The following is a 57,258-nucleotide window of genomic DNA, read 5'->3' as shown; positions in this document are numbered from 1 at the left end:
GGAGGAACCATCAGCGCGGAAACTGGCATCAAGCGTATACCGGTTGTTATAGGTGTAGCTGGCTTTTGAAAAGACCGACAACAGTTTCGATCTGCTTTGTGCCGAAGAACCGGAACGTACAGAAGCTACGGATACTGCTGTAAGATCGTTGCTGGCAAAGCCCGTGCCGGTAGCGCTGGTACTTTGCGACAAAACCGTATTGATGGTATTGCCTACCAGTGCATTGATGCTGTGTTTACCATCCTCGCCAAATGATTTGATAAACGTAAGTACCTGTTCGTTGGTAAGCACCAGGTTCTTGGTTTCATAAGAAGCGGCCGATCCATTACTGGCCACGCCGGCCGCCAGCAAACTGCTGATAAAATTATTTTCATATTCACTGGCATTGTCCAGGCTCCAACTGGTACGGAGTTTCAGTTCGGGCAGGATGGCGTATTCACCATATATATTGCCAATGGTGCGCCAGCCCACCGCATCATTACCCAGGTAATTGATCAGGGCCAGGTGGTTGTCAAAACTGCCGTAACGGGCATAGGTTCCATCGGTATTAAAAACGGGCAGGTAGCTGCGCACAAAAATAGCGGAGTTAATAACGCCTTGTGGGTTATTGTCATTACTGCTTACATTTCGCCAGGTACGGCTGATGTTTATACTGGTACCGATCTTTATTTGCCGGTTCAGGTAATTGTCGTAATTCAAACGGCCTGAATAGCGTTCGAAGTTGGAGGGACGTACAATGCCTTCCTGTTTCAGATAACCCAATCCGGCATAATAGGCGCTTTTGTCGGTTCCACCCTGAACCGACATTTCATAATTACTGGTACGGGCAGTGCGGAACAGATCAGACACCCGGTCGTAAGTGGGTTGCGACTCCGGTTCAGCAATCAGCGTAGGCGGTGGCAGTGCCGGATTGTCCTTCACCGTATTGATGCGCGATTCATTGGTAAGCAGGGCCGTTTCAGCACCGGAAGCCACCCTGAACTTTTTAGTGGCTCTACTCCAGCCATGGTATCCGTTCAAACTTACTTTGGCCCTGCTGTTCAAACGGCCCCGTTTGGTGGTTACGATCACAACACCGTTGGCGCCTAACGATCCATAGATGGCAGTAGCATTGGCATCCTTTAAAATAGTGATGTTCTCTATATCTGAAGGGTTAATATCTGCGATGGGGTTGGAACCCTGTTGCTGCCCCAGACCGGTTTGAATGGGATCGGTATTGGAAATAAAAACACCGTCGATAATATATAAAGGATCAACCGACGCATTGATGGAATTATTACCTCTTATTCTGAAAGTAATACCACCACCGGGCACACCCGAATTAGCATTCACCTGAACACCGGTGGCTTTTCCCTGTAACAATTGATTGAACCCGCTGGCCGGTACATCGCGGAACGTTTGACTGTTAATGGTTTGAATAGAACCGGCTATCAGTTTTTTATTCTGGGTGCTGTAACCGGTAATCACTACTTCATCGAGGTTCTTTTCATTTCTTATTAATCTATATGAGGCAGGCGTCAATGTGGTGATGGTAAATTCCTCTTTTAGATATCCCGTATGGCTTACCAGCAATAATACCGGTAATGCGGGAACAGTGATCGAAAAACCGCCCCTGTTGTTGGTGAGGGTTTGAACAGCGTGTCCTTTAACCTGGATGGTCACCCCTTCCAGTGGTACTTGTTCATCAGTCAAAATGGTGCCGGTAATAGTGGTTTGGGCTACCAGCATTTGCGACATAAGCAGTAATAGCAGTAGGTAAACCCCCTTTGGGTAAAGCCGGTTCATGAAGCAGTTGTTTTTAAATGAATGAATTGCCGTACACAATGTGTACAGATTAGAACTTATAAGTCATTTCAATAAAGGCAAGAAAACACATTCATTCAGCTTGGTACGAAAGCACATTCATTCATGAAGGGAGGATGACGATCAACAACAACAGGTGAAAGAGAAATATTTTTTCATCGTGTGCTTATTTGAATGATAAATCCCACTAATTTAGTAGACAAATATAACGTACTCTTTTTTGTATCGCCAAATAAATTATATAGACTGTTCCTAATATTAAATTTTTACAGCTTATGAAGCCTTTTGCTATCTATCACGAACATCCGGATTGGTTCAAACCATTGTTTGCAGAACTGGAGAAAAGAGGTATCGAATATGAACGCATCAATCCAGCCCGGCATAGTTTCGACATTACAGACACCGATATCAATTACTCGTTGTTCTTTAACCGGATGAGTCCTTCTGCTTATTTACGGGATGGAGCACAGGGTATTTTCTTTACGCTTTCTTACCTGCAGCACCTGGAACTGTTTGGCACCAAAACTATTAACGGCTACAAAGCATTCAGTTACGAGGTATCAAAAGCGGCCCAGCTTTCACTTTTAAAAAAACTGGGCCTGGGTTACCCACGTACGGTAGTCATTAATCATACGTCACAATTGTTGCGGGCAGTACAGGGGCTTCGGTTCCCGGTTGTAGTAAAGGCCAATATTGGCGGCAGCGGGGCCGGTATTACAAAGTACGATTCGGTAGTATCGTTACGGGCGGCTATTGAAGACAATGAGATCTCGCTTGGTATAGACAATACGGCACTGGTACAGGAATTTATTCCGGCGCGGGGCGGTTATATAACACGGGTGGAAACGCTGGCGGGCCGCTACCTGTATGCCATTAAAGTACATACTACGGGCGAGTCGTTCAATCTGTGCCCCGCCGATATCTGCCAGACAAGCGACGGGAAAGAATTGCTGCGTAATGCCTGTGCACTGGATGCACCTAAAAACGGATTGAAGGTAGAATCCTATACACCGCCTGCAGAAGTGATACAGGCTATTGAAGCCATCGTACAACACGCCGGTATTGATGTAGGCGGTATTGAATATATGATCGATGACCGGGATGGCAGGCTGGTATATTATGATGTAAATGCCCTGTCGAATTTTGTGGCCGATGCCGTGCATGTGATCGGGTTCAACCCGCATGAAAGACTGGTTGACTTTTTAACCGCACAGGCATATGATAAAAGGATCCCGCAAACAACTACAGCTTCATTAACACACTTATAATATAATACTATGAAATATGGATACTGGATGCCGGTCTTTGGCGGCTGGCTGCGTAATGTAGAAAATGAAAACATGCAACCCAGCTGGGAGTATGTAAAAAAACTGGCCCGGCGAAGTGAACAATTGGGGTATGCCCTTTCCCTGATCGCCGAATTGAATTTAAATGACATCAAGGGTATTGAAGCACCCAGCCTGGATGCCTGGAGCACGGCAGCTGCACTGGCAGCAGTTACAGAAAAGCTGGAACTGATGGTAGCGGTTCGACCCACTTTTCACAATCCGGCATTGCTGGCCAAAGCTGCTGCCAATATTGATCACATCAGTAATGGCCGCCTTTCATTGAACGTGGTAAGCAGCTGGTGGAAAGACGAAGCTGAAAAGTATGGTGTTCAGTTTGAACAGCACGATGACCGGTATGCCAGAACAGAGGAATGGCTGACCGTATTAGATAATGTCTGGGAAAAAGACCATTATAGTTTTGAAGGTCGGTATTACAAAGTGCATGACAATGTGCTGCAGCCTAAACCCGTGTCAAGGCCGCGGCCACTGATCTATGCAGGAGGAGAAAGTGAACGGGCGAAAGACCTGATCTCCACGCTGTGTGATGCCTATGTAATGCATGGCGATAGTCCCGAGACCATTGGAAAACGGATCAGCGATATGAACGAAAGACGTGATAAAAAAGGATTGCCGTCATTGCAATATGGAGTGGCCGCTTATAGTATTATCCGTAATACAGAAGCAGAAGTAAAAAAAGAACTGGAACGTATTACCAATGTACAGGAGGGCAGTCCCGGTTATAGTAATTATCAGCAATGGCTGGCCGGTACCCAGTTAGAGCAACGGGTATCGTTGGAAGATTACTCTGTTAGTAACCGCGGTTTGCGAAGCGGGCTAATCGGCACTCCGCAACAAGTGCAGGACCGGATAGGAGAATTTGAGCGGGCGGGCGTGCATTTATTTTTATTACAATGCAGTCCGCAACTGGAAGAAATGGAACGTTTTGCAGATGCCATTATTCAACATCAGCCAGAAATTGAACATGCCAGCTAACAACTTTACTTTTTTATGGGTGTCATTGGCCCTGACCGGAATGGCCATGTTGATCCATTACTGGCATTTGATTACGTCAAGAAAGGAACCACCGGTTCCTAATGAAGAAGATACTATTTAACCTGGATTTTCTGGAAGTATTATTGTGTATATTTGTCCACCAATTGCGTAGACTTAATTACAAAATACTAATGAGATATTTAAATATTCCGGGCTTATATAATTCAGGGGACAATCATTGGCAAACCCGGTGGGAGCAAACATACGCGGATCGTTTTTCACGTGTGCAACAGGACAACTGGGATTTTCCCGATAAACAACAATGGGTAGACCGACTGGATAAAACCATAAAAGAAATAGATACCCCAACCATTCTGTTGGCACATAGCCTTGGTTGTATTACTGCCGTTCATTGGGCGGTTACACACTACTCACCATTTATTTACGGGGCCTTATTAGTAGCGCCCGCAGATGTGGAAAGTTCAGATAAAGCCATTTTAAAAAGCTTTGCACCGGTTCCGGTAGAAAAACTCTTTATGCCAACCATTGTGGTTGCCAGTATGAACGATCCTTATTGTGCCATGGAGCGGGCGGCCAAATGGGCAGCTTATTGGGGCAGCCGTTTTGTGGCAATAGGTAATAAGGGGCACATCAATGGCGATTCTGAATTACATGATTGGCAGGAAGGCCAGGCCATTTTATGGCAATTGGAAGAGCTGGCGGCAGCGAATGTTATATAAAACCCGGGACTGAACTTCTCAACAAAGCAGTTTGAGCTTTTAAACAACAGGCAGAAACAGATATTTGCTGAATTTTGTACCAGAATAAAGAAACGAGGTACTATGAAGCAAGCTGTTGCCAATTCGAAATCGAGCATTCAAACCAATAATTACACCGGCCGGATAGTTGAAGGCGAAAGTTTTATTACTGACCATATCTTCAGTTGTATAATTTCCGGCAGCCAGGATATGTATATTGGAAATAATCTGTATCATTTTGAAGCCGGAGATCTCCGGCTATTCAGAAAGAACCGCCTGGTAAAATATGCAAAGAAACCAGCCCGGGAAGGGTACAGGACCATTATGGTCACCATCGATCAAAACACCCTGCGCGAAATAAAAAAGGAAATCGGGTACAAAGAAACGGATCAGCAGGAGGCAGAACCAGTCTTTTTATTAAAGCCTAATGGGTACCTCACCAGTTATATTGACTCGCTGACTCCTTAAATAAATAATGATTCCCCATCATCTGATCGCATCGTTCAACTCAAAGTAAAAGAGCTGGTATTTATACTGATGGAAACGCTTCCGGCGCTTGGGAACGTATTATTCGATTTTTCTGAACCCGGCAAGCTTGACCTGGAAGCATTCATGCATGAACATTACCGGTATAATGTTGCATTAAAACAATTTGCTTATCTCACGGGCAGAAGCCTCTCCACCTTCAAACGGGATTTTGAAAAGATCTTTCATGCCACGCCCAATAAATGGCTGGTGCAAAGAAGACTGCAGGAAGCGCAATTCCTCATTCGCGATAAAAAGAAAAGACCTGCCGATATCTACCTCGATCTTGGGTTTGAAGACTTGTCGCATTTTTCGTTTGCCTACAAAAAAGCTTTTGGTTCAGCACCAACACAGCATTGACATTTTAAACAATAAATAAGAAATATGGATTTACAATTACAGGGCAAACGCGCCCTGATCACCGGCTCATCAGCCGGTTTAGGGGAAGCTATTGCTATTATGTTAGCCGATGAAGGCGCCACGGTGATCATTCATGGCAGGAACCCTGAAAGGGCAGCCGCAGTAGCCAGTAGCATCTGTAAACGGGGCGGCCTTGCAGAGGTGGCCATTGGTGATCTGTCGACAGACACTGGCGCAGATGAAGTAGGGCAATCGGCACTGGCAGGCGGCCCGGTTGATATTTTAGTGAACAATGCAGGCGCTTATGAACACTTTAACTGGACGACCGCGCTGCCTGCACAATGGCTAAAGACCTATGAAACGAATGTATTGTCAGGTGTACGGATGATCCAACGGTTGCTACCACAAATGCGTGCCCGAAAATGGGGCCGTATTATAACCATAGGAGGCGGCTTAGCTACGCAGCCTGTGAGTGGTCATCCTGAATATTCTGCCACGCTGAGTGCCCGGCATAACCTGGCGGTGTCACTGGCCCGTGAGTTAAAAGGTTCCGGCGTCACCTCCAATGTAGTAGCGCCCGGCGCTATCCGGGTAAAAGCGGTGGAAGATCTGCTGATCGCTGCGGCGCCCAAATACGGCTGGGGCACAAGCTGGGAAGAAATTGAGAAAGGCGCTGTTGCCGATATTGTTCAGAATGATATTGGCCGGCTGGGTAAACCGGAAGAGATCGCCGGCGCGGTGGCCTACCTGGTTAGTTCATATGCAGATTATATCAGCGGTGCCACCATTCGGGTTGATGGTGGGACTGTAAGGACAGTTGCATAAAGGTTTATAGCGCACCGAACAGCTTACAAAAAAGGACTATCAGCAATGGTGGCCCTTTTTTGCTTTTGTGGATAAACAGGATGGGATGTCGTTAGTACAAACAGACATTTAAATTGTTTTAAATACATAACCATTTAAATCAAGAAACTATGCAAACTAATCAACATTATACCCAGTTATTGCAAGATCTCAAATCTCGCATTTCGCAAAGTCGTTACATCGCAGCCCGGTTTGTTAACCGGGAACAGTTGATGCTGTATTACTATATCGGTAAATTACTCTACGACAAAATAACGGAGCATAATTGGGGTGACAAAGTGCTGGCGGAAATTGCAACTGATTTGAAGGAGCAGGTGCCATCCCTTCGAGGCTTTTCAGCCAGGAATCTAAAAAATATGCGGCAGTTATATGTAGCCTACGAAATTACTCCAATTGGGCAGTTGCTGACTGCCCAATTGCAAAACGTTGATTTAGAGACTGATATAATTGAGCAGTCGCCGACTGCCCAATTGCAAAATACTCAGGTGATAAGTGACAGGTTATGGACGACTACCCAATTTGACAATTCACTTCTGACTAATTTTTTCTCGATTACTTTCACTCACCATTTAATACTACTTAATAAATGCAAAGCCCTGGAAGAGCGAATGTTTTATATGCAAAGGGCAGCAGAAGACTACTGGTCGGTTTCTGTGCTGGAACATCACATACAGGAGAACTTATTTCTGCACATTGGTAAACTGCACCACAATTTTGATACAACTATTGACACCAATGATAATAATGTAGCTGCGGAATTATTTAAAGATAAGTACCTGCTTAATTTTCTACAGTTAAAGGATGACGATAACGAAAGTGCAATAGAGAATAGCATAGTTTCCAATATAACAGAGTTTATTCTGAAGATGGGAAAAGGGTTTACTTTCATAGGTAACCAGTTTCGCCTGGATGTAGATGGGCATGAATTTTCAATTGACTTACTCTTCTACAATCGTATTCTGCGTCTAATGATGAGAAGAAAGCAAAACGCCTTTTTTGCTTTTAATTAATACGTTATAAGTATTTAATGGCTTTTTGCGCACAGATACCGGCAGATAAAATAACCCTTTACATTCAATGAGTTGATGGGTTTCATTTTTAACAGGTTCGCTATGGTTCGATTCTAAACACAATAGGTAATACGCCATGACCCCGATACGGTTCGCCATCTAGCAAAGCAGGTTTCCACCGCGCAGGCGCTGCTCTAAGCACTCTCAATCCTTCCTGATCGATCTGATCATTTACAGAGCGAATGATCTTCTCATTTGTCAATGTTCCATCTTTTTCAATGATGAACTGGATGCGAACCTCACCTTCAATCCACTTTTTTCTTGCTTCTTTGGGATACTTTATATTCTTGCCAACAAATTTGTACAGTTCCTTTATATCGTTACCATAATTAAACCCGGTATAAAAGGGGTACCACGTGGTATCTTGTCCGGTCGCAGTATAGCAATGGCCATTGGTCAATGAATCCAGCACATATTCATCTTTTCTTTTTATTTTCCCGTTGACATACCAGGTCATAACCTCTCCTTGTAATTTATCCTTAACAAATCTGCCTTTCATTTTGAGCTGCCCATTATCATGATTGACTATAAAGTTTCCATCAGCACGCGGAACAGCATTGCTATCATGCTTCTTTTCTTTTGTCATGCAGGCAAGGGGTTTAGACTGTAATAATACAACAAACTGTTTGTTATTGCCTCGTATTTATGGGATCGCTCGTAAGCACCACCGAAGTTTCTACCTGGCGTTCCGGGATGTTCCAATACCGGCGCAACAGAGAATTCTTTTCCTGTTCAGTAACTAACCGAAACCCGTGTTTTTCATAAAAGGCGATTGCCCACTTCGCATCTGTCCAGGTGCCGATCAAGATCCTCGTTTCAGTCAGACTACGCAAGTGAGTCAATAGCTTGCCGCCAATCCCGCTGTTTCTTTTTGCGGTTCTGACATATGCATGGCGGATCAACGTTACATCGTCTTTGAACTGGATACCCATCACACCTTCGATTATTTCACCGGTTTTACAGCACCAGAACTCGACACCTTCGCCAATTTGCGTTTGAAGTTCGTTCATGGTCATATAGGGTTCATGCCAGCGATCGGCAGGAATAATGCCTTTGTAGGCACTGGCGCCATCGTTAATAATATCGTGAATAGTTTTAATATCACTGGAATTGCATGGAACAATCATATGGCAGTTTTTTTTTTGTAACAGTTGGAATTGCCAGCAAGTTCGCTTTTAGCTTTTTTTAATAGAAGAAAGCAAAATCAAAAGGAGTGCTTTTGACCTTTCCAGTCAGTGGTGCGCAGAAATTGTTCCCAGGTGAGGCTGTCCGGGTTAATTAGCCGGCTCCATGCCTTAATTTCAAGGCAGGTCTATGGCAAAAAGCCACCCATAAAAGTTGTTTACAGCTTAACTGAATTTGGCAGGTCTTTTACCCCTGTATTGGATGCAATTTTGGGATGGGGCAATCAGATAGCTACCCAGAAAGGGGAGTTTATCAAAAAAGATCCATAAATACTATGTCTCCCAATTGAATGAGCGTATCTTCTCTATAATCAAAATTGCATTTAACCAGGCATTGTTTGAGAGATCGATATTGTCCATGCAGGTCTCCAATAACGTAAGTGCTCATAGGTTATCTTTTTTTTATTGAGGTTAAACATAGGTAATGTGTGCAAATATCCAGTAAAAGGAACCGTCATTCAAGTTAATGTGACCCTCAATCAAATTATAGGCACCTTCAATTTACTTACTGCCTCATCTATCTGCGGGCAGCCTCCTTCAATTAGAAGACAGCCATCATATTTCGGCTGTAGGCTTCCGTTTTTTAATAATTCACGCCATATATTATTTTGTAGCCTCAATAATTATGTTCCCAAATCGGAATAATTTATTTTTTGACGACATGTGACAATTTTTTCATGAAATAAGTAAGTTAAAGCTACAATAAGACAGTTAGTAGTTAGCATAAGTTGGTTGAAGGCCAGAATATTTTTTTGGGAGTTACCATAATTCATAGGATAGCTTCCATAAATCGAATGATAGCCTCCATAAATCGTATGATGGCTTCCATAAATTTATTTTAACCGAAAAAAATCCGATTGCCACCTGCACATGATTTATTGTAATCTGCGCATAGCTCATTATAATTCTCCAATACACCATTGGCAGTATCGAATAGCCCATTAGGTGAATTAATGTGCTTATTGTCACATCGGACAAGACAAAGACGTGAAATCAAAATTTATTCCGTCATTCAATGAGCCAAAGTCGCCATTCAATAAGCTGAAGTTGTCAAAAAAATTTTCAATGTAGGTATTCAGGCCATTGACCGGCTGCTGGTCGAATAAGGTATTGTTTTTCAATCAAACACATAAGTAATTTGGAGCTTATTCCTTCAACATCTAACTTTAACCAGCAACTGCTCAGGCATACGGAGTGCTAATTCCAGACCCCGGTAAGCCCCGAAACGCTGACTAAAATAAAAACCCCAATGGTGAAAGTTACTATAGCAATTTTGACGACTTTTTTACTTGCTTCCTGTAAAGACAAGCCCCAAAAGGCCTCAGCACCTGTAACTAAGTTGGTACCAAAAACCAAAATACCAAACACCATCACTGATACCCATATGACAAAGGTTACCGACTATCTTTTCTTCAGTGATTCTATTTTGCCCGAACATAAATCTATACTCAACTATTATTTCAGCAAGTATGGATCAGACACCACTCGTAGCTCGTACTGGCAGCAGGAAATGAAAGAAGGATTTGAAGGTTTGTATTCTATTGGCCATATTAAAAACAATCTAAAGATGGATTCTGTTTTTGTATTACCGCCATTAACCGATATCGAAGGGCAATGCTATTATTTTACCGACACCACGCTGCCACGTCTTCAAACAGATTCTTATTGCTGCCATCCTTCAAATATATTTTTAGTTGGCGACATAGATGAAGACGGGGTTTCAGAAATTGGACAATATTATTCAAGCTGTGTAAGTCATTATAAATCTTTGTATGTTTATTCATTAAAAAACAAGGCGTGGCGGGAAATCGGACATTGTGTTTACGATCTGAACTACATGGACATTGACAAGCCATATAGCTATTTCGTTAAAAAGATAAGTAAGAACAAATTTAAAATGCTCGAGATAACCGATTTGACACCCGACACAGCAAAAATCGGCAAACGAAATTGGATCCGGTTTTCACTGTAACGAACGGATTAGCCAATGCCAACGATTCAAATTGCTAATTAAACTTTCTAAAACATTGCTTATGCCAAGACTCTCCTTCTTAGTTGCAGCCTGTATATGCTGCGTTTCAACTTTTGCACAAAACTTCAATGGCATTAATTCAAACATGGGAAATCTTTTTCAATTGAGCAATGCTAAGAGTCGCTCAATAAGTCCTGAAAACTTCTCAGGCGAAAAAGGCAAAGGCGGAATGGCTACAACGGGCACAGGCAGCGGCGCTTCAAGAGAACTGGGGCAAGGCTGGAAAGTGAGTCCAAGCATTGTAATAAAATCAAAAACAACTTATACCATTGCAGAAATGGATGGGCCGGGTTCTGTCCAACATATCTGGATGACGCCGACAGGCAACTGGCGCAATACCATAATTCGCTTTTATTGGGATGACGAAACAACGCCGAGTGTTGAAGCGCCGGTTGGTGATTTCTTTTGCATGGGCTGGGGAAAATATTCGCCTTTGCAGTCACTTGCAGTAGCCGTAAATCCGGGGAGCGCATTTAACTGTTACTGGCCAATGCCTTTCAGAAAAAAGTGTAAGATAACCATGGAGAACATCGCTGACAAAGACATGTATCTTTTCTACCAGGTTGATTACATTCTTACTGACGTGCCTAATGATGCAGCTTATTTCCATGCACAGTTCCACCGCACAAATCCCCTGCCTCACAAACAGGATTATGTGTTGGTAGATGGCATAAAAGGGCACGGGCAATATGTGGGCACCTATCTTGCTGTCGGCGTTACAAACAACGGCTGGTGGGGTGAAGGCGAGATAAAATTCTTTATGGATGACGATACAAAGTTTCCAACCATCTGCGGAACGGGCACTGAAGATTACTTCTGCGGCTCCTACGATTTTGATACAAGAAAGAAAAACGATGCCGGCGTTGAAAACACTGACTACACTGAATTCTGCAGTCCCTATACAGGCATGCCACAGGTAATTCGTGGTGACGGGCATTATAATGTAATGCAACGTTTTGGTTTGTATCGCTGGCACATCAGTGATCCTATACGCTTTGAAAAAAATCTGAAAGTCACAATACAGTCTATCGGGTGGCGAAATGATGGCCGCTATTTGCCACAGCAAAACGACCTGGCATCTGTTGTATTCTGGTATCAAACAGAACCACATGCGCCGTTTCCAAAATTACCGGAAAGGGATCTGCTTGAAATTAACTAATCCCGCATCCCCGGAATATGGCTCAACCGGCAATAAGTTCAATGGCGACATTCACTGGGTGAAACTCGAAGTTGGGGACGATAGCCACGACCACCTTATTTCTGCTGAAGACCGGCTAAATATGGCAATGGCAAAGCAATAAAAGCCCCAGTGTGGAAACACCGGGGCTTCAGTAATAAGTACTGATCAGTGTACTATTAAAACAGTTGTACTACCTAAATGACTAAAATATTTTTACCTTTTTTTGCCAACCCTTATTCCTCCACCACCGAGGCCCCATCAGGCGTTATACGCACTTCTTTATCTTTATTGCCATCTGTAAACTCCACTTCAAAGAAAAATTGGCCATCCTCTTTTTCGGCTTCCCAACTGGCATCGCGGGCGGAGGGGTATTTCGCTTTAAATGCAGCCATTACATTGGGTGGTACTTCGCTCTCCTTTATTTCAAACTCTGAATCTGAAGAGGAGCAGGATGCAAACAAAACAGCGACAATAAAAAGTGCGCGTACCATGGTTAAAAGTTTTTCCTGACGTCCACGATTTCCTTCTCTGCAAATCCAAGGTTGATCAAACCCTGCCGGGGCCGGCTCAACTCCATTATAATGTACAATGCAACTGATAACATGATTGTAAACGCTATCGAAAACACAGGGTTCCTGCTCCCGGGTTTTAACCCAAAACCGGTAAGAAAGCTGGCCACAAAAACCAGTATTAACAACACCAGAATGATCAATGAAGGCACTGTTGATACCCTTCCAGCTTCCCGCGTAGTAACCATATTTTTCATATTGATGAGCACTGGCACCAATTGTTCGGCGCGTGACCTGTTATTTGGGTCATTTATCAATAAGGCGTTATCATTCCAAAAACTATTGAAATAGTTACCGGCATTGTTCAGCGCCGCATTTATTTTAACCGGATCATCGCCTGCATCCCAGTAATCGATCCTTGCATCCAGGTATTTCTTAAAATCACCTAACATTGATTTCTTAATACTGTCGGGATACAATTTAATCCGAAATAAGGCGGTGTTGAGTAAATTAGCTTCATCTATTATTGTTTGACGCCGGGATTCATATTTTGAGGAAGCCATTCCGAAAGTAAACGCGAGTAATAAAGCCATCAACCCCATTAATGCACCTTCTGCTGTCCCCAGGCTAAGATCCCTTTCGGGTTTACCCTGCACCATCTTTTTCTTCATTACATATCCCAACCAGTTCAACACATAAATGATGATAAAAAAGACAGCTGCTATCAACAAGGCATTTACCTGAAAAATCTTTTCCCGAAGTGGATCCATTTGTATGGCCAATTTTATGCTACATGAAATTTACGAATGATTTAGGCCCCGGGAATGGGTTAACAGTTAAACAGCAAAGGCCGTCTGCCAGCTGGCAAACGGCCTTTATCCTTATTGCACTTCCTGATTTATTTACTTACACTTTTCGCAGCTTCAATGATCACAGCGGCCACTTTTGCCGGTTGTGATACAAATACTACGTGGCTGCCTTTTATTTCGGTGATCTTTGTATTGGAACGTTTGTACATGTTCCGTTCAATATCGGGATTGATCGCTTTGTCTTCTGTAGCTACAATACCAAAAGAGGGTTTATGTCTCCAGGCAGCATCGGTGATATTGGCAACAAACGCTTTTGCATAAATGGTACCTTGTGAAGCGTACATAAAATCAGCGTCTGCCTGGCTCAGATCGGCACAAAAACCGGCATGGTACTTTTCCTTGCTGAAGTAAATAATACCATTATCATCGGGAGGTAAAATTCCGTTTTCAGGAGCGGCTGGCAATGACTGGGCCCATTTCAAGGTAGATTCGCCATTATCGGGTTGAAAAGCGGCAATATACACCAGGGCTGCTACTTTGGGGTGATTTCCGGCTTCGGTGATCACGGTACCGCCCCAGCTGTGACCGGCCAGTATGGTTGGGCCATCCTGTTTATCAAGGGCCAGTTTGGTGGCTTTCACATCATCTTCCAGGGACGACAACGGGTTTTGCACCACAGTTACATGATATCCTTTTTTCGTGAGTTCCTGATAAAGCCCTTTGTAGCCGGAACCGTCGGCAAAAGCGCCGTGTACCAATACTACGTTTTTCACCTGTTGGGCATCGGCTTCTGTTACAGTAGCCGTTGTAGCAAAAAGGGCCAGGGTGGCGGCTATCAGACTATTCTTTAATGATCTTTTTTCCATGATATTTGTCGTTGATTGTTTTTGTTTGTTTCAACGAGACAAAGATGCGATAGAAAAGGAGGGTAGGTGATGGGGTTATTTCCCGGTTAGTTGTAATTATTTCCCTTGTTTTGAAAGATCGGCTTTTATATTGCTGCAGGTGATCTCCACCTTGTCGTTAATACTTAGTTGTTGGCCTGCTACGGGTACGCTTACCAGGCGGTTCTCAATTAAAACAACCGCATTACCATTTTCATCTATGGAAACAATGTTCCCGGCTATTTTAGCGGCCTCCTGACCGTTCTGAAAGAACCGGGCAGGGGTGGTTTGTTGCTGAAAACGGCCCTGGTCTAAATGAATAACCAGATCAGACAGCTTGATGATCTCATTGGCGTTGTGGCTTACCAGAATGGTTGTTAACGCATAACGCTGGTGGATCTCCTTTAAGGTATCCTGCAGGTATACGCGCATCTCGTTGTCAATGGCCGACAAAGGCTCGTCGAGCAGTAAAATGGCCGGTTTATTGGCAATGGCCCTTGCCAGCGCCACCCGTTGTTGCTGGCCACCGGAAAGCGTCTGGATCTTTCTGGCTGCCAAATTGGTTAACCCGGTCACATCCAGCAGTTCATCCACAATAGCGGGAGACTCATTCTTACCCAGGGCAAACAAGATGTTTTCCCGCACATTCATATTGGGGAACAGGGCATAGTCCTGGAACACGAACCCAATCCTTCTTTGCTGCGGTTCTATATTTCTTTTTCCCGAAGCATGGTACCAAACGGTATCGTTCACATTAATAAAACCATCGTCGGGTTTCATAAACCCGGCAAGCATCCGCAAAATGGATGTTTTACCGGTTCCCGATGCCCCATATAAACTCACAAATTTTCCGCGCTCTATCTGGGCGCTCACCTGTAATTGCATTTCACCGGCTGCCGTATGTAATTGCTTCTGCAACGAAAAATTGATCATAGCACTCAGTAAAATTTAGTCTGCTGCATTTTGCGGTTGAATGAATAGAGTGTCAGCAATATTACAAATGACAGGGCCAGCAATATACCTGCATATACATTCGCATTGTGGTAATTGAATGCTTCTACTTCATCGTATATGGCCACGGAAGCCGTTCGGGTTTTACCGGGTATATTACCGCCAATCATCAGCACCACGCCAAACTCTCCAACGGTATGCGCAAAGGTAAGTACAATACCCGTTAGCAGGGAAGGTTTGATGTTTGGCAACAATACCTGTAAAAGCGTTTGCCACCTGGTTTTTCCCAGCGAGTAAGCCGCTTCTTTTAAACTGGGCGATAAAGATGAAAGGCCCGACTGCACAGGGTGTACCATAAAGGGAAAACTGTAAATCACCGACGCGATCAACAAACCCGAAAAGGAGAACACCAGCCGCACATCCAGCCATTCTTCCAGCCAGTGGCCCAAAAAATTGGCCGGACTAAACGCCAGCAACAAATAAAAACCGATCACCGTAGGTGGTAAAACAAGCGGCATACTCACGATCGCCTGTACTATTATTTTGAAAAAGCCCTTATCGCCGCTTAACCAGTTGGCCAATGGTACGGCTATAATAAATAAAATAAGCGTTGTGCTCAACGCCAGTTTTAATGTAAGCCACAAAGGTGCTAATGCGATCATTTTACAATGTACCCAAATTTGTTATAAATGGCTTTTGCCTTTGCAGAAAACAGGAAATTATAAAATTGTCTGGCTGTTGCTTCATTACTCTGCTTAGCTTGTTTCAATAAGGCGGCAGCCTGTTCAATAGGCGGATAATCACCGGTATTCAATTCCACCCATTTTCCTTTGCCCTTCATTTCACTGGAGATCACAATCGACTTTGCCGTAAAGCCAATGTCGGCATTTTGGGTAGCAATGAACTGGCTTGTCTGGGTAATGTTTTCACCCGTTACCAGTTTCGATGACACGATATCATACAGCTTATATTTCTTCAGAATAGCTTCTGCCGCACTGCCATAAGGCGCTGTTTGGGGATTGGCAATAGCTATGCTTTTGATCTTAGGGCTTACCAGCAGCTTCAGGTCCTTTGCCGGCTGAATGGCCGGTTTTGCACTCCATAATACCAGTACCCCCTGTGCATATACTTTAGGATCTTCCAATGTATAATTGTAATCTTCCAGTTTATCCGGAAAGGCCACATCGGCAGAAATAAAAATATCGAAGGGGGCGCCGTTGAGGATCTGCTGGGTAAGTTTACCGGAGGCACCCAGCACCACTTCTATCTTCGTTTTGTTTGTTTTGTTGAACTCTTTTATCAACTCCTGGATGGTGTACTGCATATTGGCGGCCACCGCCACTGTTAACTTCTGCTGTGCCAGTAACGTCAGGGAGGAGAACGCCAGCATAAAGAAGAAAGGCATTTTCTTTCTCATCTGCTTCAAATTTAATTGATTAGCGAAACTACGCTATTTGAACAATATCAGGGACCTGCTATTTTATCCCGGGTTTGGCTACATCACGCCCTGATTATACTACACTTTCCGCCGGGTTACGGCTCAACTTTGTGCACGCAAAAAACTTTACAATGGAATTATCACATTACAGAACACTGGGGCATTCAGGGTTGCGTGTTAGTCCGGCAACACTTGGCGCCATGACTTTTGGTACAGAATGGGGCTGGGGCGCATCGCCGGAAGAATCCAAAGCAGTACTGGCCGCTTACCTGCAAAAAGGCGGTAACATTATAGATACCGCTAATCTGTATACAAAAGGGCATTCTGAAAAGATCATTGGCGATTATATCAGGGAAACCAACACGCGGCGCGACCGGCTGGTGCTTTCCACAAAATATTCCAGCAGCATGCACCCTGCCGACCCCAACAGCGGTGGAACGGGCAGAAAGGCCACTATCATGTCGCTGGAAGCTTCATTGCGCCGGTTACAAACAGATTATATCGACCTGTATTGGGTGCATGGGTATGATGCCAACACCCCCATAGAAGAAACCATGAGCGCGCTGTATGACATGGTGAAGGCCGGTAAAGTACGTTACATTGCCGTGTCTGACACCCCGGCCTGGAAAGTGGCGCAGTCACAAATGATTGCCGCATTCCGCGGTTGGAGCGCTTTCATTGGGTTACAGGTGGAGTATAATTTGTTGGAACGGACCGTAGAAGGTGATTCTATACCCATGGCGCAGGAACTCGGTTTGGGGGTTATGCCCTGGTCGCCTTTAAAGGGCGGCATTTTATCGGGAAAGTATACCCGCGCCAATAACGGCCAGTCACAAAATGGCCGGAGGGCTGCCGAACAACTGCCTGAAACCACCCTGGTGGTCCTTGACCGCCTTGCAAAGATCGCGGAAACCAGGAATGTACCGGTAGCTGCCATTTCACTAGCCTGGGTTATGGGTCGGCCTGGTATTACCTCTACCATCATAGGCGCCCGAACACTGGCTCAGTTGGAAAACAACCTGCAGGCGCTTACTATTACTTTAACCGATGATGAAGTCAAATTCCTGGATGAAGTAACCATGCCGGTGCTGGGCTTTCCTACTGTGCTCATCGATACGATGGCCGTTCATGCAGCCCAGGGTGGAACCACCGTTAATGGAAAAACTTCTATCAGATTCCCTATCTTGCCGCAAAGTGATGAGGATGGGTACTAAATGGGAAACGATTGTTTTTAAAACGCTGACCGACTGGCACCAGGAAGTACAGGTGCCACCACCTGCGCATCCACTGATCAGCCTGGTTGACTTCAGTGATATGACAGCTCGTGAAAACAGACAACCTCGGCGGATCAGCTATAATTTTTATAAGGTTTCTTTTGTGGAGCAGTCGCCCACTAAAATGAAATATGGGCAGCGGGCTTATGATCTCACAGAAGGCGGGTTGTGTTTTATTTCTCCCAACCAGTTATTGACAGATGATGGTTCGCCGCATCTGTTTACTGGTATGGCCTTGTATTTCCATGCCGATCTGATTGCCAAACACCCCCTGGTCAAAAAGATAAAACAATATGGTTTTTTCTCTTACTCGGTGGCTGAAGCTTTACAGGTGTCGGGCAAAGAACGGGAAACCATCATTTCTATTTTCAAACAAATTGAAGAAGAACTGCAATCACCTATAGATGCTGTCAGTGATGAGATCCTGATCTCTTATATTGAATTGCTGCTCAACTTTGGTGACCGGTTTTATAGCAGACAGTTCCTTACCCGCAAAGTGGCGAATAACGACCTCGTGGCTAAAGTAGAGTACCTGTTAACTACCTGGTTCGAGGAAGGAAACGCGCAACAGCATGGATTGCCGACTGTACAATTGTTGTCGAAACAATTGCACCTGTCGCCCGATTATTTATCAGATATGTTGCGGGCTTATACGGGTCAAAACACGCAACAGCACATCCATAATAAATTGATTGAAAAAGCGCGGGAGTTGTTATCGAATACCAGCTTAAGCACAGCAGAAGTAGCCTATGCACTGGGTTTTGAACATCCGCAGTCTTTCAATAAGCTGTTTAAACAAAAGACCCTGCTTTCGCCGATGGAGTTTAGGGAGACGTTTAATTAGTAGTTGTAAGAAGATGTTTATAGAACTGTCTTTTGATTTTACAGCTTATGAAGCAGGAGGTAAGAAGTAGGAAATTCAAAAATTCGAGAGCCTCCTACTTCTTACATCTTACTTCGAAAACTTAGGTTTTAGTTCCTTAATTAACTTACCGGCTGCAATACATTTTCAGTAGCTTCTACGATCACCGCCGCTACTTTGGCTGGCTGCGACATAAATACCACATGACTGCCTTTTATTTCGGTTACTTTGGTATTGGAACGTGCATACATGTTCCGTTGAATATCGGGCAGTATCGCTTTGTCGTCGGTGGCTACAATGCCATAGGTGGGTTTGTTTCTCCAGGCGGCATTGGTAATATTGGTGCCAAATGCACTGCCGTAAAAGGCGCCTTGTGAAGCGTACATAAAATCGGCATCGGCTTCGCTCAGGTCAGCACAAAAACCAGCATGGTACTTTTCTTTAATAAAATACAGGATGCCATTTTCATCGGGGGTGATGCCGTTCTCGGGGGCAGGAGGGATTGTTTCGATCCAGGTAAGCGCAGATTCACCATTATCAGGCTGGAAAGCGGCAATATATACCAGGCCAGCTACATTCGGGTGATTACCGGCTTCTGTGATCACCGCACCGCCCCAGGAGTGACCGGCCAGAATAGTAGGCCCGTCTTGTTTGTCCAGGACCAGGTGGGTAGCCTTTACATCGGCTTCCAGGGATGATAAGGGATTTTGTACTACAGTTACATTGTACCCTTTTGCGGTCAGCTCGTCAAAAAGACCTCTGAAACCTGAACCGTCGGCGAAGGCGCCATGAACTAAGACTACATTTTTAATGGTTGACTTTTCCATGTTATTTGATTGTTGAGTGTGTTTGCTTGTTCAACGATACAAAGATGCTACGGAAAAGGGTATAGGATTTTGAGCTGTTTTCCCGATCGGTTGTAATTATTTCCCTTCTTTTGCCACCGGGCTCGCATTACGAAAATCTACAGGCGACTGGGTAGTATGTTTTTTAAAAAAGTTCGAGAAGTAAGATACGTCTTCAAATCCTAATTCAAATGTAATTTGTTTTACGGTTTTGTTAGTATATGTCAGTAATCTTTTGGCTTCGATCAAAATTCTTTCCTGTATTACCTGTGAGGGTGTTTTGTTGTTATAGATAGCAAACAGGTTCGACAGCGTTTTGGGCGATTTAAACAGCTGCTGCGCATAAAAGCTGACGGAATGCTCTTCTTTGAAATGCGTTTCTACCAACAAATTGAATTTTCTTATCAAATGATATTTTTCTTCCTGCACTTTTTTCTCCGGCACATATTCCGACCGGGCTAACCGGGTTATATAACTTATGAGGCGTTTCAAAAGGGCCAGCAGCATTTCGTTCTGGATATTATCTGTTGTTTTAAACTCATCCATAAAAACGGCCGCCAGGAGCTTCAGTTTTTCCTGCGCTTCTTCATTGAGCGGTATCAGAATGTGATCGGTACTGCCAAAGAGAAACCCAACACAGCTTACTTCTTTATCATGATCGATGAGGCAATAAAACTCCCGGTTAAACTGCCAGGCTATAATTTCCTCTGATCGTTCAAACGAAAACGACTGATTGAACAAAAGGGTCAGCAGGGTATTGGGCGGAAAATCATGTTCCGCACCATCTATAGTTACGGTTTGTTTTTCACCAGGGTTCCACGCTATGGTAAAGTATTTGGTGAAACGGTCACGGCTGAAATATAAACGATCGAAATTGGGTTCATTCCTGTATAGTAATAAATCGCCACCTGTTTTTTCGTCCTTAAGAAGGTACCTCATATATGCAAGCTACATGATAAATGTCAAATTCTGATTGCGGCCAAAAGGTCGGTTAATATTTTGCTTACCTTGTACATACCAGCCAAAATACCACATCACATGCTACAGGATTCCAACACCTTGCAGCATAAGGCTGCTGACATTCATCCAAACGTTTTACTGTTAAATGGCCACCCGGCTGTTACCCGGTTTACTTATTACAGCAGCAAACAAGGTTCCTTTTTTATAGAAGAAAACAGCCTGCTGGTTGTAAAAGAAGGGGCCCTCAACCTCAAATCCGGTAACCTCGATCATATCGTTCATAAACGCCAGTTGATTGTTTTAACGCATAATACCCTGGTTGAATGGCAAAGTTTTTCAGGGTCCGGGCCAACAGTCTGCTTTCTGTTTTCATTTAATCAGCACCTGCTAAAGCAGTTTACCACATTTGCAGACTGGAAGATCAGCGGCAACAAGGTACCTCCCGGCACGGTGATGAGCAACCAGAGCAGCCATTTGCAAAAATACCTCGACTCACTGGAGCCTTATTTGGACAACACCACTACCGTCAATGGTTGTTTGATAAAAATAAAGCTGCTGGAACTATTATTCTGCCTGGCCGGCACCGACAGCTCCGTTCTTCCGTTATTATTACAACTCCCCAAAAGCGTTCGACCCAATATAAAAGCCATTGTGGAAGAACACGTCATGAGCGCCCTGCCATTAAGTAAACTGGCGGCCTTATCGCAAAGAAGCCTTTCCAGCTTCAGAAGGGATTTTTTATCTATATACAATATGCCGCCCTCCAAATGGATCAGGGAACGCCGGTTAAAAAAAGCCCAGGACTTATTATGCACTACACGTATGAGCATCACTGATATCTGTTACGCCCTGGGCTTCGAGAGCATCACCCATTTTTCAAGACTTTTTAAATCCAGGTTCGGCTTCCCACCCTCCGTCTATAGAACAAAATAATGGCTATTTGTCAGGTATGGCAGCGCCCTTGCCTATCCATTCTTTCACCTTTGCCACAAACTCGTCATGACTAAGCGGGGGCCGGGTGCCATAGGTAAAACTGTGTTGCACCAGTTTGTCGTGTTCCACATGTTCAATGATCTGGTCCATAGATTTAAAACCGGTAAATTTTGCATCCTTAAAGCTCATGGCCAGCTCGCGCGGGCTTTTTCCTTCAAAGACCATGGGCCGGGCGGCCGTAGGCAAATGCCAGTTGGGATGGCCGGGTGGCAAATGATCCCCATCGAGATTGGCCGCCTGGTGGCAACTGCTGCATTTCATGGCATACAGGCCTTTGCCATCAACGCCACGCTTTACACCCTGGGTGTGCAAATGACTGTCGTCGCCCTGCAAGGGCACATCACCAGCGGGGTGACAATTCATACACCGGGGATGCATAAACACTTTATAGGCTTCGGCAAAGGCGGCTTTTGATTCCGCTTCGCGTTGCTTTACTATTTTGTTGTTCATCATGGCCAGGTTGCATACAGCAATTACCCCGGCCATGCAAAAGGTTATTAGGTTACACTTTTTCATAGCAGCCTGTTCAGGATGATGATTTTTTTAATTCAGCCGCCAGGTGAATGGCCTTGCGGATGCGTTGATAGGTGGCGCACCGGCAGATATTGCCCGACATGGCATTGTCAATATCCTGGTCGGTAGGGTTGTTGTTATCGCGCAGCAAAACAGCAGCGGCCATAATTTGCCCGGTTTGGCAATAGCCACATTGCGGCACATCTATTTCCGTCCAGGCCGCCATCAGTGGCTTGCTTAACGTGTCATTCAACCCTTCTATGGTTACAATCTCTTTTCCTTCGGCCCGCGATACCGGCGCTACGCACGACCGGATGCCCTGTCCATCGAGGTGCACGGTACAGGCGCCGCATTGGGCCGCACCACAGCCAAACTTGGTGCCCATTAACCCGAGTTTATCGCGAATCACCCACAGAATGGGCATATCGGACGGTACATTTACATCGTATGATTTTCCGTTAACTGTCAATTGCATAACAGTAGTTTTATAGTGAGGCGTTTGAATAGCTTTTAAGCGTTTCCCATTTTCATTTTGTATATCGGCAAATTACGGATGCGTTTACCCGTAACAGCGAACATAGCGTTGGTAAGGGCCGGCATCATTTGTCCAACGGAAGCTTCTCCAATACCGCCGGGCGGCTCGTTACCGGGCACTATGTACGTATTCACCTCCGGCATTTCATTCATGCGCAGGATGGGATAATTATAAAAATTCTTTTGCTGTACCTGTCCGTTTTTGAAAGTGATCTCGCTGTACAAAGCAGCAGACAAACCATACCCCACACTGCCTTCCATTTGGGCCACCACACCATCGGGTTGTATGGCGGTGCCACAATCAACCACACAGGTAACCTTGTGCACTTTTACCATTCCGTTTTTGGGTACCGATACTTCGGCTACCAGGGCTACATAACTGCCGCAGGCTTTAAAGGCGGCAATACCACGTCCATGGTCCTTTGGTAACGGAGTGCCCCAGCTGCTTTTTTCCGCCGCCAGGTCCAATACCTTTAATAACCGGGCATCGTCTTTGTACAACAATCGCCGGTAGGCAACCGGATCTTTTTTGGCAGCATAAGCCATTTCATCGATCAGGCTTTCCATGGCAAAAATGGTGTGGCTCATACCCACAGCCCGCCAGTTATCGATCATAATGGGCCAGTCGGGTGTATTTACAGCAATCTTTTTATTCTTAAGCGCTTTTATAAATGGAACCGCCTGCATGCCTTCAATGGAAAATGTATCAACACCATTAACCACTGCGATCTTTTCAAACGGTCCACCCGTCATTACACTCTGGCCTACGCTGATCTGATCCCAGGATACAGGCATGCCATTGGCATCGAGCCCTACTTTAAACCGGTGCAGAAATGCCGGCCGGTACCGGCCGCCCTGAATATCGTCTTCACGCGTCCAGACGGTTTTTACCAGCTTGCCAGAGGCTTTGGCCACTTCAACCGCTTCACGTACAAAATCGGAGCGGGTGATGTTCCTTCTGCCGAATGAACCACCGAGAAAGCAGGTATGAATAAACACCTGGCTGATAGGCAAACCCGTAATTTCCGACGCGGCATGCTGGTCATCAGTCTGGGTTTGGGTGCCCGTCCAGATCTCGCACTTATCGGCGCTTAGTTTAACGGTGCAATTCAACGGTTCCATAGGCGATTGCGCCAGGAAGGGTTGAAAGTATTCCACTTCAACTTTTGTTACACTTTGTTTGAACAATTCGGCAACATTGCCTTCTTCCGTTGCCACAATACCGCCCTTATCGGCTCTCGCCTTCATTTCAGTAAATAAGGAGTCACTGCTGATATTGGCAGCAGCGCCCAGGTCCCATTGAACTTTCAACGCCTGGCGGCCTTTTTTTGCCGACCAGAAATCATCCGCCAGCACAGCAACTCCTGTTGGGATCTTCACTACCTGGCGAACTCCGGGTACGGCCAGCGCAGCAGCTTCATCGTAACCGGTAACTGTTGCGCCATTTACCGGCACCCTCGCAACCATTACGGTTAACAGATCGGGAAAATGGATGTCCATCCCAAAAACCGCCGTTCCTTTGATCTTTTCCTGCGTATCCAGGCGCTTTATTTTTCCGCCAATAATCTTCCAGTCTTTGGGATCTTTTAGCGGAATATCTGCCGGCGCTGGCAGTGCCATGGCATCTGTTACCAATTCGCCATAGCTGATCTTTTTATCGCCGCTGACAACATACCCGTTTGCTGTTTGACAGTCATCAGGGGCTACCTTCCACCGATTAGCCGCTGCCTGTACCAACAGATAGCGGGCAGTAGCGCCGGCTTTGCGGTACCGGTCAAATTCAGAATTCAAACTGGAGGAACCACCTGTTCGTTGGGTGGCATATACGGTATGATAATAGGCTATGTCGGCCGGGGCATGTTCTACCTGCAGGCTTTTCCAGTCGGCATCCAGTTCTTCGGCAATCAACATGGAGAGGGAAGTCCAGATACCCTGGCCCATTTCGCAATGGGAGAGGATTATTTTTACCGAGTTGTCGGAACCTATGCGAAGAAAAGCATTGGGGGCGAATAGCACGGGTTCTTTAACAACACCCCTGGTCCTGATGCCGGCCGGTACGTTAAACGCGATGATCAGTCCGCCCGCGGCAAGGGCTGTAGAACGAATAAATTTCCTGCGATCAATAAGCTGGGCATTGCTCATGGCGATTGGTTTTGGTGTTCCTAATGCAGGTTTCAATTCCTGTATAAATTTCGCCCGTAATGTGTCGGTTTACTTATCCATTCCATTCAATTTTATTGCCTTTCCCATTCAAATGGATAAGTGCCTGTATAACAACTTTTCTTGTTTCAGCACTTCAAGCCCTTACGCCTTAACTATTTATCCCGGTTTTAGCCGCTATTTGCTAAATGCCGAATTTTAGCCATCCATTAATTACATTAAACTCACTTCTATGAAATCACTTACCTCGCTCCTTAAGCGAACAGGCTGCCTATTATTCCTGTTTCAGCTGATCATGATACCATCCATGGCCCAGATAAGCTGGCCACCATCACAGTTGCTTCCTTCCTTTCCGGCGCCTGCTCAAACGCAGGACCTCATCACCCTTCGCGAAACAAGTACCCGTTGGGAAGGCGAGGGGCCACTGCTAGGTCATAAAACCGGCAGACTGGAATCTGATGGCTGGCTTTGTCAAACCGGCATCGATGCTCCCAATGACCATATGATCTATGGACCATATGATGCAAGCATTCCCGCCGGACCTAACGTAGCAGAATTCAGAATGAAGGTGGATAACAATACCGCCAACAACGATCCGGTTGTTGACATCGACGTAAGAAATGCCACTACCGGACAGGTGCTGGCTTCACAGACCATCACGCGGTTACAATTTCCTATTGCAGCTGACTATGTAAATTTCACGTTGCCTTTTACCATGCCGGCCGATAATCAATCCATCGAATTGCGGGTATACTGGCGCGGTACCTCCTATACCAAGGTAGACTGGGTAGCGGTGCAGCAAAATGCATCATCGGCCGAAATGTATTTGTTCGCCTCGCTGAAAGGCATCGTTAACAGAACAAAGCCCCGCATCTTTTCCTATGAAGGCGATGCATTTGCCGAAGGACCTTATACCTGGCTGCAGTCATTAGGATTGAACTACACTGAACCGGCCGATAAATGGAGTCTTATTACTAAGTACCGCAATGAACTTTCCGGACTGATCGTATATGACCCGGCACAGATCCATACAGTAAACCTGGCCACCGTAATGGCCAAAAGCAGAAAGGCATTGATCGCTTCGCCCTTGTTATTAGCACGGTTAACTGCGGCGCCTTATAATTTACCTGTGCTGGTTGATCTGCGCGGACAATATACCAGCAAACTGCAGGTTTATCAAACCCTGTTCAATACGTATTGGCCTACTATCGATCACCGGTTATTAATTGGATTGAACCCCGATGCGCATAAGGCGGCCTTACGGGAATATGCCACCGCACTGGGTGCTGCCGTTGTATGGCTCGATCCGAATGTGGCAGCGGAAAGCACCCTGTTGAACAGCTTTCTGTCTTCCATGCCTGCGGGTTCCAACTTTATGGGCTGGTGGCCCGAAGAACAACCGGGCGTACAACGAACTTCACAATATGGCATTACCACTATCGCCAGCGACTGGTGCAGCAACTTAACTATGCACAGCGGCACACCCCGTACGGTAACCCTTAAAGCGGTTCCACCCAAACCTATCCTCCAAAACAAATTGTATGTGGCCTTTATTTTGAGTGATGGCGATAACCTGCAGTACATCGAGCACCTGATGCGCAAGTTGTGGAATAATCCAGACCGGGGTTCCGTGCCTATGGGCTGGACGTTATCGCCCGCCATGCTGGATGCGATGCCTGGCGCACTCAATTATTACTGGCAAACAGCTACTGATAATGATAATTTAATTTCAGGTCCCTCCGGCTATGGCTATACCTATCCCAATAGCTGGCCCAATCAAAACCTGTTGAATTTATTTGCCGCAAAAACGGAAGACTATAATCGCCGGGCCGGTTTCAGAGTGATCACTATCTGGAATACCATTACCGGCGGCATTAATCAAAATGTTGGACAAACCTTTGCCAATATAGCCCCTTCGTTATTGGGTCTTACGGCACAAAATACCGGTGGCGGGTTAACTATTTATAATAACAGTTTGCCGGGGATGGCGCTTTCCTGCAATTACTGCACCAGTGAACAGGCGATGAAAGATCATATTGCCAGTGCAGCGACGGGCTGGAATGGCACCTCACCGCGTTTCATCATTATTCAGGCGCAACCCTGGACGGATATAAAACCCACCAATTTCAAGAATGTGGCCAACTCCCTTAACAGCGATTATATAGTGGTGCGCCCTGATCATATTTTCCAGTTGATCAGGGAAGCAAATGGGCTGCAGGTGAACCCGCCCGTAAATGCCTGCCGGTTTAATCCGGTAACGAAGAAATAAAAGTCGCACCAAAGACCTGTAAGGTGCGCTTTTTGAACTTACCAGATCGGACCGATTATGCGCTCCTGACAGGTCTTCGCCTGCTTTCAAAAGAGACCTGTCAGGTCCAATTCAACTTTCAAATATTGCAAAACCCAATGATGGACCTTACAGGTCTTCGAGTTTTAACCTACGCATTACCGCAATTATTCATGCGTGTACCCGTGATTGTTCGAAGTAGGTATACTATACTCTGTAACAGATTGTATCACATAATATTATTTTCAATGTCTGGCATTGGATTTGCGTAAAAAATGCAATACTTTGCATAAGTATACCTAATATCTCTAATCCATTACCAATGAAAATGAACATTCTTTACGCTGTTTGTGCAATGGCAGTGTTGGCAGCATGTAGTGCGCCCTACCAGGCCCAAAAGTCAGTCTGGACAGTAAAGGAAGTGCAAGAATCATTTAATAAAGATTCGGCTAAAAAGTACAACACTAACTGCATTCTTTACCGCGGCACCGACAACCAGTCTCATTATTTTTTAAGCCAGTTTACCGACAAATGGGTTTTTCTTTCCATTAAGAAAAGCGAACTGTCTATGACAGATGAAAAACCTTTCAAAGTTGATTCAGCGGTAAAACTGGGCTACTATTACGTTGATCCTAATAATCATTTCGTAAAAACCCGGGATTTTAACTAACTAATTTTATCTGGACAGGTATAAATACCATTGCCAGATATGCCTGTTTAACTCGTACATAACCACATAGGCACAAGTTTTCCGCCTGACCGGAACAGCTGTGACCTATGTGGTTAAAAAAAATATCAATCGGGGCATTGCATTTTCTGTATCTAATTTTTATATTTCGTATTAATTATCAAGTGATCAATAATAAATCCGTATTAATCAATAAAAATCCAGTACCATGTGGAAATCTCTTGCCAACTCGCACCGCGTTTACCAGGGCGATAGAATAAGATTCAACAACGCCCCCCGCGAATTAAGCACCGGAAACTTATTCCAGGTTGTAAGAACAGACGAACATTATTTTGAAGTTTGCCCTGTTTCGCAAGAAGCCGACACGCTCCTCGATCTGTTTACCAGGAAAATTGTCAGGTATTTCGATGTAGGCTACCACCTTCAAATTGAAGTCTGGAACGAAGAATAAGCCCTGCATAAGAATTGACACGTATTGCAAATTTGATTTATAAATAAAATAAATAACATACCTTTAGCCTAACACAGTGTTAGCAATTATGAATTGTTGTTAAGTTTTGATTTTCGGTTATACTTATTCCACCCCCTTAGAATTCTCCTTATTACTTTCCGGCCCGCACGCACTATTCACCAAAAAATAAGTGATATGCTGGAAAATCTTTTCAACCTCGTCAGGCAACAGGCTGGAGATGCTATTATTAATAATCCCGCAATTCCCAATCAGCAAAATGAAGAAGCTGTACAGGAAGCCGGTCATTCAATAGTAGATTCACTTAAAAGCGCCTTATCAGGAGGACAGCTCAATGATGTTTTAGGCATGTTTGCAAACGGCCAGGCCAACGCCAGTGCGCCCGTAGTACAACAGGCTACCGGGAATTTTATGGAACGACTGCAAGGTAAATTCGGCTTAAACAACAGCCAGGCGGCTGGTATTGCCCAAAGCCTGATCCCCAATGTGATGAACCAACTGGCGCAAAAGACCGCCAACCCCAACGATAACAGTTTTGATGTACAACAGATCTTCAACCAACTCAGTGGCGGCAAAACCGCTGGCATGAACCTGCAAGGCATACTGAACAAGCTGAAAGGCGGCCTCGACAGCGATCATGATGGCGATGTCGACCTCCAGGACCTGAAAAGCCTATTCTCGGGCAGTGGTTCGCTAGTTGACAAACTAAAAGGCATGCTGGGATAAACCAGTCTACATTCCAACCCTTCATATTGTTCCTCCTTCCTTTTTTGTAGCGTGTATTGAAACATGCTATGTCTACCAACAAATATTCAAACAAAAAACCATCGATTATGAAAAACATGCTTGTCAGCCTGGCGCTGATCGCTTTTTCCTGTCATTTCGTTCAGGCACAATTGCCCGTAGGTTCTGTAGCCAATGCAGGGCAGTTGGTAACCCAGTTGGTAAATGCCATTAAACCTTCATCATTTACCAGCGCTTTCTCCGGCGCCAAGGAAGGAATTTTGGGCGATGCGTCAAAAATATCCAGCGCCACCGGCTTAGCCAGCACGGTTAGTTCACTGGTGGGTTATATAAAACCCGACATGTTTAAAACAGGCTCCACCGCCAAATCATTGCTTGACATGGGTACTAAAGCAAAAACCATGGCCGATGCATCCAGTCTGCTGAAGAATTTTGAAGGTGGCCTGAAACCGGAAGCTTTAACCAATGAGTGGTCGGGTATGCGTACCGGTTGGCTAAGCGCGCTGAATCAGTTAGCCCTGAACCAGGGGAAGTAATGTAAGGGCAGAAGGCAGAGGGCAGAAAGAAATACACTTCGTCGCGGCCCTTCTATACACAAGCCCTAAATTTTCCTTATTTTAGTAGGAATTAAACCTGCTAACAATGAACTTGCCAAAACAAATTGCCACGCACTTCAGAACATTGTATACCGGTGGTAACTGGACCGACGTTAATTTAAAAGACAGTTTGGAAGGGGTAACCTGGCAACAGGCCACCACTTCCATTTTTAATTGTAATACCATTGCAGCATTGATCTATCACATGAATTATTATGTTCGATTGCAAACGAAAGTATTGCAGGGGCAGCCGCTTGACGGGAGTGATAAATATGCGTTCGATGTGCCACCTATAAAATCAACAGAAGATTGGGAAAAATTAAAGAACGGCGTTTTTTCCGACGCAGAAACCTTTGCCACTTTAATTGAACAATTGCCCGAAGAAAAGCTGGATGAAATTTTCCATGACGAAAGATATGGCAACTATTACCGAAACCTGCACGGGGTCAATGAACATAGCCATTATCATTTGGGGCAGATTGTTCTTTTGAAGAAGATTATGGCTCAGGTGTGAAAGGGCAGAGACGAAAAGGCAGTAGGCAGTGGGCAGTAGGCAGTGGGCAGTAGGCAGTAGGGAAAACGCAGGCGGCGGACGCACCCATTCACGGCAACGGATTTCGCTAATCAAAATGTCGAGAATACAAGCGAGGTTGTATTTCTCCCCTCCACCGGAGGGGTTGGGGGAGGCCGTAAACCGGGAACCCAATAACTCAAGAACTAACAAACTAAATAACCCAACAAACCAACAAGAGCTGCGACCAGCGTGTTCAAAAAATTCACCTGATCATTCTTTATCCAGCCTTTTCGTTCAAGGGCGGCACCGAGAATGGAATCAGTCATGTTGCCAATAAAACCTGCCAGTACAATCCACCAGCCTAAGGGACTGTAACCGTAGGCGATAATATAAATAACAGCGATCAGTACACTGCCGGCAATGCCCCATAAAGTGCCTTCCAGACTTATTACCCCATCCAGTCCGCAGGTATCTTTTTTAAAGGTGAGAATATTATAGAAATTCTTACCATATATACTGCCCAATTCCGAAGACAGCGTATCAGCGCTTGCAGAGGCCAGGGAAGCCGCGGCAGCTAATTGCCAGGCAGACAGACATTGCGGATAGATCCAGGCCAGTAAGCCCGCTAATGCGGCCACACCGCCATTGGCCAGTACCTGCGAAGCTGTCCGTTGTCCTTTATTTTTTTCTGCTATGCCTAATTGCTCTTTTTTACGACGCCCCAGCGAAGTGGCCAGCGTGCCTGCCACAAAAAAAGCACCCAGAAAAATGATGCCGGTCACCCCAAGTCCTTTATACAACAGGCCCGCCAGTAAACCACCGGTAAATGCACCAGCGACGGTCAATTTCCTAAAAATGATAGTGGCCACTATGCTTGCTACTATAAAAACCAAAACGATCAAATCAGGTACCTGCATCGAAGCAAACTACTCCATCTATCACATTTGACCAATAAATTCCTTTGTTAATCCGGTTATTGTGCTGGTATCTATAAATAATACTTTTTTATTTTGCTTTTCTGCCGGTATTTTGCCACACAGCACAACCAGCCACCAAATTATTTTTGAATTTTCCATAACAAGCAACCTGAGTGAACAAGATCCCCGTTTTTTGTATTGCTTTATTAATCCAGGTTGTGGTTCAGGCCCAACCTGTGCATACAAGTAATAATAGCCCGGTCACCCCAATTGATAACTATTCGATCCTGCCTGATCATGGTTTCTCCTTTAATACAATACTGACCGATTCAACCCTGCGGTTTACAATAAATGATTCCATACGATGCCGGCAGGCTACCAGTTACTGGCTTAAATTGGTTATAGATAACCCTTCCTCCCAATTAAGGTCATGCCAGCTAAGGATATTTCCCGGTATGGCCAACCGCTTATATTATTTTGATGCCAATGCACGGCAATGGTTGATGGAAACCGCCGGTATGATGCCCGGGCGCGACAATGGCCGTATCAACCGGCGGGGAATGGCTTGTATATTGCGTGCTGACACTATTAACACGGTGTATGTGCATGTAGATCTGAAACACCTGGGGGCATTGGCGGGGGCATTTAAACCTGACATCCGGCTCGAAACCGGTGATTTTGCCAATAAACAGGAGCAACTGATATGGATCACCTGGGGCGTCTCACTGGCTGTTGTATTACTCTTTTTGCTGAACAACGTATATATCTATTTCAGTTTTAAAGACAGAGCCGTTCTTTATTATCTTATCGGGCAATTGGGCGGCCTGATCTATATGACTGCCCATAAACAGCTATTCCCGGCTTTTTTCCCCGATCCGGTGTTTACGACCGGTTTGCAACCGAATGGCAAGGCTGCCTGGTATGGGCTGAACGATCTGTTGCTGCATACAGGCATATTGGTGGTTATTTACAGCATTGTACAATTTAGCCGCTCGTACCTCAATACCCGGCAATCACTTCCCCGGTTAGATGTTATGCTTCGGTGGGGAATGCGGGCTTATCTGCTGTTGAGTTTTATTTTTGTGGTCATCAATACCGGTCTTTATTATATAGAACCGTACGCCTGGGTGATGGACAATGCGCTGCCTGTTTTTTTGTTTGTCGCCATTTTATATGCAGGCGTAGCGGGCTACCGGCGCCAATTGCCTGCCGCGCGGCCTTTTTTGGTGGCCAATGTGGTGTCGGTTGGCTGTATGCTGGCAATCCCTTTATATCACCTGGTAATGGATGTAACTGGTATGGGCAATCCATTTGTAAGATCCATCTTACCAGACCTGGTTTCTATTACCCAAACTTTTGGTTTTTCGGTAGCACTGGTGGCCCGTATGAGGTCTGTTGAACAAGAGCTGACTGCAAAGGAAAGAGAAGCCAGCCGGCTGGAATCGGACCTGCGCGAAATTACATTCCGGCATCAACTGATTGAACAGGATAAACAAAAGATCATTACGGAAATACAGTTACAGAAAACCCGGAATGAACAATTACAGGAGAAAATGGAAGCCAAACAAAGGGAGCTGACAGCTTCCAGTTTGAATCTCGTTCAAAAGAATGAATTGCTGGTCAAATTGCAAACCCAGATAAAGGAATTGAAAAAATTATATCCCGGCAAGAGCAAACAGGAACTGCAGGGTATTGAATCGCTGTTACAGACCAACCTGTTCCTGGATGCAGACTGGGATAAGTTCACCTTGCATTTTGAACAGGTTCACCCGCATTTTTTCGAAAACCTGAAAGCCCAACATCCAACCCTTACCAAATATGAAGTGCGGTTGTATGCCTATTTACACCTCAATTTGTCAACAAAAGAAATAGGCGCACTGCTTCATATTGACCCCGCCAGCGTGCGCCGGGCTAAATCAAGGCTGTACAAAAAAATGGGTATCCGGAATAGTGACAAAGCCGGTGAAGGTCCAGGTGAGTTGTGAGTAGTGAGTTGTGAGTTTGACTCGCCAATATTTATATATTCAATATTAATAGCACGCAGTATGCAACCATTAAACGCGCGGTTTGTATCCGCGGCCACCCACTCACCACTCACCACTCACCACTCACCACTGACAACTCACTATTTAATCTTATAAATAGCCGGCACTTCCAACCCTTCAATCTTAGCTGCCCTGGTAGCAGTAGCAGTAAGCGGATCGATGGCATAAATTCGCGCCTCACCGGCCGGGGTCGACGTAATGGAGGCATACACCTTTCCTTCTTCTACCAGCCATTGCGCGCCATACTGACCACCATGCACCGGTATATCGGCAATGTCGGTAACTGTTTTATTATTCAGGTCAATGATCGCCATTTTACAAATAGGATTGGTTACCTCAAAAGCACCCCAAACAGCATTGATGTCATCTGTACCGGGTAGTTGCAACCGGGCTACCAGCAGGCCATCGCCTGCATAGGCGGCGGTTAGCAATTTGGCACCGCCAGAGGCTGTTTCCACATCAAAGAAATAGGAGGGGTCAAATGATTGTTGCCCGTTTTTGATGCGCAGGATACCCGATTTCTTGGTTACCTGGGTATAACCGGCGGCAAAGCTGCTGGGTGATACGGTGTATATGTCGCCATTCTCGGCTTTCATCATACCGATCTGGTTTCCATACAAACCAATGGGACCGGTGCGCGAATCTTTTATCGTTGTTAATGAATCAAGACCAGGGTAACTGAAAATGGTAACATATGCGGTATCGGTATATTCCGTATTCCAGGTGCCGCCATCGAGCGGATAAAATGACACATACATTTTGTTATCGTTCACCACTATCGATGTAGGCCATTTGTTCAGCACATCCAACGGGCTCCACATGTATAAAGGCGTTAGTCTTTTTTTTCGGATGCGAATATCATTGGCATCAATCAACTGGATCTGGCAATCATAACTGCCGCCGCCCCAGGGAGCGCCAATTGCGATCAGGGTGCTGTCATCGCCCTTACCAAAACAGTCCATACGTTCAAAAGAGATCCTTCCTTTTTCATACAGGGCGCCGCCTTCATTTATACCATAACCAATACCCACATTATTGGTGCCATAGCTAAAGCTGAAAACGGTTTTACCGGCAGCGCCAAAATAACACCAGGCCAGCTGTTCGATCCCGTTTCCGGTTGAGGATACCACTTTGGCCGCATTGTTGATGGTATCCTGTGTAAGCAGGTAGTCGGAGGTAGCAGTGGCGCCTTGTGTACGTAAGGCAAGAATATAACTACCACCGGCCTGTAAAAAATGACTCTTCGGTTTATAACAACCACTAAGCAACACGGCAATGGTTAAAAGAATTAGAATTGTCTGGCTATATCTTGATTTGCAAAAACGCATGGTCATGTGTTTTACAATGAAAAATTAGTTATGGAAAAAGTATCTGAGTTTTACATTGAATGCCCGGCCGGGTTTCTGTAATTTGAAATTGTCGTACAATTTGGCATTCGACAAATTGGTGCATTCCACGGCCATGTTATACTTACCGTTTTGCAGGGAATAGGTAACAGCAGCATCCTGGGTAAACTGGCGGGGAATGATGAACTTGGTACCGGCGCTGCCCTGGCTTGGCCAGAACAGATAGAATTTCTCTACAAAATTGCCGCCCACGCCAAACGTCAGGGCATCATGCGAATAAAATGCTTTTTTGAGTTTGTAGCCCGCATCGAAACTGCCAAACAAATAGGGCATGTTGGGCAGGCGGTCCCAATAAGTATAATTGGGAATGCCGTGATCGAAGGTTTTACTATTCAATGTATTTTGATAGGTGCTGTTTACTTCAACAGTCAATGCATCATCATACGTATAACGAACGCTCCATTCAACCCCGGAAGTTCTTACGCTGTCCAGGTTCGAATAACGACTGATCTGTCCATCTGATTCCAGCCTGATAAAATCACCCGCTTTGCGATACAGGTAATTGATCTCGCCTTCCAGTTTGTGTTTATTGAAGGTTTTCATCAGCGCCAGCCCTACGTTGATGTTGTGGCTGTGTTCAGGTTTTAAATAGGGATTGTTTTTTAACAGCAATCCATTGCCGAACATTTCTTCCCCTTCGGGTAAACGCCAGGTACTTTCATAAGATGCTTTTACCTGCGCAAACGGGAAAACATAATACATGGCGGCCACGCCATAACCCGTTCTGTTGTAACTGGTCTTCATACTTTCGTGGGTGCCCCATTCGGCATCGACCGTGCTGGCACTCATGCTGAACTGCTTGGCAAACACCGTTGCTGAAAACCGGTTGCTGAGGGTTGAATATTTGTAAGCCAGTCCGGTTATGTTTTTAGACAAGGTATTGGGAATATCGAAGGGGATGGGATCGATGGCAATGGGGTCATCGCCCTTGCGCCGTGCATACGTGTAGTTATGGTTGAGGCTAAAGTTGTGGTTTTTGTTCAACTCGTAACTCAGGTTGGCGGAAGCCAGTGCATTGCGATCGTTAAACCGGAATTTTGTTTTGTAATAAGAGAGCTCACCGGAATTGCTGCCAAATGTTTTCACGGTATAATTTCCATACCAGTCGTACAGGCGCGAACTGGTATCGGTAATACCTGATTTTACAAAACTCATATTGGCGTTAGCCGTTAAGGTAAGACCCGGTACAAAGAAGTTTTCTTTTTTGTATTTAAATGTTGGAATGATTGAGTTGCTGGAGTTGAAGACCTGGCCCGATACAAGGTCCATATTCATACCGGTTTGCACTTCCTTTCTGTTTTCCGACACGATCAGCCCGAACAACAATTTGTCGGCAAATTGCTTGTTTACAAAACCGGCTTCCACCTGGCCCATCGCCGAGTGATAGGCATCGTGAAAGCGTTTTATTCTTAATGTATTGCCATAAATGCCGGTTTGCGGATCGGGTATTTGTACATCGATCTTATAATTGTTGTCACTGTAATTATAGAAACCATTCAGGTTAATGGTAAACCCTTTGTCGGTAGTATACCTGGAGTTTATGGAAGCCCGGTGTGTATTGAACGAACCAATGCTATACGAAGCATCGAGGTACTTTTTTATCTTCTGGTTGGTAACCACGTTCACAGCGCCGCCCAACGCATCGGAACCCAGGAAAACAGGCACCACGCCTTTATAGATCTCAATTCTTTCGGCCATGTTTATGGGCAGGTTATTCAGCGACAGGGATGAACCGAAATTATCCATTGGCATTCCATCCAGGAAGAACTTCACCTGTTTGCCGGTAAAACCATTGAGGGAAAAACTATAGTTCGAACCCAGACCGCCCTCTTCTCTTATTTTGACACCTGTGGAGTGGTTGAGCACCTGGTTAATGTCTCTGGTGGTGTTATGCAAACGGGTGGCGTCAATTGCTGTAACGGTATAGGCTTGTTCTTTTGCGGCACGCAAATCGCTTTTACCGGTTACGGTTACTTGTTTTAATTGTTTGGGCGTAGTTTTTAGCGTATCCTGCGCCAGGGCAGGTACAATAATGTTACTACCCAGTAGCAACAACAATACAGGTTTGTTCATCATAAACGTTTCGCGGGCTTTGGTTTAATCAATGCGAAAGTACCTGCCTGTAAACTAACCCGGGAGCGCAATCAGGAAAACGATTTACGAGAAAAGTAAAATCTCTTTTGCATGATGGAAATGTATTATGTAATTGCGCGGTCTACATATTTACGCTTAGAGGTGTTTTAGGAATTTTGGCAAAATAATGATTAACGGTAATACGAAACCGGGTATCAGTTGGTGCTTAAACTACCTTTACGCTACCACAGACTAAACCTTTAATGTAATTATGAACAATACCGGTATGGCAAAAATTGCCCTTATCGACAGTCATCCTTTAATGCGGGAATGTATCTCTAATTATTTATCCGGCTCTGATTATGCTATAACCCTGCAGGTGGATGACGGAAAGGAGCTAATTGAGCAATTAACCATGGAGAACGTTCCTGATGTATGCCTGCTTGAATTCAATGCGCGCAGTAAAACCGGGTATGAAACAATAAAAATGCTAAGATCGGCCTGGCCCAATATGAAGATCGCCATCTACTCCATGCAAACAGGGCCGGTAGAAAATAAAACACCCTCAGGTGCCGACGTCATCATCCCCGATCAAACTTCCATTGCAGCGTTTAAATCCACACTCGATAATCTAATACAGCAGTGAGTAGTGAGTGTTTTTAAGGGATCCCCTCCTGGGAGGGGTGGGGGTGGGTTTATAATGTTAATAAAAAAAGGGTACGGATCAGTACAAATCAGTTAAACGTTGATTAAAAACGGGACTCGCATAAGTGAAAAGGGATTGGGGGTAAATTAAACAATAGCGTGAGCATACCTGTTGGGATAACAACCGGAGAACCGGCATCCCTTTCTGCTAATCATTTCTCAACCCAATAAGATATTCATAAGAGAGGTAATTGTTTTCCAGGGTGGTGGATATATGCTGGTTTTTCAATAATCATCACCGAAAGGATAGGTGTTGTTTGAGGGTCAATTGTAAGTTAGTAAATATTTCGATATAAACATTAAATAGCATATTATTTAATGTTGCCGTTAGATTCAGTTGATTTCGATCAACCGTATAACGCTGATCCAGCTGGGTATTTGGCTAAATATTTGCTTTTCAGTAAGTAGTTTTATATATCGATGAACGTGAGAGGCCAGAAGGACGCAGTCAGCGGGCGACCCTCCTTCGCCAGGGCTTCGGCGGGCGAAGAAAATAAGCAGTCCGCCAGGGCGGACTGCGTTCCCGTTTTGATTTTGAACCACTGTCCCTAATGGTCGGGGTTCCTCCAATTGGCGTTCGGATTAACTTTAGATTTCCTTATTACCTCTAATAACCTCTAAAAAACCTTACAAATTTTCTACCTCCTTATTTTACGGTTATGGATCGGGTTTACTAAAATTAAATAAAATAAAGCATACAGCAGATAGCCAATAAATACAATGCGTATGCGATTAATTGTAATTTGCTTTTATAAGGAGAAAGATGCATTATTGGTGCTTGATGTAATTTGAAGAGGCAGTAGGCAGTGGGCAGAAGGCAGAGGGCAGAGGGCAGAAAGAAATACACTTCATCACGGGCGAAGCAAAAAGCCTTTAAACTTTGAACTTAAAACCCGGATTTCCGAACAAAGAACTTAATAACTTAATAACCCAAGAACCTACGAACTAAAAACTTTAAACTTTCAACTTTAAACTTTCAACTTTAAACTGTCTTTCCTGTCAACAAATCAACTTTCTTCCGAATAATAACCCTATCCCCATCCGTCTTAGCCAGGGAAAGGGCTTTTTCAAAATGCAGTCTGGCCTTCACGTTATCTATGCCCGTATACAATACACCCAACAACGTATAATAAAAATGATTACCGGTGAGGTTCAGCTTTTCTGCTTCTACAATGGCATCGGGTTTGCCATTGGCTTTTGAAAGGGCAAAGGTGCGGTTGAGGGCGGCAATAGGGGAGTATTCGATTTGTAATAACCGGTTATACAGTTGTAAAACGTTTTCCCATTTTTCGCGGGTATCGTTTTTTTGCGTGCTCCAGTAAGCAATGGCTGCCTCCAGGTGGTATTTGGATAATTGATTGCCCGTAGCGGAACAGTGTAAGAAATAACTGCCCCTGCTGATGAGATCTGCATCCCACAGGCTGGTATCCTGTTCATCGTATAAAACAGGTTCTCCCTGTTCATTCACCCTTGCTTCAAACCGAGAGGACTGAAAACACATAAGCGATAACAAGGCATTTACCGGTGGTTTATTGGTGTGTTTGTTTTCTACCAGCATGTAACAAAGCCGCATGGCTTCCATACAAAGTTCTTTGCGCAGGGTGGTATTATGACTGATGGAATAATACCCTTCGCTGAACAACAGGTAAATAGTGGCCAGTACGCTTTTCAACCGCTCGTCTATTTCAGAAATGCCTGGTAATTCTATAAGGATCTTTTCTTCGCGCAGTTTTTCTTTGGCCCTGAACAATCGCTTGTTGATGGTCTCTTTATTGGTTAAAAAAGCATCGGCAATTTCTTCTATGCCAAAGCCGCACAAAATGCGAAGCGACAATCCAATTTGTGCTTCCGGCGAAATAGCAGGGTGACAAAGGGCAAACATCATTTGCAACTGGCTGTCGTTGATGTTTTGGGGCGACAGATCGATTTCGTATTCGGGAAGGGTGGCATTGTTTTCGCCTGCAGTGGCAGGTGTCACTTTATTGATAAAAACAGCCTGCCGGTGTAAAAAATTTTTGGCTTTGTTTTTTGCAACCGTATACAACCAGGCAATGGGGTTGGGCGGAACGCCCTTCAGTCCCCAAACCTGAACAGCCAGCATAAAAGTATCGCTGGTAATGTCTTCGGCCGTTTCCATTTCATCGAAGCCAAAACGTTTGCATAGTACGGCAACGATCTTCCGGTATTCGGTCCTGAATAAGTGTGGTATTAATTCGGGATGTTGCATAACAAAAGCCAGTCAAATTAGTCAATTAATTACTGACCAGTCTGACTGGCTTAATTTATTAATGTGTTCCATCGCCTTTGGCAACCTTTCTCACTTCCACGCTGTTGCCATCGCCTTGTAAAACCGGGCAGCCTTTGGCAAATTCAACGGCTTCTTCAACTGAACCGGCTTTTACAACCATGTATCCGCCAATGGTTTCTTTAATTTCACCGAACGGGCCATCGGTAACAACGCCCTGGTGCCACACTACTTTGCTGTCTTCAAATGGCAAGCCATTGCCTTCAACAAATTTTCCCTGCGCAGCAATGCCACCGATCCAATCCATGGTTTGTTTCATCCAGATCTGCATTTGTTCGGGTGAAGCAATTTTTTTACCATCCTGATGCCTGAGGATCAACATGTACTCATCCATGATTTGTAGATTTAAGTTATTGAATATAAAAATTATACCCTTACTACAATCGAGGTTGTTTCAATTGGACAGGCTGGTTGAAAAATTTTCTTGAAAAAACCATTCATGGATTCTAATTTTTCAGGTGCCGGATATGGTGTAACTTATAAGACACTAAAATTACTTCAGCTATGAGAAAAGCAGCGTTAGCCGGCCTGGCGTTCGTTGCCTGTGGGTTTGCAACGAATGCCCAATTCTCTGTTACGCCCAGAGTGGGTATTGAACAAGCTTTTAATTGCGTAAAGTACAACAACACGTCCTGTATTAATCCAATTTCGCCCAACATCTCGCCGCAGGTAGGTCTGAGGGCCGATTATCAATTCAATAAAACGCATGGCCCGTTTGTAGGTATTGCAAGCAACCGTTCCCTTGTCAACTATGAATTTACCAATCCTGAAACCGGCGACAAAGAATATTCGTCTGCCCGGGGCGACTGGAAACTTCGCCTGGAAGCCGGTTACCAGGTCAGCAGCAAACCCATTTCATTGGGAAAAAAAGCCAAACCCACTACAACGAACGTATCTACTGAGGGTTTAAGTCCGTGTGCAGCCCGCAGAATGCAGGCACTGGCCGCTGTACCCCAAAAACCGGTGATGAACCTGCGTATTCAACCTTATGCGGGAATGGCGTTTGTGCCCAATCCCGAAGAGGCTATTACTACTTCCATGCAGTCGGGTGAAACGGTGTACCAATATCATGCGGGTAACTATACCTCGGCGTTTATTACGGGGGTGAACCTGGCATTCGCCAAAGGCAGCGTGAACAAATATGTGATTGGCATACAATACCTCAAAGGCATTGGCAACACCCATACAGAAACGCTCAGCACTACTATCGAAAATAAATTAACTACTACCACTTTGTCTTCTTCATCGGCTGCCTGGAATATCAATATAGGCATCCCGCTTACATTTAGTAAAAACAAACAAACGGCAGCAGCGCCGGCAAAAGCCGTCGTGCCTGTCAAAGCCGAAACTCCCGCCAAAGTAGAAGCGGCAAAGCCTGCGGCCACCGCACCGGCTAAAAAGTCGTGCAGCTACTACAGGAGCCGGTGTTCGCATTGGGATTGATGGGAAGGCAGAAGGCAGAGGGCAGAAGGCAGAGATGGTTTCCGGCTTTCGGGAACCTATTGTCGAGTGCTGAAAGCCCCATCCAAATGACGGTTTCACGGTATAATTTAGCCATAAAATAGCCATACGTAACAGTAGTCAGATCTATCTGTTATTCATGCCATTATAATAGATATTCCATAGATATCCCACAGATATCCCGCAAATCATCCACAAATATCCCACCTCTTATAAGAGGCGGGATATCTGTGGGTCATTAGCATTATAATTTTAGCTAATATCTATAATACCCATATGTATAGGCAGAATACAAGAAGGATCAATCTTATAGTGTTGCTAACTGTAACCTGGAGTTCGGAGCTCTGAACTTAAAACTTTAAACTATTTCCGTTTCCAGCCAATAAGGATAACTCCTATAACAACCAATACTGTACCTACAATTTGTGCGGTGAAGATCTTTTCGTCAAGGATGAAGTGTGCCTGAATGATGGTGGAAACCGGACCAACAGCCGAAATAATGGCCACATTGTTGGAACCGATCTTTTTCATACCGGTAGACATCATAAAAGTGGGTAATACTGTAGCTAAGGTAGCGAGCAAAATACCGTACCAGATAATGGGGGTGCCGCCCTGTTGCAGGTCGTGCAAACCGCCGCCGTTTAATGTAAAATGCGTAAATACCCCTGCGGTGGAGGCCAGCATGGCATACGCGGTAAAACGGGTAACCCCTACAGACGGGATCATACGGCCGCTGCCAACGATATAAACGCTATAGGTAATGGAACATAAAAAGATGAGAAAACTACCCCAGAGGAAATTAGGGTTCGAAATATCGATGTTAAACTCGCCAAAATAGGCAATGCCGATGCCTGTGTAGGTAAGCAGCAGGGCTATTTTTTGGGTGCGCACCACAGGCTGTTTAAAAACAAAGGCATTGATCAGTACGGCGAAGGTGGGATACAGAAAAAGGATCAGCCGTTCCAAACCGGCAGTAACGTACTGCAACCCTACAAAATCGAACAGGCTGCTGAGGTAATAACCAAATAAACCCAGCCCGATAACGCCCAGCCACTGACGGGTGGTGAGGGGAGCCAGCTTTTCTTTCCGGGCCAGTAATACGGCCGCCAAATAAAAGGGAAAGGAAAAAGACATGCGCAACATCAGCAGGGTAAGGGCATCCATATGCGTGTGCGCAAAAGCCACTTTTACAATAATGGCTTTTGTTGAAAACAAAATGGAACCTATGATGGTGATAAGGAATCCCGCTAGTGTGACTGTATGTTTTTTCCCTTCCAAATATTAAATCTTAAACAGATACATTAAAATCTCTCAGCGCATCATTCAAACTTGTTTTCAGATCAGTGCTTGGTTTACGCTGACCAATGATGAGTGCGCAACTTACATGGTATTCGCCTGCAGGGAATTTTTTTGCATAAGTGCCGGGAATAACCACACTGCGTGCCGGTACCCGTCCTTTGTACTCAACAGGGGTGTCGCCGCTTACGTCGATGATCTTGGTACTTTGTGTTAATACCACGTTGGCGCCCAGTACCGCCTCTTTTTCAACCACTACGCCTTCTACCACAATACAACGGCTGCCAATGAAACAACCATCCTCCACAATAACAGGGGTTGCCTGTAAAGGTTCAAGTACGCCGCCAATACCTACGCCACCGCTCAGGTGAACACCTTTGCCAATCTGGGCACAACTGCCTACAGTAGCCCAGGTATCAACCATGGTGCCTTCGTCTACATAGGCGCCGATATTTACATAAGAAGGCATCAGTACCACGTTTTTGGCCACATAGGCGCCATAACGTGCTACCGCATGGGGAACAGCGCGTACGCCCAGCTCTTTATAATTTTTCTTCAGCAGCATTTTGTCATAGAACTCAAATGGCTCCATAGTCCATGTTTGCATGGGCTGGATGCCGAAATACATGAGGATAGCCTGTTTTACCCACTCATTCACCACCCATTTGCCATCTGTGGGCGAAGCCACACGCAAACGGCCCTTATCAACTTCTTCAATTACAGCTTTTACCGCATCGGTATATTTATTTTCTTTTAATAACTCGCGGTTGCCCCAGGCTTCGAGTATCAGGTCTTGCATTTCTTAAAATTTTTGCAAACATAAGTCAAACAGGGCACAAGACATAAGGTTTAAAATTCAGTTAAAGGTAATAAACTGATAAATTTCAAGGTATTGGTGCATTGCCGCGGTTTTTCTATTTTGGGGACTTTTTTACTTTCTACAATCATGCGGACCCTATTTTTTATCATTCTTTGTTTAATTACCCCCCGGTTATTCGGCCAGGAAAAGCAGCTTGAACAGGCCATAGGCTGGAAAGGCAATGCTATTGAACTGCAAACCGTTTCAGATAATGCGAAGCAACAATGCGGTTTGCTGGTGGCGAATGAGGACAGCATCCGGGTGAACTGGATAAACAGCAATCTGCAGCTGGTAAAGCAATTCACAATTGAACGCAAATACCAGGAGCTGTTGTTGGGCGGATTTATTAAAGAAGGAAAAATGTACCTCTACCATCAAATCCCCGAGGTAACCTGGGTACATGCGTGGCAACTGGACAGCGCATCGGGGAAAGTGACCGAAAATGATATACCTGTTAAATTTACAGATGAAAACATTGTAAGTACTGTAAACTGTGGCGGTCATTTTTTATATCTGACCATTAGCCCCAAAACCACCGAGCTGATCCTGTATGACTTTACCAATGAACGTGAATTTTCTACCATACGGTATAAATTCGATGAGGTGCACTGGTACCTTCAAAAAAAGAAGTTCCCAGTACCAATTATTTTTCTATGCTGGTTGATGCCAATTCGGGTGAACACGTAAAGGGCGAGCCGCCAACTACCCCCAATAAAAAAATTGAACATTTTTCAAAGGACCTGAGGATGCCGCCCCTGGGAGAAGCGCTTTTTATGATCAATGACGGATATTATTATGCATATTATGATAAAAAAGAGCGTAAAGCTATGATTTTCCACCTTTAAACTATTTGCCATTTTGACGTTACATTTGCAGCATGGATTTTTCACACGACGTTGATCATTGCCTAAAAGTATTGCAGGGTGGGGGATTGATCCTTTACCCCACCGATACCATCTGGGGCATTGGGTGCGATGCCACCAATGCAACGGCTGTTAACCGCATTTTTAACCTGAAACAGCGCCCCGAGGCCAAAAGTATGATCATTTTGCTGGCCGATGAAAAGGAGCTGATGCAGTATGTGGCGCATATTGACCTGCAGGTTTTCGATTACCTGGCCAAGGTTAAAAAACCCACTACCGTCATTTATGAGGGTGCCATCGGGCTGGCCGATAATGTGATCAATGCCGACGGAACCGTGGCTATCCGCATTGTAAAAGATACTTTTTGCAAACACCTGATCAAACGGCTGCGAAAACCCATTGTATCCACTTCCGCCAATATCTCAGGCGATCCCTCGCCAGCGATTTTCAGCGATATTTCACCGGCCATCTGGCAGGGCGTGGATTACATTGTGCAACACCGCCAAAAGGAAACTACCCAGCATGCGGCCTCTTCTATTATAAAATGGAATAAAGACGGTAGTGTAACTGTTATCAGAGAGTGACAGCCACGATCAACAAACTAATTGAATGAAATTTCTCGTAATACAAACCGCCTTTATTGGTGACGTGGTACTGGCAACCGGCATAGTGGAAAAACTACACCGTTTTTTCCCCGAAGCCCAAATTGATTTCCTGGTAAGAAAAGGCAATGAAGGCCTGCTGCAAAACCATCCCTACCTGCACGAAGTGCTGATCTGGGATAAAAAAAGCGGCAAGCTGAAAAATTTATGGAAGCTGTTACAGCTGATCCGTAAACGCCGCTATGATAAAGTAATAAATGTTCAGCGCTTTGCCGCTACCGGTATACTGACTGCTTTTTCGGGCGCCAAAGAAAAGATCGGGTTCGATAAAAACCCGTTAAGCTGGCTGTTCGATAAAAAAATAAAACATGTTATCAGCGACGTGAACCATCCCATTCACGAAGTTGACCGCAATAATGAATTGATCAGGGAATTTACCAATGGGGAAGTGGTAAACCCGCATCTGTATCCCTCTTCACAGGATACAGCCAAAGTGCAGCCATACATTAAGCGGCCTTATATCACCATTTCACCCGCATCGGTATGGTTCACCAAACAATTCCCAAAAGATAAATGGATTGGGTTTGCAAAGGAAGTACCGGCGAATTATACCATCTATTTATTAGGGGCACCCGGTGATACAGCGCTGGGTGAAGAAATCCGTACCGCAGCAGGCATTGCAGCCAATGTGGTAAACCTGTGTGGCCAGTTGAGTTTTTTACAGTCTGCCGCGCTGATGAAAGAAGCAGACATGAATTATGTAAACGATTCGGCGCCCATGCATTTTGCGTCATCGGTCAATGCGCCGGTTACGGCCGTATATTGTTCCACCCTGCCTTCGTTTGGGTTTGGACCATTATCAGATAAACGTTTTATTGTAGAGGTACAGGAACCATTGTCGTGCCGCCCGTGTGGGCTGCATGGCCGGCCCACCTGCCCGCTGGGGCATTTCAAATGTGCCTACGGGATAACCAATGAGCAACTATTGAATAGTTTATAATTTATACATTTGCTGTTTGATGGATATAAAGTGCAACGATAAGGAACTGTTTGTTTTTAAAAAGATCGCCCATGCTGCCGAAGAGCTGGGCATGCCTACCTATGTAATTGGTGGTTTTGTACGCGACAAATTGTTGGGCCGCCCCACCAAGGATGCCGATATTGTTTGTGTGGGTGATGGCATTCAGCTGGCGCATAAGGTAGCAGAACGGTTCCAGCCCAAACCATCGGTTTCTTTCTTCAAGAATTTTGGCACGGCCCAGATAAAGCTGAAGCATTTTTATGAAATGCATGAAGGAAAAGTAGACCATGAGCATTTGATTAATGAAGAGGAAGAAAATAATAGCGAAGATCAAAACACCCTCCCGATGGATCGGGAGGGACGGGGGGAGGCCTCTGCACTTGAAATAGAATTTGTAGGTGCCCGAAAAGAGAGTTACCGCTATCACAGCCGTAACCCCGAAGTGGTGCCCGGTACGTTGAAAGATGATCAGGACAGAAGGGATTTTACCATCAATGCCATGGCCATTTCCCTGAACACGGCTGATTATGGCAAACTCATCGATCCATTCAATGGCGTGCTTGACCTGGAGCGCAAGATCATTCAAACACCGCTCGATCCCGGACAAACATTCAGTGATGACCCTTTGCGTATGATGCGGGCTGTTCGGTTCGCCGCTCAATTGAATTTTACCATTGCCCCTGAGACCTTTCAAAGCATCAAAGACCAGGCCGATCGCATACGGATCATTTCGCAGGAACGCATTACAGAGGAACTGAACAAGATCCTGTTAAGCGCCAAACCTTCTGTAGGGCTCGATCTGTTGTACCAATGCGGTTTACTGCATATCATCTTTCCGCAGCTGGTTGATCTGGCCGGTGCCGAGTACATCGATGGCCTGGGGCATAAAGACAATTTTTACCATACCTTACAGGTAGTGGATAATATATCAAAGCACACCAATGACCTGTGGTTGCGTTGGGCTGCTTTACTGCACGACATTGCCAAACCTGCCACCAAGAAATTTGAAAAAGGCCATGGGTGGACATTCCATGGGCATGAAGTGGTGGGCGGCAGAATGGTGCCCCGCCTGTTTACCAAATTAAAGCTGCCGCAGAATGAAAAAATGCGTTTTGTACGCAAGCTGGTTGAACTGCATTTGCGGCCAATAAGTTTAACCAAAGAAAATATCACCGATTCTGCCATACGCAGATTGTTGTTCGATGCAGGTGATGATATCGATGCGCTGATGTTGTTGTGTGAGGCCGACATTACCTCAAAGAACAAACAAAAAGTGATCCGCTACCTGGAGAATTTTGAGCTGGTACGCCAGCGGTTGAAAGAGGTAGAGGAAAAAGATCGCATACGTAACTGGCAACCACCCATCACCGGTGAAATAATTATGGATATATTTGGCCTTTCACCCTGTAAAATAGTGGGTGACCTAAAAAACTGCATCCGTGAAGCTATTCTGGATGGTGAAATTGATAACTCCTACGACGCTGCATACGATTTTATGATGAAAAAAGCAACAGAAATGGGGTTGCAAATTGTCAGGAAGGAGCCTTAAATTGCATACTTTGATAGTTGGGGAATTGTCTTATTTTTGACCCGAGGCAAAGGCACAGCTGGCACGATTATAGAGAATTAGATATCAAACAGGCTCAGTTAATCAGCAATAAGTTCCAAATAAAAATCAGAAACACGTAACCTGAAATTTCAAGTATGGCTGTTTTAAAATTCAGAATATATTTTGAAGAAGATGACAGTATCTACCGCGATGTTGCCATCAAGCACACACAAACTTTTTTGCAGCTTCATCAGGTAATACTGAAAGCCTACGAGTTTGATAACAAACATCAGGCTACATTTTACCGTAGTAATGATAACTGGCAACGCGGACGCGAGATCAGTCTGGCCCAATACGATAAGCCTTATAAAGTGGCACCATTGTTAATGGAAAACACCGCTATTGGTACGGAGATCAAAGATCCCAACCAGAAATTTATTTATGTGTACGATTTTGTAAAGAACTGGTCATTCCTGGTTGAGTTGATAAGCGTATCTAAAGAAGAAAGCAGTAAGATCGATTATCCCGCTATGGTTAAATCAGAAGGGATCGCTCCATCGCAATATGGCACTAAAGGTATTGCCGGTGACAAGCTCACCGAAATGGAAGAAAAATACGATCTAAAAGCCGGTACGGAAGGCTTTGGCACCGAAGGTGGTGACGGCGACGATGACGAAGACCTTAGTGAGGGCGAAGAAGCTGAAGAAGGCCAGGACGACGAAGCATAAAGAGAAAGGCAGAGGGCAGAGGGCAGAAGGCAGAAGGCAGAAGGCAGAGAAGGAAGCACTCACAAAAGCTGTATTTCATTTTCATATTTGTATTTGAACGTTTTGTTTTGGGTTCTCTACAAGCTCAGACAAATAACATGAATAATAAAACTTGCGTTATTATAGCCGGGCCCACCGCAGTGGGCAAAACGGCTGCCGCTATTGAAGTAGCCCGTCATTTTAATACCGAGATCATTTCAGCCGACTCCCGGCAATGTTTTAAAGAAATGGCTATTGGCGTTGCCAAACCCAGCTCCGAAGAACTACAACAGGTTCACCATTATTTTATCGGCACCCATTCTATTCACGACACCGTGAATGCAGCTGTATTTGAGCAATACGCTTTACAAACGATCGATACCCTGTTTCAACAGCAAAACGTTGCGGTTGTTACCGGGGGCACTGGTTTGTATATAAAAGCGTTCTGCGAAGGGCTCGATGATATGCCGCCTTTATCGCCTGAAATACGCACCGCCATACAGGAACAATACCAGCAATACGGACTGGCCTGGCTGCAACAACAGGTAAAGGAGCAGGACCCCTTGTATTATGCCTCGGGAGAAATTCTAAACCCGCAACGATTGATGCGGGCACTGGAAGTAAAACAGGCAACCGGTCAGTCAATACGCAGCTTTCAACAACAAAAGAAAATTAATCGTCCTTTTAATATAATCAAACTGGGCCTTGAACTGCCCAGGCCGGAGCTGCATACACGCATCAATACCCGGGTAGATAAAATGATGGAGCAGGGATTGCTGCAGGAAGCGCAGCAACTATTGCCCTATAAACATTTGAACGCCCTGCAAACGGTAGGGTACACCGAACTGTATGAATACCTCGATGGAAATATTACGCTACAACAAGCCATTGAACAAATAAAAACCAATACCCGCCATTACGCCAAACGGCAGATGACCTGGTTTAAAAAAGATGCAGCCATACAGTGGTTCTCTCCCAATGCAGTAAGCGAAATAATCGATACCATTGATGGGGCAGAAGGCAGAGGGCAGAGGTGAAAGGCAATGGACAATAGGCAATGGGCAATGGGAGAAAGGCAAAGGTTAAAGTTGAAAGGCAAAAGCGCATAAGAATGCCCGCCGTTTTAACCGGCGGGCATTTCTATTTAGATGCTTGTATTTCGGATTTCCTACTTCATACTTCCTACTTCATTTAAAACCGTGCCCGGGTTTCAATACTAAATGACACTTTACCGGTTGAAACTTCATAGTTTCTGCCCCAGCCACCACGGGGAGGTCTGCCTCCGGTACTCCATCCGCAGGGGAATGCAGAAGACGCACCTTTCTCGATCAGGATGGGGTCACAATAAGTGTGAAGCGCATCCAGCAGATCATCTGATGTGCCCGTAACCGTTGTAGTGACGGTTTGGGTGTGTGTTTCAGTAGCGCTGCCGCCAAAACTCAATCCTACTTTTTGTATGGTACCCGACACGGTAAAGTTTCCGCCATAGGTGCTGGTCATGGTAGACGTATAACTTGATGTGGTACCTGGATCATATTCATAAACGGCTATTTTCCATGTGTCCCCGTACTTCTGCATGTCAAAGGGTATAATTTCAACCGGAGCCGACAAGGTATACGCCTTCGGATTGGGTGCAGGGTTCTGGGCATCGGTAATAAATAATTCATCTGTGACAAGGCTAAAGCCTTTCTTTAAAGAATTAACGCCGGTTTTATCCTGAATAAAGAAAAAGGTTAAATCAAATTCCATATTACCGTCTGTCATATCGTCTACCAAACGATCACGCGTGGCCATATCATTTATTCTTACCGAAGTAATAAATTCAGCATAGTTGCTGTTAAATGGCCCCTGGTTAACACCATTGGCAGGATCGATACCATAGTAAATGTAGTCGCGCGCACAGGTAATGTTATGTTCAAATGCATACTGGGCCCTGAAATCATAGCGGGCATAATCTGTTGTACGGAAACAATACGATTCTACGGCCGCTTCCCTGGCATTGGGCTGGCTGTTTTCCGTAGCTTCCTGTTTGCTCGCAGGTTGATATGGCGGCACGTTACGGCCATCGAAATCGGGATAACGGAAATAGAAAGCTTTGCCTTTCTTTTCATATAAGATAGTACTGGCAATTGCACTTCTGGTAGTAGCAGTAGGGCCATCAAGAACCTCTACGCGCTCATTGGTTTTTACTATAACAATAGGCCGGTCGGGTTTTGAATTATAAGCCATTTCATACTGGTTTCCCTGGGCATCAAAGGCCAGCATCTTTTTTCCGGCCTTGATGTCTTCTTCATTCCTTACCCCTACAATAGGTATTTGATTGTCTGTATCCCAGTCATCAGCTGAAAAGTTTTTAAGCCGGGGAACAAAGATGGTTATCAACGGTAATTTATCATCAACCATAGAAGTGAAGGTTGTTGAACCGGCTTCGCCTGATAAATAATCGGCGAGCGTTTTATTGGGTTCAACCTGATTGTCTTTCACCATCTGATAAAGTACATCGTAATCTTTATCTATTTGTTTTACGGCTTCCCCTTTTATAAGCTCCCGCACCGTTTTTTTGGTGAGCGCTTTGGCCAGTGATTTGGCAAACGCTATTTTGTTTTCAAACTGCTGCGGGTTGTCATTGACAGCAGCAACATCATGTTGATTCTTTTTGCAGGATACCACTATTGCGCCGAGGCACAGACAAATAAAAAGCGTGGTAAAATAAGGTTTGTGAGTCATGGAATTCGGTTTATTTAGTTAATAGATTGTCTGCACGTGATGCGTTCAAGTGTATACACTATTTTCCCTGGTCAGTATTTACTGAATGACGCCTAAAATTCTGGAGTGTTGAAATCTGTACAATCAGAAAGGAAGCCGGGTGGCCACAGCTGAGTGAGTGAGATCAGCTGCCAAAAGAAGAAGGATCGGTTTCATTGGCAATGAAATTTAGGTTATACGATAAGGTTATCCCTGCTAATGTAACACATTTAGCAGGGATGAACCTAATTTTTTATCGATGTTCGGCCAATGAAGATTTGTCTGTAACCGGGCGCAGGTTTAAAATACCTTGAAACCTATTGTCAGCAAAATTTGTCCGATGTTGCTTTTTACATCTGCGTATACGTTTTGCTGTGGGGGTGGTAACCGGTAAGGGAAATTAGCATCCGTGGTGATGCTTTGTACGTACGTTAAATCGATGAAGATGCCTTTATCACGATAACCCAGTCCTGCGCTGATATTCGATTTTCCGGCTTTAACGGGATTGTCTTCGTATGGATTGCCATAATGAGCAAAACCCAAACGGCCCATAATGGTATTGAATTTCACCTCCATACCAAAGCGGAAATTGAAGGTGCTTTTGTACAGCTGTTTAACCGTTGAGTTCACCTGGCTGTAATAGGAATCATCATCACTTTCTTCCGCCGCACTAAAGCGTGAGGAGCCATAGGTTACATATTCAACATCAGCTGTAATAAAACCACGTTGCTGGGTAACATCTTCTACTCCATTAATTACATAGGCACCGCTTAGCATGAACTTCCAGGGTGATGAAAAGTCGTATTTGTAAAGGGGTGAAGCCCCGTAGTAATCGGAAGTAACGGAGTCAACCGGAATATTGGCAAACAGGTTCTCATGGTGTGTTACCATTTTACTTGTCACATTATCTTTTAACCCGTAAATGGTAGGGGTGTGCACGGCCAGTCCGAGCCTTAGCTGCTGGATGGGTTTAAAAATGGCACCCAGTTTGGCATTTATACCAGCGCCGGTAGTGGTAAGCATTTCTTCATACCGGTAGTATTTAAAGTTGTTGGATTCATTGTTGGTGGGATCCGATTCCGTGTATTCTGTACGACGTTCGTACTTTACAATGGGGATACCAATGCTACCGCCCAGGTAGAATTTATCCTGCAGGTTACCTGCATAGCCGAGTGCTATTTCGGTAATACCGCCTCTGGTGGTGATCCTGTTCTGCTGATCGATTGAATTCAGGTATTCGGGCCTGCCCAGCACCTGTTTAACGCCGCCGACAGTAGCTGTATCGATCAGGTAGGTATAAATAGCCATTTTAGTAGGCAGCGACAGGTAAGGGGATGCATAGGCATCGTCGATGCTAACGCCAGATTTGGAAAACTCATCGGCATATACTTCCGAACCAGAGCTGTAATCGTTATTTCCCTTATAGTAAATACTGTTATTGAAATTGGCGGCGCGGTTAACGGCAATGCTGAAAGCCTTGCTTACCCATTTGTTCTCAGGTGTATTGTTGGCTGAAACAAAGCCTGTGGTGCTCATATTGAACCGGTTGGCATTGCTGCTGCGGGTACTTGTACCCCGATAGTCGCCTTCACTGTGGGCCAGGGTAAAACCCGGCGTAAGTACTATTTCGCTGACTTTATAAAAGCCTAAACCGGCAGGGTTCACGAAGGTGGAGGTTATGTCTCCGCCCAGTGCACCTATAGCGCCGCCTATCGCCTGGCTGCGGGCTGTACCGGATGGTACGTTCCAACTCATTCGTATTACATCTTCGGGTAACTGTGCCATGGCCCGGGCGCCAATCAGTGTAAGAAAAGCTATCGAAAGGGTGTACTTCATGTTTCTTTATTGTAATAAAAACGGCAAACGTGAGAAGGGCAGAGGGCAAAGAAATTCTCCAGCTACCTGTTTTCACGCTTACACCTGGAAAAAGCAATATTACCTGTAGTAAGAGAAATACACTACAGCTTTTGCTATCAACTATTTTTTAAGGATTACTGTTTTTTAATACTGTTATTGTAGACAGGGAAAGGGCAACTTCGGCATTTTATCTCTGCCTTTTGTCCTCTGCCTTCTGCCCTTCTTAATGACCGCGGCTTGGTCTGCTTGGGCTACTACCACCACCGCCGCCACTGCTTCCGCCATAAGAACCTCCAGAAGAAGGTGAATAGGTTCTCACCGGTGCTGAAGATGGCGTATAAGTGGGGGTTGAACGCTGGCCAGGTGAGTAATAGCTGTCGTTGCTCCTGCGCAGTCCACCCGATGTATTACCATTGTTATTGCTGGTATTATACCGTCCGTTGGGGTTTGTATAAATGGGTCTGTTGTTGCTGGTATTGCGGGTACTATAAGTCCTGTTGGTATAGCTGCTCATGTTGAAATTACGAACTGCTTTATAGGCCACGGGGTTGCCTTTTGAGCCGCCCACAATGATGCCGCCAGCATAGGGATTATAGTAGCTGTTCCAGTAGTAATAGCTGTTAAAGTAAGGGTTGTAGGTGTTTATTGCCCAGGGATTGTAAAAACCCATGGCATAAGGCATTCCTATTCCATAACCACCGTAGAAGCCGCCGCCATAGCCCCCATAACCACCATAGAAGGATGGTCCAAAGGATGAATACGGAGTGTACGGGCTGTATCCGCCGTAATAACCGCCGTTGTATTGCCAGTCGTTATAATCATCGAACTGGTTCCAGCGGCTTCCATACTGCCGCATGCTCAGGTAATTGTCTTCAGGATTGGAATTATCGTACCGGCTGCCTCTTTTAGTGTTGTTGACAGTCACGTAGGAATCATCAGCAGTAGGGGCCGGTGAAAAATACACATCATCCGGCGTTTGTCCGCTGCGGTACACCGAACAGCTGGATAAGGCGATCATCGCCAGAATTACAGGGAGTATATTTCGAAACCTCATAGTAATGGTTTTATGCGTTTTACAGTGTAAATGCTACTTTTGCAGACTTACTGGCCAAACTTTAGGTAGTAAGTTTTAGTCAGTAGAACTTTTTCAAAAATAAAGTTACAATAAAAAGCCAGTAAACTGTAGCAGGCCGATTGTTAAAGTTTATCGATAAAAGGCTTGATAATGAGGGCAGAAGAGCCGTTTGAAGGTTCTTAAATTGTAATTAAAAAGCAAAAACCCGATCTATATAAACAATTAAAAGCATGAGCAAAGAGATCACCAGCCGAAGCACAGACTATTCGCAATGGTATAACGACCTGGTTATTAAAGGCGGCCTGGCCGATTATTCGGCTGTAAGAGGCTGCATGGTAATAAAACCTTATGGGTTTTCCCTGTGGGAAAATATGCGCGATGCCCTTGATAAAATGTTCAAGGATACTGGCCACGTAAATGCCTATTTCCCGTTGTTCGTTCCCAAAAGCCTGTTCGAAGCGGAGGAAAAGAACGCCGAAGGATTTGCCAAAGAGTGTGCGGTAGTAACGCATTACCGGTTAAAGGCCGATCCTTCCAAAAAGGGCGCCCTGATGGTTGATCCCGAAGCCAAACTCGAAGAAGAGCTGGTGGTTCGTCCCACCAGTGAGGCCATCATCTGGAATACATACAAAAACTGGATCCAATCATATCGCGATCTTCCCCTGCTCATTAACCAATGGGCCAACGTAGTACGCTGGGAAATGCGCACCCGCCTGTTCTTACGCACCGCCGAGTTCTTATGGCAGGAGGGGCATACCGCCCACGCTACCGCCAAGGAAGCCGTAGATGAAACCGTTCAAATGTTGAACGTGTATGCCGATTTCGTAGAGAACTGGATGGCATTACCGGTAATAAAAGGGATAAAAACCGAGAACGAACGTTTTGCCGGCGCCGTTGATACCTATTGTATCGAGGCCCTTATGCAGGATGGCAAAGCCCTGCAGGCCGGAACTTCGCACTTCCTGGGGCAGAATTTTGCCAAGGCGTTTGATGTGAAGTTCTCTGATAAAGAGAATAAGCTCGATTACGTATGGGCTACCAGCTGGGGTGTAAGTACCCGCCTGATCGGCGCCCTCGTAATGGCACACAGTGACGATGAAGGATTGATCCTGCCACCCAAAATCGCACCGCTGCAGGTGGTGATCGTTCCCATTTACAAAGGGGAAGAACAAAAGGCCAGGATCGACGAAAAGGTGCTGGAACTGGTAAAACAACTGAAAGCCCTGGGCGTTCGGGTAAAATACGACGATAACGACAACAGCCGCCCCGGTTGGAAGTTTGCCGAATATGAAATGAAAGGTGTACCCGTTCGCGTGGCCCTGGGTTTACGCGATCTGGAAAACAATACCGTTGAACTGGCCCGTCGCGATACCAAGGAAAAACAAAGCGTTTCCATGGACGGACTGCCAGAACGGATCGCAGCTTTGTTGACTGAAATTCAACAGGCTATTTTTAACAAAGCCCTGGAATACCGCAATTCGCACATCACTACAGTAAATAGCTGGGATGAATTTTTGAGCACCCTGAATGATAAAGGCGGTTTTATTTCTGCTTTCTGGGATGGAACTTCTGAAACAGAAAACGCCATCAAAGAAAAAACAAAAGCTACCATCCGCTGTATTCCGCTGGATAACCCACTGGAAGAAGGCGTTTGTGTTTTCTCAGGCAAACCCGCCAAACAACGGGTACTGTTTGCACAGGCCTATTAGTGAGTAGTGAGTAGTGAGTAGTGACTGGGTTCGCTAATTTTCAATTTTCTACAATTTTCGCGAACCTTATTCACAACTCACAACTGACTTTCCAATACAGGGATTTTGGGCTCCGCTCAGAATCCCTTTTTATTTTCATATCTTGTTATAACTAACCTAAAGAAATTCGTTAACCAAAAACACAACAAATGGAGCCATACAATCAAGCCGCTGCTACACCCAATGAGAATTTATTCGAACTGCAGGTGGATCAGCAAAGCATCAGCTACCTGGGTGAAACGGCCCGCTGGGCAAAGTTTTTATCGATTGTGGGGTTTGTTGTGTGTGGTATTATGATCTTGTTTGCCCTGTTTTTCGGGAGTATTATGGCTACCATCGGCCGAATCAGCAGCAACAGCGATTCATTCAGCAGTGCCCTGGGCGTGGGCAACTATGCTTTTTCCGCAGTATATATCATCATTGCTTTATTATACTTCTTTCCCTGTTTATACCTGTTTAATTTTTCCGCTAAAATGCAAATGGCTTTGCGTAATAACGATCAAACAAACCTGAATACGGCATTTGGCAACCTCAAATCCTGTTTCAAGTTTGTAGGCATACTCACTATTGTAGTGTTGTCGTTTTACCTGCTGGGAACGGTTGTAGTGGTTTCGGTAGCTTCGTTGGTGAAATAGGGCAGCAGCGACTTATGTAACCGGTAACCGGAAACCGGCACCCCAAAGCAAAGCTAGTTAGCAGAATAATAATTGTAATCTTTCAACAAAGTCTTCAGAAACTCTAAAGAATCCTGATCGCTGGTCATTTTAAGTTTCGACTGAATGCGATGGGCGATCTTGAGGGACAGGTCGTAGTCGTTGCGCTTTTTTACGGTTTCAATAATATTCTTCAGTGTATTGATGTCGCGGTCGCTTAACTGCATTACCTGCGGATAGCGGGGCTGATAAGTAGATTCCACCTCGGTAAAAACGGTATCCTGCCAGGAAGCACGCTTTTTAAGATCGATCAGGATGGTGCCCGCTACCAGGTCGCCCAGGCGTTGCGATTTGGGTGTGGCAATGATGCAGATCAAACCGGCAAAGATGAAAAACACCGACCACCAGGAGGAATAGCCGGAAATGGTTCCCAGGAATAAAAAGATCGGGAAGTCAATGATCCGGAATAACCAGCGAATGAGGTACTGACTTACAGAAGGCTCGCCGCCCTGCAGGGTCATTACTTTTATTTGCATGGCCATTTTTCCAACACTTTGCCCGTTCATTATGATCTCGGAGATCAGGTGGTAAAGGATAAAAGGCAGCATAAACAGTACCACCATCCAGGTTTGATGGTCCCAGTCGGCACTCACCAGCGCGCTCATGAGCATATTGCCAAAATATACGAAAGTGCCCTGAATGGTCACATCTATGAGCCAGGCAAAAAAGCGCCGGTGAAACGGGCTGAGGGCAAATTCCACTTCAATGTTAAAGCCGGTATCTAATTTTACTAACAGCATATTAAACAATATTCCAGGTTACAAGTTACTGGATACAGGGATAATTCCAAGAATCACCGTGCCACGGTTTTGAACCGAGACACGGTAATTCTGGCTACCATAACAAGAATTATCTGTTTACCAACGTTATAACGTTCAAAATTTTACTATTATATTTACTTGTGCCATTTAATTTGGGCCTGAATAGGTAGATTTGAAACTATAAAAATACGTCTGAGTGAGAGAAGGACTATTTATAAAGAAAAATATCGATAAGTGGCGGAAGTATCAATATGAAAAAACCACCGATCCTGATGAAATGGCGCAACAGTTCACAGAACTGGTGAATGACCTTGGGTACTCCAAAACTTTTTACCCGCATAGCAAGGTTACCCAGTATTTGAACGACCTGGCCTCCCGCATATA

The 57,258-nt window shown here is 45.0% G+C and carries 59 protein-coding genes (2 of these 59 cut by a window edge); 33 read left to right on the top strand and 26 right to left on the bottom strand.

The window, feature by feature from the left end; genetic code table 11:
• Positions 1-1,785 carry the 5' portion of a SusC/RagA family TonB-linked outer membrane protein gene (locus BMX95_RS20515; protein WP_081203798.1) on the bottom strand. The gene continues 1,260 nt to the left of window position 1, outside the view, so 1,785 of the gene's 3,045 nt are visible here — the first part of the coding sequence; the start codon lies at positions 1,783-1,785; its stop codon lies off the left edge, out of view.
• A gap of 293 nt (positions 1,786-2,078) precedes the next feature.
• On the opposite strand from BMX95_RS20515, the gene BMX95_RS20510 reads away from it, so the two are divergent.
• The 8 genes from BMX95_RS20510 (at position 2,079) to BMX95_RS20480 (ending at position 7,641) form a co-directional block, all read left to right on the top strand.
• Entirely contained in the window at positions 2,079-3,071 is a 993-nt protein-coding gene (locus BMX95_RS20510; protein ID WP_081203799.1) for an ATP-grasp domain-containing protein, read from the top strand.
• 9 nt (positions 3,072-3,080) lie between these two features.
• Positions 3,081-4,124, top strand: a complete 1,044-nt coding sequence (locus BMX95_RS20505) for an LLM class flavin-dependent oxidoreductase (RefSeq protein WP_081203800.1) — start codon at positions 3,081-3,083, stop codon at positions 4,122-4,124.
• Positions 4,114-4,245, top strand: coding sequence for a hypothetical protein (locus BMX95_RS35695; protein ID WP_280517381.1), 132 nt, complete (start codon positions 4,114-4,116; stop codon positions 4,243-4,245). Before BMX95_RS20505 ends, BMX95_RS35695 begins: the two co-directional genes overlap by 11 nt.
• Positions 4,246-4,315: 70 nt before the next feature.
• Entirely contained in the window at positions 4,316-4,864 is a 549-nt protein-coding gene (locus BMX95_RS20500) for an RBBP9/YdeN family alpha/beta hydrolase (protein WP_081203801.1), read from the top strand.
• 102 nt (positions 4,865-4,966) lie between these two features.
• Entirely contained in the window at positions 4,967-5,350 is a 384-nt protein-coding gene (locus BMX95_RS20495; RefSeq protein ID WP_081203802.1) for an AraC family ligand binding domain-containing protein, read from the top strand.
• Between the two features lie 69 nt (positions 5,351-5,419).
• Positions 5,420-5,767, top strand: coding sequence for a helix-turn-helix domain-containing protein (locus BMX95_RS20490; RefSeq protein WP_081203803.1), 348 nt, complete (start codon positions 5,420-5,422; stop codon positions 5,765-5,767).
• Between the two features lie 24 nt (positions 5,768-5,791).
• Complete coding sequence (locus BMX95_RS20485) at positions 5,792-6,592, top strand: SDR family NAD(P)-dependent oxidoreductase (protein ID WP_081203804.1); 801 nt, start codon at positions 5,792-5,794, stop codon at positions 6,590-6,592.
• Positions 6,593-6,741: 149 nt separating this feature from the next.
• Positions 6,742-7,641, top strand: coding sequence for a PDDEXK nuclease domain-containing protein (locus BMX95_RS20480; protein ID WP_081203805.1), 900 nt, complete (start codon positions 6,742-6,744; stop codon positions 7,639-7,641).
• Positions 7,642-7,741: 100 nt separating this feature from the next.
• Here BMX95_RS20480 and BMX95_RS20475 read toward each other — a convergent pair whose 3' ends face one another.
• Together BMX95_RS20475 and BMX95_RS20470 are read right to left on the bottom strand one after the other, a co-directional pair.
• Positions 7,742-8,287: an energy transducer TonB gene (locus BMX95_RS20475; RefSeq protein WP_081203806.1), complete on the bottom strand. Its 546-nt coding sequence runs from the start codon at positions 8,285-8,287 to the stop codon at positions 7,742-7,744.
• A gap of 43 nt (positions 8,288-8,330) precedes the next feature.
• Positions 8,331-8,828, bottom strand: coding sequence for a GNAT family N-acetyltransferase (locus tag BMX95_RS20470; RefSeq protein ID WP_081203807.1), 498 nt, complete (start codon positions 8,826-8,828; stop codon positions 8,331-8,333).
• A gap of 108 nt (positions 8,829-8,936) precedes the next feature.
• Here BMX95_RS20470 and BMX95_RS20465 point away from each other — a divergent pair, with 108 nt between their 5' ends.
• On the top strand, positions 8,937-9,155 hold the full coding sequence (locus tag BMX95_RS20465) for a winged helix-turn-helix transcriptional regulator (protein WP_081203808.1): 219 nt from the start codon (positions 8,937-8,939) through the stop codon (positions 9,153-9,155).
• On the opposite strand, the gene BMX95_RS34570 is transcribed toward BMX95_RS20465, so the two are convergent.
• Positions 9,139-9,273 (bottom strand): metallophosphoesterase, encoded by a 135-nt coding sequence (locus tag BMX95_RS34570; RefSeq protein ID WP_242673241.1) that lies wholly within the window; start codon positions 9,271-9,273, stop codon positions 9,139-9,141. The genes BMX95_RS20465 and BMX95_RS34570 overlap by 17 nt on opposite strands.
• A 996-nt stretch (positions 9,274-10,269) precedes the next feature.
• Here BMX95_RS34570 and BMX95_RS20460 point away from each other — a divergent pair.
• The 3 genes from BMX95_RS20460 (at position 10,270) to BMX95_RS35020 (ending at position 12,218) form a co-directional block, all read left to right on the top strand.
• Positions 10,270-10,857: a hypothetical protein gene (locus BMX95_RS20460; RefSeq protein WP_133054055.1), complete on the top strand. Its 588-nt coding sequence runs from the start codon at positions 10,270-10,272 to the stop codon at positions 10,855-10,857.
• A gap of 145 nt (positions 10,858-11,002) precedes the next feature.
• Positions 11,003-12,076, top strand: a complete 1,074-nt coding sequence (locus BMX95_RS20455; protein ID WP_244898117.1) for a glycoside hydrolase family 172 protein — start codon at positions 11,003-11,005, stop codon at positions 12,074-12,076.
• The gene (locus tag BMX95_RS35020) at positions 12,063-12,218 is read left to right on the top strand and encodes a hypothetical protein (protein ID WP_165759088.1); all 156 of its coding nucleotides are present in this window, start codon (positions 12,063-12,065) and stop codon (positions 12,216-12,218) included. The genes BMX95_RS20455 and BMX95_RS35020 overlap by 14 nt, the downstream gene beginning before the upstream one ends.
• A gap of 112 nt (positions 12,219-12,330) precedes the next feature.
• Here BMX95_RS35020 and BMX95_RS20450 read toward each other — a convergent pair whose 3' ends face one another.
• The 6 genes from BMX95_RS20450 to modA form a co-directional block, all read right to left on the bottom strand.
• A complete protein-coding gene (locus tag BMX95_RS20450; RefSeq protein WP_081203811.1) occupies positions 12,331-12,588 on the bottom strand; it encodes a hypothetical protein in 258 nt (85 codons plus the stop codon).
• A gap of 2 nt (positions 12,589-12,590) precedes the next feature.
• Positions 12,591-13,376 carry a hypothetical protein gene (locus BMX95_RS20445; protein ID WP_081203812.1) on the bottom strand — a complete coding sequence of 262 codons (786 nt, stop codon included), beginning with the start codon at positions 13,374-13,376 and terminating at the stop codon, positions 12,591-12,593.
• A 128-nt stretch (positions 13,377-13,504) separates the two neighbouring features.
• The gene (locus tag BMX95_RS20440) at positions 13,505-14,281 is read right to left on the bottom strand and encodes an alpha/beta hydrolase (RefSeq protein WP_081203813.1); all 777 of its coding nucleotides are present in this window, start codon (positions 14,279-14,281) and stop codon (positions 13,505-13,507) included.
• 96 nt (positions 14,282-14,377) lie between these two features.
• Positions 14,378-15,232 (bottom strand): ABC transporter ATP-binding protein, encoded by an 855-nt coding sequence (locus BMX95_RS20435; RefSeq protein ID WP_081203814.1) that lies wholly within the window; start codon positions 15,230-15,232, stop codon positions 14,378-14,380.
• Positions 15,233-15,237: 5 nt separating this feature from the next.
• Entirely contained in the window at positions 15,238-15,912 is a 675-nt protein-coding gene (gene modB, locus BMX95_RS20430) for a molybdate ABC transporter permease subunit (RefSeq protein ID WP_081203815.1), read from the bottom strand.
• Positions 15,909-16,667: a molybdate ABC transporter substrate-binding protein gene (gene modA, locus BMX95_RS20425; protein WP_081203816.1), complete on the bottom strand. Its 759-nt coding sequence runs from the start codon at positions 16,665-16,667 to the stop codon at positions 15,909-15,911. The genes modB and modA overlap by 4 nt, the downstream gene beginning before the upstream one ends.
• Before the next feature lie 152 nt (positions 16,668-16,819).
• Between modA and BMX95_RS20420 the strand changes: the two genes are divergently transcribed.
• Together BMX95_RS20420 and BMX95_RS20415 are read left to right on the top strand one after the other, a co-directional pair.
• Positions 16,820-17,902: an aldo/keto reductase gene (locus tag BMX95_RS20420; RefSeq protein ID WP_081203817.1), complete on the top strand. Its 1,083-nt coding sequence runs from the start codon at positions 16,820-16,822 to the stop codon at positions 17,900-17,902.
• The gene (locus tag BMX95_RS20415; protein WP_081204125.1) at positions 17,892-18,806 is read left to right on the top strand and encodes a helix-turn-helix domain-containing protein; all 915 of its coding nucleotides are present in this window, start codon (positions 17,892-17,894) and stop codon (positions 18,804-18,806) included. Before BMX95_RS20420 ends, BMX95_RS20415 begins: the two co-directional genes overlap by 11 nt.
• A gap of 140 nt (positions 18,807-18,946) precedes the next feature.
• Here the strand turns inward: BMX95_RS20415 and BMX95_RS20410 are convergent, their stop codons facing one another.
• The gene (locus tag BMX95_RS20410) at positions 18,947-19,651 is read right to left on the bottom strand and encodes an alpha/beta hydrolase (protein ID WP_081203818.1); all 705 of its coding nucleotides are present in this window, start codon (positions 19,649-19,651) and stop codon (positions 18,947-18,949) included.
• A gap of 96 nt (positions 19,652-19,747) precedes the next feature.
• Complete coding sequence (locus BMX95_RS20405; RefSeq protein ID WP_081203819.1) at positions 19,748-20,608, bottom strand: helix-turn-helix domain-containing protein; 861 nt, start codon at positions 20,606-20,608, stop codon at positions 19,748-19,750.
• 99 nt (positions 20,609-20,707) lie between these two features.
• Here BMX95_RS20405 and BMX95_RS20400 point away from each other — a divergent pair, with 99 nt between their 5' ends.
• Entirely contained in the window at positions 20,708-21,562 is an 855-nt protein-coding gene (locus BMX95_RS20400) for a helix-turn-helix domain-containing protein (RefSeq protein WP_081203820.1), read from the top strand.
• Positions 21,563-21,565: 3 nt separating this feature from the next.
• On the opposite strand, the gene BMX95_RS20395 is transcribed toward BMX95_RS20400, so the two are convergent.
• From BMX95_RS20395 to BMX95_RS20385, 3 genes are read right to left on the bottom strand one after another with little or no spacing between them, the layout of a single operon-like run.
• Positions 21,566-22,138: a hypothetical protein gene (locus BMX95_RS20395; protein WP_081203821.1), complete on the bottom strand. Its 573-nt coding sequence runs from the start codon at positions 22,136-22,138 to the stop codon at positions 21,566-21,568.
• A 10-nt stretch (positions 22,139-22,148) separates the two neighbouring features.
• The gene (locus tag BMX95_RS20390) at positions 22,149-22,610 is read right to left on the bottom strand and encodes a (2Fe-2S)-binding protein (protein WP_081203822.1); all 462 of its coding nucleotides are present in this window, start codon (positions 22,608-22,610) and stop codon (positions 22,149-22,151) included.
• Between the two features lie 35 nt (positions 22,611-22,645).
• Positions 22,646-24,811 carry a xanthine dehydrogenase family protein molybdopterin-binding subunit gene (locus tag BMX95_RS20385; RefSeq protein WP_081203823.1) on the bottom strand — a complete coding sequence of 722 codons (2,166 nt, stop codon included), beginning with the start codon at positions 24,809-24,811 and terminating at the stop codon, positions 22,646-22,648.
• Between the two features lie 250 nt (positions 24,812-25,061).
• Here BMX95_RS20385 and BMX95_RS20375 point away from each other — a divergent pair, with 250 nt between their 5' ends.
• The 6 genes from BMX95_RS20375 (at position 25,062) to BMX95_RS20350 (ending at position 30,127) form a co-directional block, all read left to right on the top strand.
• Positions 25,062-27,098 (top strand): GxGYxYP domain-containing protein, encoded by a 2,037-nt coding sequence (locus BMX95_RS20375; RefSeq protein WP_081203825.1) that lies wholly within the window; start codon positions 25,062-25,064, stop codon positions 27,096-27,098.
• 340 nt (positions 27,099-27,438) lie between these two features.
• Positions 27,439-27,786: a hypothetical protein gene (locus tag BMX95_RS20370; protein WP_133054056.1), complete on the top strand. Its 348-nt coding sequence runs from the start codon at positions 27,439-27,441 to the stop codon at positions 27,784-27,786.
• A gap of 226 nt (positions 27,787-28,012) precedes the next feature.
• Positions 28,013-28,255, top strand: a complete 243-nt coding sequence (locus BMX95_RS20365) for a hypothetical protein (RefSeq protein ID WP_081203827.1) — start codon at positions 28,013-28,015, stop codon at positions 28,253-28,255.
• Positions 28,256-28,450: 195 nt separating this feature from the next.
• Positions 28,451-28,999 carry a hypothetical protein gene (locus BMX95_RS20360; protein ID WP_081203828.1) on the top strand — a complete coding sequence of 183 codons (549 nt, stop codon included), beginning with the start codon at positions 28,451-28,453 and terminating at the stop codon, positions 28,997-28,999.
• A 107-nt stretch (positions 29,000-29,106) separates the two neighbouring features.
• The gene (locus tag BMX95_RS20355; protein WP_133054057.1) at positions 29,107-29,553 is read left to right on the top strand and encodes a hypothetical protein; all 447 of its coding nucleotides are present in this window, start codon (positions 29,107-29,109) and stop codon (positions 29,551-29,553) included.
• Positions 29,554-29,659: 106 nt separating this feature from the next.
• Complete coding sequence (locus BMX95_RS20350; protein ID WP_081203830.1) at positions 29,660-30,127, top strand: DinB family protein; 468 nt, start codon at positions 29,660-29,662, stop codon at positions 30,125-30,127.
• 203 nt (positions 30,128-30,330) lie between these two features.
• Here BMX95_RS20350 and BMX95_RS20345 read toward each other — a convergent pair whose 3' ends face one another.
• Positions 30,331-31,044, bottom strand: a complete 714-nt coding sequence (locus BMX95_RS20345; protein WP_081203831.1) for a DUF92 domain-containing protein — start codon at positions 31,042-31,044, stop codon at positions 30,331-30,333.
• 455 nt (positions 31,045-31,499) lie between these two features.
• Between BMX95_RS20345 and BMX95_RS20340 the strand changes: the two genes are divergently transcribed.
• Positions 31,500-33,029, top strand: coding sequence for a 7TM diverse intracellular signaling domain-containing protein (locus tag BMX95_RS20340; RefSeq protein WP_133054058.1), 1,530 nt, complete (start codon positions 31,500-31,502; stop codon positions 33,027-33,029).
• Between the two features lie 140 nt (positions 33,030-33,169).
• On the opposite strand, the gene BMX95_RS20335 is transcribed toward BMX95_RS20340, so the two are convergent.
• Positions 33,170-34,417 (bottom strand): DUF4374 domain-containing protein, encoded by a 1,248-nt coding sequence (locus tag BMX95_RS20335; protein WP_165759089.1) that lies wholly within the window; start codon positions 34,415-34,417, stop codon positions 33,170-33,172.
• Between the two features lie 24 nt (positions 34,418-34,441).
• On the bottom strand, positions 34,442-36,571 hold the full coding sequence (locus tag BMX95_RS20330; RefSeq protein ID WP_081203834.1) for a TonB-dependent receptor domain-containing protein: 2,130 nt from the start codon (positions 36,569-36,571) through the stop codon (positions 34,442-34,444).
• A gap of 268 nt (positions 36,572-36,839) precedes the next feature.
• Between BMX95_RS20330 and BMX95_RS20325 the strand changes: the two genes are divergently transcribed.
• A complete protein-coding gene (locus tag BMX95_RS20325) occupies positions 36,840-37,214 on the top strand; it encodes a response regulator (RefSeq protein ID WP_081203835.1) in 375 nt (124 codons plus the stop codon).
• 1,041 nt (positions 37,215-38,255) lie between these two features.
• Here BMX95_RS20325 and BMX95_RS20320 read toward each other — a convergent pair.
• Entirely contained in the window at positions 38,256-39,500 is a 1,245-nt protein-coding gene (locus BMX95_RS20320; RefSeq protein WP_081203836.1) for an RNA polymerase sigma factor, read from the bottom strand.
• A 58-nt stretch (positions 39,501-39,558) separates the two neighbouring features.
• The gene (locus BMX95_RS20315; RefSeq protein ID WP_081203837.1) at positions 39,559-39,912 is read right to left on the bottom strand and encodes a YciI family protein; all 354 of its coding nucleotides are present in this window, start codon (positions 39,910-39,912) and stop codon (positions 39,559-39,561) included.
• Positions 39,913-40,082: 170 nt separating this feature from the next.
• Between BMX95_RS20315 and BMX95_RS20310 the strand changes: the two genes are divergently transcribed.
• Entirely contained in the window at positions 40,083-41,021 is a 939-nt protein-coding gene (locus BMX95_RS20310; RefSeq protein ID WP_081203838.1) for a hypothetical protein, read from the top strand.
• A 381-nt stretch (positions 41,022-41,402) separates the two neighbouring features.
• Here the strand turns inward: BMX95_RS20310 and BMX95_RS20305 are convergent, their stop codons facing one another.
• Positions 41,403-42,317: a DMT family transporter gene (locus tag BMX95_RS20305; protein ID WP_081203839.1), complete on the bottom strand. Its 915-nt coding sequence runs from the start codon at positions 42,315-42,317 to the stop codon at positions 41,403-41,405.
• Between the two features lie 10 nt (positions 42,318-42,327).
• Positions 42,328-43,134: a 2,3,4,5-tetrahydropyridine-2,6-dicarboxylate N-succinyltransferase gene (locus BMX95_RS20300; protein ID WP_081203840.1), complete on the bottom strand. Its 807-nt coding sequence runs from the start codon at positions 43,132-43,134 to the stop codon at positions 42,328-42,330.
• A 147-nt stretch (positions 43,135-43,281) separates the two neighbouring features.
• On the opposite strand from BMX95_RS20300, the gene BMX95_RS20295 reads away from it, so the two are divergent.
• The 6 genes from BMX95_RS20295 (at position 43,282) to miaA (ending at position 49,012) form a co-directional block, all read left to right on the top strand.
• Positions 43,282-43,881, top strand: coding sequence for a hypothetical protein (locus tag BMX95_RS20295; protein ID WP_081203841.1), 600 nt, complete (start codon positions 43,282-43,284; stop codon positions 43,879-43,881).
• A gap of 190 nt (positions 43,882-44,071) precedes the next feature.
• Positions 44,072-44,641 carry an L-threonylcarbamoyladenylate synthase gene (locus tag BMX95_RS20285; RefSeq protein ID WP_081203842.1) on the top strand — a complete coding sequence of 190 codons (570 nt, stop codon included), beginning with the start codon at positions 44,072-44,074 and terminating at the stop codon, positions 44,639-44,641.
• Between the two features lie 25 nt (positions 44,642-44,666).
• Positions 44,667-45,659 (top strand): glycosyltransferase family 9 protein, encoded by a 993-nt coding sequence (locus BMX95_RS20280; RefSeq protein ID WP_081203843.1) that lies wholly within the window; start codon positions 44,667-44,669, stop codon positions 45,657-45,659.
• A gap of 19 nt (positions 45,660-45,678) precedes the next feature.
• Positions 45,679-47,229 carry a CCA tRNA nucleotidyltransferase gene (locus BMX95_RS20275; RefSeq protein ID WP_081203844.1) on the top strand — a complete coding sequence of 517 codons (1,551 nt, stop codon included), beginning with the start codon at positions 45,679-45,681 and terminating at the stop codon, positions 47,227-47,229.
• Between the two features lie 155 nt (positions 47,230-47,384).
• Complete coding sequence (locus tag BMX95_RS20270; protein WP_081203845.1) at positions 47,385-47,957, top strand: IS1096 element passenger TnpR family protein; 573 nt, start codon at positions 47,385-47,387, stop codon at positions 47,955-47,957.
• Between the two features lie 137 nt (positions 47,958-48,094).
• The gene (gene miaA / locus BMX95_RS20265) at positions 48,095-49,012 is read left to right on the top strand and encodes a tRNA (adenosine(37)-N6)-dimethylallyltransferase MiaA (RefSeq protein WP_081203846.1); all 918 of its coding nucleotides are present in this window, start codon (positions 48,095-48,097) and stop codon (positions 49,010-49,012) included.
• 154 nt (positions 49,013-49,166) lie between these two features.
• On the opposite strand, the gene BMX95_RS20260 is transcribed toward miaA, so the two are convergent.
• From BMX95_RS20260 to BMX95_RS20250, 3 genes are all read right to left on the bottom strand, one after another.
• The gene (locus BMX95_RS20260; RefSeq protein ID WP_081203847.1) at positions 49,167-50,702 is read right to left on the bottom strand and encodes a hypothetical protein; all 1,536 of its coding nucleotides are present in this window, start codon (positions 50,700-50,702) and stop codon (positions 49,167-49,169) included.
• A 318-nt stretch (positions 50,703-51,020) separates the two neighbouring features.
• A complete protein-coding gene (locus BMX95_RS20255) occupies positions 51,021-52,556 on the bottom strand; it encodes an OmpP1/FadL family transporter (RefSeq protein WP_081203848.1) in 1,536 nt (511 codons plus the stop codon).
• A 244-nt stretch (positions 52,557-52,800) separates the two neighbouring features.
• Complete coding sequence (locus BMX95_RS20250) at positions 52,801-53,631, bottom strand: hypothetical protein (RefSeq protein ID WP_081203849.1); 831 nt, start codon at positions 53,629-53,631, stop codon at positions 52,801-52,803.
• A 251-nt stretch (positions 53,632-53,882) separates the two neighbouring features.
• Between BMX95_RS20250 and proS the strand changes: the two genes are divergently transcribed.
• A complete protein-coding gene (gene proS, locus BMX95_RS20245; RefSeq protein ID WP_081203850.1) occupies positions 53,883-55,361 on the top strand; it encodes a proline--tRNA ligase in 1,479 nt (492 codons plus the stop codon).
• Positions 55,362-55,549: 188 nt separating this feature from the next.
• Positions 55,550-56,035, top strand: coding sequence for a DUF5362 family protein (locus BMX95_RS20240; RefSeq protein WP_081203851.1), 486 nt, complete (start codon positions 55,550-55,552; stop codon positions 56,033-56,035).
• 53 nt (positions 56,036-56,088) lie between these two features.
• Here BMX95_RS20240 and BMX95_RS20235 read toward each other — a convergent pair whose 3' ends face one another.
• A complete protein-coding gene (locus tag BMX95_RS20235) occupies positions 56,089-56,853 on the bottom strand; it encodes an RDD family protein (RefSeq protein ID WP_081203852.1) in 765 nt (254 codons plus the stop codon).
• 217 nt (positions 56,854-57,070) lie between these two features.
• Here BMX95_RS20235 and BMX95_RS20230 point away from each other — a divergent pair, with 217 nt between their 5' ends.
• On the top strand, positions 57,071-57,258 hold the start of the coding sequence (locus tag BMX95_RS20230; protein ID WP_081203853.1) for a stage II sporulation protein M. It continues 781 nt past the right edge of the window; 188 of the gene's 969 nt are visible here — the first part of the coding sequence; it begins with the start codon at positions 57,071-57,073; the stop codon falls past the right edge of the window.

It is taken from the genome of Niastella yeongjuensis (assembly GCF_900110245.1).
GTDB lineage: Bacteria > Bacteroidota > Bacteroidia > Chitinophagales > Chitinophagaceae > Niastella > Niastella yeongjuensis.
This window is presented reverse-complemented; position numbering and strand designations above follow the sequence as displayed.

What these genes read in the sequence shown, in the direction of transcription:
- miaA (WP_081203846.1), top strand. Translation starts at nt 48,095, where the DNA reads ATGAATAATAAAACTTGCGTTATTATAGCCGGGCCCACCGCAGTGGGC.
- BMX95_RS20315 (WP_081203837.1), bottom strand. Translation starts at nt 39,912, where the DNA reads ATGGATGAGTACATGTTGATCCTCAGGCATCAGGATGGTAAAAAAATT.
- BMX95_RS20330 (WP_081203834.1), bottom strand. Translation starts at nt 36,571, where the DNA reads ATGATGAACAAACCTGTATTGTTGTTGCTACTGGGTAGTAACATTATT.
- BMX95_RS20490 (WP_081203803.1), top strand. Translation starts at nt 5,420, where the DNA reads ATGGAAACGCTTCCGGCGCTTGGGAACGTATTATTCGATTTTTCTGAA.
- BMX95_RS20340 (WP_133054058.1), top strand. Translation starts at nt 31,500, where the DNA reads ATGGCCAACCGCTTATATTATTTTGATGCCAATGCACGGCAATGGTTG.
- BMX95_RS20285 (WP_081203842.1), top strand. Translation starts at nt 44,072, where the DNA reads ATGGATTTTTCACACGACGTTGATCATTGCCTAAAAGTATTGCAGGGT.
- BMX95_RS34570 (WP_242673241.1), bottom strand. Translation starts at nt 9,273, where the DNA reads ATGAGCACTTACGTTATTGGAGACCTGCATGGACAATATCGATCTCTC.
- BMX95_RS20250 (WP_081203849.1), bottom strand. Translation starts at nt 53,631, where the DNA reads ATGAGGTTTCGAAATATACTCCCTGTAATTCTGGCGATGATCGCCTTA.
- BMX95_RS20370 (WP_133054056.1), top strand. Translation starts at nt 27,439, where the DNA reads ATGAAAATGAACATTCTTTACGCTGTTTGTGCAATGGCAGTGTTGGCA.
- BMX95_RS20345 (WP_081203831.1), bottom strand. Translation starts at nt 31,044, where the DNA reads ATGCAGGTACCTGATTTGATCGTTTTGGTTTTTATAGTAGCAAGCATA.
- BMX95_RS20335 (WP_165759089.1), bottom strand. Translation starts at nt 34,417, where the DNA reads ATGCGTTTTTGCAAATCAAGATATAGCCAGACAATTCTAATTCTTTTA.
- proS (WP_081203850.1), top strand. Translation starts at nt 53,883, where the DNA reads ATGAGCAAAGAGATCACCAGCCGAAGCACAGACTATTCGCAATGGTAT.
- modB (WP_081203815.1), bottom strand. Translation starts at nt 15,912, where the DNA reads ATGATCGCATTAGCACCTTTGTGGCTTACATTAAAACTGGCGTTGAGC.
- BMX95_RS20440 (WP_081203813.1), bottom strand. Translation starts at nt 14,281, where the DNA reads ATGGAAAAAAGATCATTAAAGAATAGTCTGATAGCCGCCACCCTGGCC.
- BMX95_RS20495 (WP_081203802.1), top strand. Translation starts at nt 4,967, where the DNA reads ATGAAGCAAGCTGTTGCCAATTCGAAATCGAGCATTCAAACCAATAAT.
- BMX95_RS20275 (WP_081203844.1), top strand. Translation starts at nt 45,679, where the DNA reads ATGGATATAAAGTGCAACGATAAGGAACTGTTTGTTTTTAAAAAGATC.
- BMX95_RS20260 (WP_081203847.1), bottom strand. Translation starts at nt 50,702, where the DNA reads ATGACTCACAAACCTTATTTTACCACGCTTTTTATTTGTCTGTGCCTC.
- BMX95_RS20410 (WP_081203818.1), bottom strand. Translation starts at nt 19,651, where the DNA reads ATGGAAAAGTCAACCATTAAAAATGTAGTCTTAGTTCATGGCGCCTTC.
- BMX95_RS20255 (WP_081203848.1), bottom strand. Translation starts at nt 52,556, where the DNA reads ATGAAGTACACCCTTTCGATAGCTTTTCTTACACTGATTGGCGCCCGG.
- BMX95_RS20270 (WP_081203845.1), top strand. Translation starts at nt 47,385, where the DNA reads ATGGCTGTTTTAAAATTCAGAATATATTTTGAAGAAGATGACAGTATC.
- BMX95_RS20320 (WP_081203836.1), bottom strand. Translation starts at nt 39,500, where the DNA reads ATGCAACATCCCGAATTAATACCACACTTATTCAGGACCGAATACCGG.
- BMX95_RS20405 (WP_081203819.1), bottom strand. Translation starts at nt 20,608, where the DNA reads ATGAGGTACCTTCTTAAGGACGAAAAAACAGGTGGCGATTTATTACTA.
- BMX95_RS20415 (WP_081204125.1), top strand. Translation starts at nt 17,892, where the DNA reads ATGGGTACTAAATGGGAAACGATTGTTTTTAAAACGCTGACCGACTGG.
- BMX95_RS20510 (WP_081203799.1), top strand. Translation starts at nt 2,079, where the DNA reads ATGAAGCCTTTTGCTATCTATCACGAACATCCGGATTGGTTCAAACCA.
- BMX95_RS20355 (WP_133054057.1), top strand. Translation starts at nt 29,107, where the DNA reads ATGAAAAACATGCTTGTCAGCCTGGCGCTGATCGCTTTTTCCTGTCAT.
- BMX95_RS20500 (WP_081203801.1), top strand. Translation starts at nt 4,316, where the DNA reads ATGAGATATTTAAATATTCCGGGCTTATATAATTCAGGGGACAATCAT.
- BMX95_RS20295 (WP_081203841.1), top strand. Translation starts at nt 43,282, where the DNA reads ATGCGGACCCTATTTTTTATCATTCTTTGTTTAATTACCCCCCGGTTA.
- BMX95_RS20435 (WP_081203814.1), bottom strand. Translation starts at nt 15,232, where the DNA reads ATGATCAATTTTTCGTTGCAGAAGCAATTACATACGGCAGCCGGTGAA.
- BMX95_RS20240 (WP_081203851.1), top strand. Translation starts at nt 55,550, where the DNA reads ATGGAGCCATACAATCAAGCCGCTGCTACACCCAATGAGAATTTATTC.
- BMX95_RS20325 (WP_081203835.1), top strand. Translation starts at nt 36,840, where the DNA reads ATGAACAATACCGGTATGGCAAAAATTGCCCTTATCGACAGTCATCCT.
- BMX95_RS20235 (WP_081203852.1), bottom strand. Translation starts at nt 56,853, where the DNA reads ATGCTGTTAGTAAAATTAGATACCGGCTTTAACATTGAAGTGGAATTT.
- BMX95_RS20420 (WP_081203817.1), top strand. Translation starts at nt 16,820, where the DNA reads ATGGAATTATCACATTACAGAACACTGGGGCATTCAGGGTTGCGTGTT.
- BMX95_RS20445 (WP_081203812.1), bottom strand. Translation starts at nt 13,376, where the DNA reads ATGGATCCACTTCGGGAAAAGATTTTTCAGGTAAATGCCTTGTTGATA.
- BMX95_RS20365 (WP_081203827.1), top strand. Translation starts at nt 28,013, where the DNA reads ATGTGGAAATCTCTTGCCAACTCGCACCGCGTTTACCAGGGCGATAGA.
- BMX95_RS20350 (WP_081203830.1), top strand. Translation starts at nt 29,660, where the DNA reads ATGAACTTGCCAAAACAAATTGCCACGCACTTCAGAACATTGTATACC.
- BMX95_RS20400 (WP_081203820.1), top strand. Translation starts at nt 20,708, where the DNA reads ATGCTACAGGATTCCAACACCTTGCAGCATAAGGCTGCTGACATTCAT.
- modA (WP_081203816.1), bottom strand. Translation starts at nt 16,667, where the DNA reads ATGAGAAAGAAAATGCCTTTCTTCTTTATGCTGGCGTTCTCCTCCCTG.
- BMX95_RS20450 (WP_081203811.1), bottom strand. Translation starts at nt 12,588, where the DNA reads ATGGTACGCGCACTTTTTATTGTCGCTGTTTTGTTTGCATCCTGCTCC.
- BMX95_RS20310 (WP_081203838.1), top strand. Translation starts at nt 40,083, where the DNA reads ATGAGAAAAGCAGCGTTAGCCGGCCTGGCGTTCGTTGCCTGTGGGTTT.
- BMX95_RS20455 (WP_244898117.1), top strand. Translation starts at nt 11,003, where the DNA reads ATGGGAAATCTTTTTCAATTGAGCAATGCTAAGAGTCGCTCAATAAGT.
- BMX95_RS20360 (WP_081203828.1), top strand. Translation starts at nt 28,451, where the DNA reads ATGCTGGAAAATCTTTTCAACCTCGTCAGGCAACAGGCTGGAGATGCT.
- BMX95_RS20475 (WP_081203806.1), bottom strand. Translation starts at nt 8,287, where the DNA reads ATGACAAAAGAAAAGAAGCATGATAGCAATGCTGTTCCGCGTGCTGAT.
- BMX95_RS20375 (WP_081203825.1), top strand. Translation starts at nt 25,062, where the DNA reads ATGAAATCACTTACCTCGCTCCTTAAGCGAACAGGCTGCCTATTATTC.
- BMX95_RS20485 (WP_081203804.1), top strand. Translation starts at nt 5,792, where the DNA reads ATGGATTTACAATTACAGGGCAAACGCGCCCTGATCACCGGCTCATCA.
- BMX95_RS20280 (WP_081203843.1), top strand. Translation starts at nt 44,667, where the DNA reads ATGAAATTTCTCGTAATACAAACCGCCTTTATTGGTGACGTGGTACTG.
- BMX95_RS20390 (WP_081203822.1), bottom strand. Translation starts at nt 22,610, where the DNA reads ATGCAATTGACAGTTAACGGAAAATCATACGATGTAAATGTACCGTCC.
- BMX95_RS20460 (WP_133054055.1), top strand. Translation starts at nt 10,270, where the DNA reads ATGACAAAGGTTACCGACTATCTTTTCTTCAGTGATTCTATTTTGCCC.
- BMX95_RS20505 (WP_081203800.1), top strand. Translation starts at nt 3,081, where the DNA reads ATGAAATATGGATACTGGATGCCGGTCTTTGGCGGCTGGCTGCGTAAT.
- BMX95_RS20480 (WP_081203805.1), top strand. Translation starts at nt 6,742, where the DNA reads ATGCAAACTAATCAACATTATACCCAGTTATTGCAAGATCTCAAATCT.
- BMX95_RS35695 (WP_280517381.1), top strand. Translation starts at nt 4,114, where the DNA reads ATGCCAGCTAACAACTTTACTTTTTTATGGGTGTCATTGGCCCTGACC.
- BMX95_RS20300 (WP_081203840.1), bottom strand. Translation starts at nt 43,134, where the DNA reads ATGCAAGACCTGATACTCGAAGCCTGGGGCAACCGCGAGTTATTAAAA.
- BMX95_RS20470 (WP_081203807.1), bottom strand. Translation starts at nt 8,828, where the DNA reads ATGATTGTTCCATGCAATTCCAGTGATATTAAAACTATTCACGATATT.
- BMX95_RS20385 (WP_081203823.1), bottom strand. Translation starts at nt 24,811, where the DNA reads ATGAGCAATGCCCAGCTTATTGATCGCAGGAAATTTATTCGTTCTACA.
- BMX95_RS20395 (WP_081203821.1), bottom strand. Translation starts at nt 22,138, where the DNA reads ATGAAAAAGTGTAACCTAATAACCTTTTGCATGGCCGGGGTAATTGCT.